Below are 57,671 nucleotides of genomic sequence, written 5' to 3' on the forward strand. Positions count from 1 at the left end.
TGATGCTCACGGTGCGCGGTGAGGGCGGCGCGATGGTCACCGTGGCCCAGTGCCGCCCCAACACGGCCTCCACGGTCTTCCCCGGCGACGAGGTGGGCCGGGTCATCGGCCGTGGCGCCGACAATCGGGTGGCCCGGGCGTTCACCGACGGGCAGATCCACCGCGACGAGGATCCGACCTGGCACGGTGCGGTCGCCATCCGTCGCGAGGTGATCCCGGTGGCCCACCCGGCATCGCCGGCTGCAGGCCCGCGCGGGGACGCCGCGATCATCGGAGTGCTGATCAGGGCCACCGATCTGACCCATCCGCGGCTACCGTCGCCGCTGGAGATGGCGTATCAGGAGTCGGCGAACGACCTGTGCCAGATGGTCGCCGACGGCACCTTCCCCGAGAAAGAGGGGAACTCGCAGGGTCTGTCGACGCCACGCGCGGGTGACGGGTTCATCCGTCTCGACCTGTCGGGGGTGGTGTCGTACGCCAGCCCCAACGCGCTGTCGGCGTTCCACCGGATGGGCTGGACCTCCGAACTCGCCGGCCGCAGGCTCACCGAGGTGACCGCCGAACTGCTGACCGACCGGTTCGAATCCGAGGACGTGGCGGCGATGGTGGAGGCCGCCATCGGGCCCGTCGGCTCCGCGCGGGTGCCCTACCGCGACGACGTGGGTATGCGGATGGAGGTGGACGCCCGGCGGGCGACGGTGCTGCTGCGGGCGGTGGCCCTGCGTCCCCGTGGGGCGGCGAACGGTGCCGTCATCCTGATCCGCGATGTGACCGAGGTCAAACGCCGCGACCTCGCGCTCATCAGCAAGGACGCCACGATCCGCGAGATCCACCACCGCGTCAAGAACAACCTGCAGTCGGTGTCGGCGTTGCTGCGCCTGCAGTCCCGGCGCACCACCAACCCCGAGGCCAAGGGCGCCCTCAACGAGGCGGTGCGGCGGGTCGCGTCTATCGCACTGGTTCACGAACTGCTGTCCGGGAGCGTCGACGAGGAGGTGGACCTCGATGAGGTCACCGACCGTCTCGTGCCCATCCTCGTCGATGTCGCCGGCGAGTCACGGGTCCTCGTTCGCCGGGTCGACCGGCTCGGGGTGCTGCCCGCCGACCAGGCGATGCCGCTGGTGATGGTGCTCACCGAGCTCATCCAGAACGCCATCGAGCACGGCGTCGGGACCGGCGGGGGAGAAGCCGGGACCGCTGAAGCGCGGGCCACGCGGATCGAGATCCACGCCCGCCGCGACGTCCGCGAACTGGCGATCGAGGTGGTCGACAACGGCACCGGGCTTCCCGAGGGGTTCGATCTGAGCACCTCCGACAGACTGGGCCTGCAGATCGTGAAGACCATGGTGTCCATCGACCTCGGCGGCACGCTCGACATGCGGCGCGGCGACGCCGGCGGTACCCAGGCACGGGTGGTGGTCCCGCTGCGCTGAGGCGTGGCGTGCGGGCCGATCCCGGCGGTCACGGATCGGGGGAGCCGAACCATTGTGTGCCGGAACATATCTCGCCCATTCTGGGGTCGGTGTCAAGGCACGACGAAGGGCCCGGCCGTGAGGCCGGGCCCTTCGTTCGGTGGCTCTCCGGCAGACGACGTCCGGAGTGAGCCGATGTCGCTATACGGAGCTGCGGGTGCGGGTACGCGCGTTGCGGCGCTTGAGGGCGCGACGCTCGTCCTCGCTCATGCCGCCCCAGACGCCTGCGTCCTGGCCGGACTCCAGTGCCCACGACAGGCACTCGGCAGTGACCGGGCACCGGCCGCAGACAAGCTTCGCGTCAGCGATCTGCGCGATGGCCGGGCCGCTCGTTCCCACCGGGAAGAACAGTTCCGGATCCTCGTCACGACAGATCGCCTTGTGCCGCCAGTCCATTCCAACTACTCCTTCTGCGTGCTGCGCGCACGGTTCGATGATGCTCATAAAACTGTGGGTGGCTGTAACCGATTGTTCACGCGGAGGCACCGAATGTTTCCGCGCTGTTGCTTGTGAATACTTTCACGAATTCAGCCGAAGTCAATGGTGTTCCGTTAACACGTGTGCAATATCACCCTTTCGGCCTATAGCACTCGGGCTATGGAGCCGTGTCAGGGGGTGCATGCACCGGTTGAGTACCGATGCTCTATGCTACGCCGGGTTGGTTGCGATGTCATCGGAAATTTTGCGACTATGTGTCCGTTTGTGAGATTTTGCACTAGCCCTTGAAATCGTCCTGACCATGCGTTACCCGGCAGTAACTTTGTGGTCGGATCAGGCTCCGCTCACCCCCGGTCTTCGCTCCGACCACGCGGGGCTCGTCCCTCGCTCGCGTGTCGTCACTCCAGACCGGGGACGCTCCGCCCGATCCGACCACGCGGCCAAACATGTGGTCGTCCTGACATCGGCCTGTCGCCAAGTGGTGCTTGCATCCCAGAGTTCGGCGCTAGGGAACGTCCTAAGCCCGAGCGGGTGGTCCGCAAGAGGCCGATGTGTCGCAACGCAAAATCTTGGCCGCGTGATCAGATCGGGTGGAGCGTCCCGTGTCTGGACTGACGACGCGCGAGCGAGGAACGAGCCCCGCGTGGCGGAGGGAAGACGCGGGGTGAGCGGAGCCCGATCTGATCACAGGTGTTGAGGCGCGACCACGTTGATGGCGTCGGCGCGCTGCCCGAAGCTCAGTTCGGTGTGGGTGCCGATGTAGTCGCCGTCCATCTGCACGTCGAGGGGGGTTTCGGCTTCGAAGCGGATCCAGTCGAGGTCGTCGTTGCGGTAGAGGTGGCGGGCTTTGGGCGGGCGCTGGGCGAGGAGCCGGGTGGCGAGGGGGATGTTGCGCACCACGGAGGTGGAGGTGGCGGCGAACAGTCCGAGGCCGGTGTTGAAGCCGGTGTCGGGGTTGGTGCGGATTTCGCGGGTGCCCAGGTAGGTCCAGGGGCTGGTGTTGCTGACGAAGCCGAATTTGACGCCGGTGATGGGGTCGTGGCCGGGGACGTGCGCGGTGAAGCTCGCGGGGTTGGTGGCGTTGGCGAAGAACGAGGAGACGGTGGTCCACAGGTAGCGGCTGGGGGTGGCGGCTTTGCCGGCGTGCCGTTTGCGTTCCATTTCGCGGACGACGATGGCGTCCATACCCATTCCGGTGTTGAACAGGAACCACCGGTCGGCGGTGTGGGCGAGGCCGATGGAGCGGTGCTGTCCGCTTTCGAGGAGCCCGATGTGCTGGCGGGTGGCGACGAGGGGGTCGGCGTTGACGCCGAAGGTACGGGCGAAGACGTTGGCGCTGCCGCCGGGGATGACGCCGAGTTGGGGTCGTTCCTGGGCGGTGAAGGCGGCGGGGGCGCCGAGCATGCCGTTGACGGCTTCATTGACGGTGCCGTCGCCGCCGTGGACGAGGACGGCGTCGTGGCCTTCTTTGACGGCGCGGGCGCCGAGTTCGCTGGCGTGTCCGCGGTGTGTGGTGTGTTCCACATCGACGGTGAACCGCGATTCGAGGGTGTGGACGAGCGCATCGCGCCCTGCCGCTGTGGTGGCGGTGGCGAAGGGGTTGACGATCAGCATGACGCGCACGAGAACACAGGATATGGGGTCGCGGGCGTGGAGCCGAATTCACGGTGGCCGGGCGTGGGGGTTTCAGTGTTTCACGCGGTGGGGGAAGGTGTGGCAGGGGTGCGGGGCGCATAGGGTGGTTGCGTGAGTGAGAGTCGTCCCGGCAGTTACGGTGGTGCGGACGTGCCGTCCGCGGATGTCCCGGCGGCCGGTGGGGTGCCGCGGTATGTGCGGATCGCGGGTGCGATCACGATGGCTCAGGGTGCGGTGGCGATCATCGTGGCGGTGGTGCTGGTGATCCGTGAGGCGGCGGGCCATGAAGAGGCCGCTATCAGCGGGTATGGCACGGCGGCGTGGTTCGGGATCATTTTCGGTGGCGTGCTGGCCGGCGGGGCGGCGTTGTGGTTCGGCCGCCGGTGGGGCCGGGCGATATCGGTGGTGGCGCAGATCCTGTTGTTACCGGTGTCGTATTACCTGGTGACCAGTGGTCAGGCGGTGTTCGGGGTTCCGCTCGCGCTGATCGCGATCGCTGTGCTGGTGATGTTGTTCATGCCGTCGTCGGTGCAGTGGCTGGCGAGCGACTACGCGCCGGATGCGCACCTGGAGGCTCCGCGCGCGGCAGGTGGTGGCACGTCGCCGAAGGCCGGGAAGCCGTCCGCTTCGGGGAAGCCGGCCGGCGGCGGGACGTCGGGGAAGGGCGCGCAGCGGCGCAAGCGTCGCTAGGGCCTGGGCCGGTCCCGGAAAGCGTGCGAACCCTGCCTTGTGCTCCGTTCGGTGTAGCCGGGTTGGATGCGGGACGTCATTGTGATGCACGTCGGTGAATCGGACCTCGTATGGTTAGGGGCATGACACGGATTCTTGCCGTCGCGAATCAGAAGGGCGGCGTCGCCAAGACGACGACTGTCGCCTCGCTCGGGGCCGCTCTGGCCGATCTGGACGCGTCGGTACTGGTCGTCGATCTGGACCCGCAGGGTTGTCTGACGTTCTCGCTGGGCCATAACCCGGACGAGCTGGAAGCGTCGGTGCACGATGTGCTGCTGGGCGACGAGGAGATCGCGGACGTCCTGCTCGACACCGACGACAATGTCACGCTGTTGCCGGCGACGATCGATCTGGCGGGTGCGGAGGCGTTGCTGCTGATGCGGCCGGGTCGCGAGTACGCGCTGAAGCGGGCACTGGCCGAGGTCGCCGAGGATTTCGATGTCATCCTGATCGACTGTCCGCCGTCGCTGGGTGTGCTCACGCTGAACGGGTTGACGGCCGCCGAGCAGGTGATCGTGCCGTTGCAGTGCGAGACGCTGGCGCATCGGGGTGTCGGGCAGTTGATGCGCACGGTGACCGAGGTTCAGCAGATCACCAATCCGCAGCTGCAGTTGCTCGGCGCGGTGGCCACACTGTTCGACGCGCGGACCACGCACAGCCGGGACGTGCTCTCGGATGTGGCGGACCGGTACGGGTTGCCGGTGCTCGAACCGCCGATCCCGCGGACCGTCCGGTTCGCGGAGGCGTCGGCGTCGGGCACGTCGGTGATGCGGGGCCGAAAGAACAAGGGCGCCACCGCATATCGTGGTCTCGCCGAGAACCTGTGGAAGCACTGGGATGCGGGCGAGCCGGTACGCACGTCCGACCTTTCCTGACGGTCTTCTTCGCTGACGGCCGGGTCAGGTGGGCGGGCCGTACACGGCCACGGTCGAACCCCATTGCTCGACGACCCGGTTACCGAGCACCCGCAGCGCGATCATCCCGTCGCGCTCGGCGTTGTAGCCGTCGCGGGCGTAGCGGATGGTGCGGATCTCTTTCATCGTCGCCGGGTCGCGCACGCTGATCCCCGAGGCTATCGGAAGCAGCAGTTGTCCGGCCATCGTCTGTCCCGGCCCGAGCGTGCCCGGCACCTGGAACGCGGGCCGCATGCTGCTCGCGTCGAGCACGACCGTCGCGCGGCCGGTCCAGAACGTGGTCAGGCCGTCGCCGCTGATCGACGCGTTCGCCTCGGGCAGGGCGCGGGGGCCGTTGACGGTGTTGGTGCGTTGTTGCACACCGTCGGAGTTGAACTGCCGCACCGACGCCCGGCGCGGCGCGGCCGCATCCGACACCCCGGCGGCATCGGGTTCGGGCGGGTTGGCACCGCCGTCGTAGACGGCGATGGCGCTGCTGCTCATCGCCACCACCGCGGGCGGCGGTCCGTCGGCGGTGCCGCGGGTGATGACGGTCGAGCCGAACTGGCGGACCTTCTCGTCGTCGTCCTGGTTGACGCCGAGGACGGTGAGCCGGTATCCGTGGTCGTCGTCGCAGTGCTCGATGAGGGCGAGCCGGTCGCCTCCCAGTACCGCCGACGAGATGTCGCAGCCGGTGCGTTGCGGTTGTGCGTCGGGTTTGACCGGTGCCTCGATCCGGCCGTATTCGATGCCGCGCACGAGGTTGCTGCCCCAGGTCTCCAGCCGGGTGCGGCCCTGGGCCAGCACGTAGTTCGAACCGCCGGCGAGTTCGACGGACTTGTCGGCGTCGCTGGTGCGCGCCCCCGTCCGGGCTCCGGTCTCGCCCTGTAGGGCGGTCACCTCACTGCAGCCGCGTGAGTTGCCGTACACCGCCAGGACGGTGTCGTGGGAGTCGCGCCAGGCTGCCAGCACAGAACACACGCGCCGGTTGCGGTAGTACCGCCACACCTGCTTGCCGGTGGCGGGGTCACGGGCGACTACCGCACCGTCGTCGCCCGTGATCACCAGCGCACGGGAGAGCGCCGGTACGCGGGTGGCCGACGACGGCGCCTGCCACAGTGGCACCAGCGCCGCCGGCACCGTGCGTGCCGTTCCGGCCGCCGGGACGAGGCGGCCCGACTGGTCGAGAGTGGTGTGCCGCACGGGGCTGAACCACCAGATCACCACACCCGCCACCAGCACCACCACGACGATCAGTGCGCTGATCAGCAGATCGGTCCGGGTGCGCCGTTCGGGCACGGTTCGGGGCCGGCTAGGCGGCATGGCGCCCCAGGGCCGCCCGGATGGTCATTCGGCCGCCGGAACGGCGACGGGCTCACCCGCCGCGGCCGAACCGTCGGCACCCTCGCGGGAGGAGTTGCGGCCCGAACCGCCACGGCGGCGACGACGCTTGCGCGGCGCCTTCGGGGCCTCGTCGGTGCCGTCCGCCGCGGCCTTGTCGCCGTCCTGGGCGGCAGCCGCCTCGGTGGTGTCACCGTCTTGGGTGGCCGGGGCTTCCGCCCCGCCCTCCACGGGCTGTCCGCTACGGGTCCGGCGGCGGGTACGGGTGCGCGTGGACACCGGACGTTCCCGGCGCTGCCGCGGCTCGGCGGATTCGGTGCGCGGCGGCGGCGCGATACGGCCCGTCGCCGATTCCGGCACGTTCAGGTCGGTGCGCAGATGCTCCGACGTCGAGTACGTTTCCACCGGTTCGGGCACGCCGATGCCGAGCGCCGAGTTGATCAGCTCCCAGCGGTGCAGCTCGTCCCAGTCGACGAGGGTGATGGCGATGCCGGTGCGGCCCGCGCGGCCGGTGCGGCCGATGCGGTGCACGTAGGTCTTGTCGTCCTCCGGGCACTGGTAGTTGATGACGTGCGTCACGTCATCGATGTCGATGCCGCGGGCGGCGACGTCGGTGGCGACGAGCACGTCGATCTTGCCCTCGCGGAACTTCTTGAGCGCCTTCTCGCGGGCCACCTGACCCAGGTCGCCGTGCACGGCGCCCACTTTGAAGCCGCGTTCGGCCAGGTCGTCGGCCACCTTCTGCGCGGTCCGCTTGGTGCGGGTGAAGACCATCGTGGCGCCCCGGCCCTCGGCCTGCAGGATGCGGGCCACCAGCTCGGCCTTGTCGAGCGCGTGGGCGCGGTAGATGAACTGCGCGGTGCGGTCGTGCACCGCCGAGTCGTTGGCCTGCTCGGCGCGGATGTGCGTGGGCCGGTTCAGGAAGGTGCGGGCCAGGGTGACGATCGGGCCGGGCATCGTCGCTGAGAACAGCATCGTCTGCCGGTCGGCGGGCAGGCTCGCCATGATGCGCTCGATGTCCGGGAGGAAGCCCAGGTCGAGCATCTCGTCGGCCTCGTCGAGCACCAGGACCTGCACCTTGCCGAGGATCAGGTGGCCCTGCTGGGCGAGGTCGAGCAGGCGGCCCGGGGTGCCGATCACCACGTCGACACCGGACTGCAGTTCGGCTATCTGCGACTCGTACGGGCGTCCGCCGTAAATCGAGGTGACCTTGAGCGGCCGGATACCGTCGCCGGCGGGCACGGTGACCTTCTTCGCGGCCAGCTCGATGTCGCCGGTGACCTGGATACAGAGCTCGCGGGTCGGGACGATGATCAGGGCCCGGGGGGTGGTGTCGAGCGAGCGGATGCCCGCGGCGTCGGCGTTGGCGAGGCGGTGAAGCAGCGGGACACCGAAGCCGAAGGTCTTGCCCATGCCGGTGCGGGCCTGACCGATGAGGTCGTCGCCGGCCATCGCCAGCGGCAGGGTCAGTTCCTGGATGGCGAAGGTGTGGGCCTTGCCATCCTCGATGAGGGCCTCGACGATCTGCGGGTCGACGCCCAGTTCGGCGAACGTCGGCGGCACGTGGGAGTCGTCGACGATGGTCGTCCGGACCTCGTCGGTCGCCGGGGCGGCGCTGGTCGTCGGGGCACTGCCGGTTCCCGGTGCCGCGGCACCGGTGTTGTCAGGGTTGGACATATTCGATTGGAGCCTTTCGGTATTGCGTCAGCACGCACGCACCTACTCAGCTGCGGACGAATCGCCCCCGGCAGCCACACCGCGGTGGCGGAACGGCGTGCCGGGCGATCGCAGACCGGCTTCCCGGCGCCGGACGCAATGGGCGCGTCCGCGCGCGGGGCGACCTGGTGATCGCGATTGTGCTCAGGTTGTGCGCGCACAAGTCAGGTGCCGCGACCGTCTCGGGAAATCTGCGACAGACGAGAATCTGCGACAGACCCACCCGGCCATGCCCGCCGGGACGTCCGTGAATGCGGATCCACGGACCGGCGGACATCACGATCGCCATGACACCACCGGACAGTGTACTTGCAGTTGGTGCCCTCCGGCCGCAGTGCCTACGATCGGCCCATGACCTCAACAGCCGCGCCCTCGGGTGGCGCCACCGGTCGGCCTGCCCCCGACGCGGGTCAGGTGGCGATCACGGAAGCGTCCGCAACCACCAAATTGTTCGCGATTCTCCTGGCCGGGGAACACGCGGCGTTCACCCGGCTGATGATCGAATCGCAGCTCGCACCGGGTGTGGGCGGCCAGATCGCGCTCGGCAAGATGATCGCCGCCGAGGTGGATCACTACGCGACCCTGGAGAATCACCTGCGGGCCGACGGCATCGACCCGGTCGCCGCGATCGCCCGCTACCGCAGTGTGTTCGACCAGTATCACGGGGCCACCACCCCGTCGAACTGGAACGAGGTGCTGGTCAAGGCCTACATCGGCGACAACCTGGCGGCCGACTTCTACTCCGAGTTCATCGACGTGGTGCCCGCCGTCCCGATCGGCGACACGATCCGCGAGGTCATGTCGCAGACCGACAACTCGCAGTTCGCGTGCGCCGAGGTGCGTGCTGCCATCGCCCGCGACCCCGACATCGCCGCGCCCCTCAAGCTGTGGGCCCGCAGGCTTCTCGGGGAGGCCGTCACCCACGCCCAGTGGGTTCTGGCCGCCGAGGAGGACGTCACCGACCTGTTGTTCTCCGGTGGCACGTCGCTGCAGGGCGTCGCCAACTTCTTCGACACCGTCGAACAGCGCCACGCCCAGCGCATGGCGGATCTGGGTTTGGTGTGAACGTTCGCTGGTAGCGGAGCGGTGAGTGGGGCGGGTGGTTCCTGCACTAACGTGGGGGCGAAGCTCCAAGCTGATGTGAGGCCGGGGACACCGGCTGTGGATGGAAAAGGGTGGTCATGGCCGTAGAAGTGAAGATCGGGATCGTCGACAGCCCGCGTGAGCTGGCCGTGCAGTCCGCGCTGTCGAGCGACGAGGCGTACGCCGCCGTGCAGGCCGCGCTGGCCGGCGACGCGGCGCTGCTGGAACTGACCGACGACAAGGGCTCGCGGGTCCTGGTCCCGGCCGGGAAGATCGCCTACGTCGAGGTCGGTGCCGCCGAGGTCCGCAAGGTCGGCTTCGGTTCCTGACAGGACACAAAGCAAGAGGGCTCCGGTAGCACCGGGGCCCTCTTTCGTTGCCCACAGCCTGTTGGTGACGGGCCGATGTCAAGGTGACGACATGTTTGGCCGCGCGGTTGAATCGGGCGGAGCGACCCGTTCTGGAGCGACGACACGCGAGCGAGGAACGAGCCCCGCGTGGTCGGAGTGAAGAACGGGGCTAAGCGGAGTCCGATTCCACCGCAGAACCCTGAGAACCCTGCAGCGGCACGTGGGACAGGCCACCCCAGAGCAAGGCGACGGTGGTGTCGATGGCGGTCTGCTTGTCGACGGGCCGTTTTGCCTCGAGCCAGTAGCGGGCGTTGACCTGGCTGGCGCCGACGAGGCCGGCGGCGAGCATCCGCGATCGGTGCGGGTCGAATCCCGAATCGTGCATGACCAGGCCGTAGACGGCGTCGACGCAGCCCTCGGTGGCGTTCTCGATGCGCCGGATGACGGCGGGGTCCATGGCGTCGGAGGAGAAGATCAGCCGGTAGCCGGAGTTGTCCTCGTCGATGAAGTCGAAGAATGCCTTGACCGCCGCCCTGACACGCTGTTTGTTGTCGGTGGTGGTGAGCAGGGCGGCGTTGACGTCGCTGACCAGCTTCTCGGCGTGGGAGTCGACGACCGCGAGGTACAGATCGAGCTTGGAGGGGAAATGCTGGTACAGGACAGGTTTGCTGACTCCGGCATGGATCGCGATCTCGTCCATCCCCGCGGAGTGGTACCCGCGTTCGACGAAGATCTCGCTGGCCGCTTCCAGCAACTGCAACCTGCGCGCACTGCGCGGCAAGCGCGTGCTGCGTCCCGCACCGGCGGGCGAATTCGTGGCAGTCGACATGATCTGAGAGTACTCGTGCAGGACCGGCGTGTCGGTCGGGGCGGGACCGGATGGTCGGTGTGGCGGAAGGGACGCACGTGTTCACCTGCCCGGTAATCGGCGTGACCTGTGAGAAAGTTGACTCGTGAGTGGCCCAGAGGAAGGTGAACGCGCTTCGTGGCCGGATCCGGCGCAGAGGGATCCGGCGCAGAGGGATCCGGCGCAGGGGGGAACGGCGCAGGGTGATCCGGAGCGGGGGGATCCGGCGCACACGGGTCCCGGTGTTCCCGGACCGTCATCTGGACGGTGGAATCGCCCCAATCCGGACGAGCCGTTGCGGGCGCGGTGGGATCCCACCGACGGCGGCGGACGTCAGCGGGTGGATCGGGGGGCGCAGCCCGGGCGCAAGAAGCAGAGCGCGCTCGGCCGTTTCATGTCCGCGTACGGCTGGCGTGCCTACGCGATTCCGGTGCTGACGGTCCTGACGGTGCTGTTGCTGGTGCTGACCATCAAGGACGGCGGCGGCTCGAACGGCGGCTCGGGCCCGACCGATCTGGCCGCCCGGAATACGAACATCAACAAGACCACCACCGCGATCGGTGCGCCCAGTGAACAGGTCAACCCCGATGCGATGCCCGCGGGTGTGCTGCCGGCGGGCCCGCCGTTCACCGCGCAGGGCGAGAAGGTGTATCACCAGGTGCGGGGGCGCACCCCGCAGGTGGGTACCGGGCAGGTGTACACCTACACAGTCGAGGTGGAGGACGGCATCAACGCCCAGGACTTCGGCGGCGAGCAGGCATTCGCGAAGATGGTCGATTCGACGCTGGCCAACCAGCGAAGCTGGATCGGTGACGGCAAGGTCGCGTTCCGGCGCGTCACCTCCGACAACCCCGACCTGCGGGTGTCGTTGTCGTCGTCGGGTACTGCGCGGGAGCTGTGCGGCTACCAGATCAAGCTGGAGACCTCCTGCTATTACCCGCCGGACAAGCGGGTGGTGCTCAACGAGGCCCGCTGGGTGCGCGGCGCCCACTCCTATCAGGGCGACGACCTGTTGTACCGGCAGTATCTGATCAACCACGAGGTCGGTCACGGCATCGGCTACGAACACCATCTGCCGTGTCCGCGCAACGGTGCGCTGGCGCCGGTGATGATGCAGCAGTCGTTCGGTGTGTCCAACAAGGACATCCTGACGTTCGACCCGGACATCGACGCCAACCCGTCGTTCGTCTGTAAGCCCAACCCGTGGCCGTTCCCAGATAAGGGTTGACACAGATAAGGGTTGATCGGGATTACCCGGGCCGCCGGTGCGGTTGAGGACTGACAAGACCAGTCCAACACAGGAGTTTGCCGTGTCTTCTCTTCCTCCGCTGGTGCAGCCGGCGGCCGAGCTCAGCAACGACGAGGTCGCCCGGTACAGCCGGCACCTGATCATCCCCGACGTGGGCATGGACGGGCAGAAACGGCTGAAGAACGCGAAGGTGCTGGTGATCGGCGCCGGTGGGCTGGGCTCGCCGACGCTGCTATACCTGGCCGCGGCCGGTGTCGGCACCATCGGGATCGTCGAGTTCGACGTGGTCGACGAGTCGAATCTGCAGCGGCAGGTGATCCACGGACAGTCCGATGTGGGCCGGCCGAAGGGGGAGAGTGCCCGCGATTCGATCCGGGAGATCAATCCGTATGTGACGGTGAACCTGCATTCCCAGCGCCTGGAGGCCGAGGGGGCGGTGGAACTGTTCGGGCAGTACGACCTGATCCTGGACGGCACCGACAACTTCGCCACCCGCTACCTGGTGAACGATGCCGCCGTGCTGGCGCACAAGCCGTATGTGTGGGGTTCGATCTACCGCTTCGAGGGTCAGGCGTCGGTGTTCTGGGAGGATGCCCCCGACGGCCGGGGCATCAACTATCGAGACCTTTATCCGCAGGCTCCGCCGCCGGGGATGGTGCCCTCATGCGCCGAGGGTGGTGTGCTGGGCATCTTGTGCGCGTCGATCGGGTCGATCATGGGTACCGAGGCGATCAAGCTGATCTGCGGTATCGGTGAGCCGCTGCTGGGCAGGCTGATGGTGTACGACGCCCTCGACATGACCTACCGCACCATCAGGATCCGCAAGGATCCCGACGGTGCGAAGATCACCGAACTCATCGACTACGACGAGTTCTGCGGTGTGGTGTCGGCAGAGGCCGCCGATGCCGCGGCCGGTTCGACGCTGACCGCCACCGAGCTGAAGGCCAGGTTCGACGCCGGTGAGCGGTTCGCGCTGATCGACGTGCGGGAGCCGGTGGAGTGGGACATCGTGCACATCGAGGGTGCCGAACTGGTGCCCAAGGGCGACATCCTCTCGGGTGCGGGTCTGGCGAAGATCCCGCAGGACCGGCCGACGGTGCTGTACTGCAAGACCGGTATCCGGTCGGCGGAGGCGCTCGCCGCGCTGAAACGGGCCGGGTTTGCCGATGCCACCCATTTGCAGGGCGGCGTGACCGCGTGGGCTCATCAGGTGGAGCCGTCGCTCCCGGTCTATTGAGACCGCTGAAATCAGCCCGGACATGGCCCGATCAACGCGATCTTTGACGCCCGAACGGTCTACTACCAGCAGGTAGTAGACCGTTCGGTGGTGCCGCTCCGCCGGAAAAGCAGCTAATCTCGTTGTGGGAAATCGCGTCGTTAACTGGAATTGTAAGTTCGCGTCGGTAATCTTTAAGGCGTGACTCCGCTCGCCCCGCCCGACCATGTACTCAATACATTCGGTCTCACAGCGCACCCGCCGATAGAGATCGGCGACTCCTGGCACGGTGGCTGGCGCGTGGGCGAGGTGGTGCTGTCCCTCGTTCCCGATCACGCGAGGGCCGCCTGGTCGGCCAAGGTTCGCGAACATCTGTACGTCGACGGCCTGCGCATCGCACGGCCGTTCCGCGCCACCGACGGCCGCTACGTGGTGTCGGGGTGGCGGGCGGACACCTATATCGCCGGCAGCCCCGAACCGCGCCACGACGAGGTGCTGTCGGTGGCCGACCGTCTGCACGCCGCCCTGTCCGATGTCGAGCGGCCCCGTTTCCTGGTGCAGCCGCCCGCGCCGCCGCACACCGACGTCGACGTGTTCACCGCCGCCGACCGCGCGGCCTGGGAGGACACACCGCTGCGTTCGGCCCGGGCCGCGGGGATGGCCGAACCCACCTCCGTGGACGGGCAGGCCAGCCTCGAGGCGCTCAGAATGCTCGCCAAGTTGCGTAAGCCGGTGGAGATGCAGTCGCAGGTGGTGCACGGCGACCTGTTCGGCACGGTGCTGTTCGCCGGTTCCGCGGCCCCCGGAATCACCGATATCGTGCCGTACTGGCGGCCCGCGGTGTGGGCGTCGGCCGTGGCGGTAGTGGATTCGCTGGCCTGGGGCGGTGCCGACGAAGACCTGGTCAACCGCTGGGCGGACCAGGACGAGTGGCCGCAGATGTTGTTGCGCGCCACCATGTTCCGACTCGCGGTGCATGCCCTGCATCCGCGGTCGACGGGCGGTGCGCTGCCCGGCCTGCTGCGTGTCGTCGAACTGGTCAGACTGCTCGTCTAGCCCTGGGGCGTATCTCTCACCGGGTCCGGCGTGATGTGAGAACAACGTGATTGTTCGGACACCGACGGGCAAAACCGTGAAACACGCGGTTCCTACCTTGGATCACAACCGACATCGGGGTCGGTGACAAGCCGGCATGACTGCTGGTGCCACCCGATAGACGATCCGAGGGGAAACACATGTCGTCTCTGCTGACGAATCTGCGGCGCGACCGCACTATCACCGATTGGGATCCCGAAGACCGGGAGGCCTGGGACAACGGCAACGCCGACATCGCCAAGCGCAACCTGGTGTGGAGCGTGATCTGCGAGCACGTCGGATTCTCCATCTGGTCGCTGTTCTCGGTGATGGCCCTGTTCATGGGCCCCGAATACGGGATCAGCCTCGACCAGAAGTTCGTGATCGCCGCCACCGCGACGTTCGTCGGGTCCTGTCTGCGCATTCCTTATACCCAGGCGACAGCCCGCTTCGGCGGCCGCAACTGGGCCATCTTCAGTGCGATCGTGCTGGTGATCCCCACCGGCCTCACCCTGATGCTGATGATGAACCCGGGTGACTTCGGTTACGGCTGGTTCCTGGCCGTGGCGGCGATCACCGGTTTCGGCGGCGGCAACTTCGCCTCGTCGATGACCAACATCAACGCCTTCTACCCGCAGCGGCTCAAGGGCTGGGCGCTCGGCCTCAACGCCGGCGGCGGCAACATCGGAGTGCCGGCCGTGCAGCTGATCGGTCTGCTGGTGATCTGGCTCGCCTCCGACAACCCGGAGATCGTGTGCGCCTTCTATCTGGTGCTGCTGGCGATCGCCGGTGTGGGTGCGGCCATGTACATGGACAACCTCGACCACCAGACCTCCAGCGCCAAGGCGATGATCGACTGCCTGCGCTACCGCGACACCTGGATCATCGGCATCCTGTACGTCGGTACGTTCGGCTCGTTCATCGGTTTCGGTTTCGCGTTCAGCCAGGTCCTCAACATCAGCTTCACCTCCTCGGGTGCGGCCAAGCCCGCGCTGGCCGCGGCGCAGATCGCCTGGATCGGCCCGCTGCTCGGTTCGCTCGCCCGTCCCTACGGCGGCAAGCTCGCCGACAAGATCGGTGGCGGCAAGGTCACCATGTACACGTTCGTCGGGATGACCGCGGCCGCGGCGATCCTGGTGGCGGCCGGCACCATGTCCGACAACAACGGCAAGGTCATCGAGACCGGACACCTGGTGGGCCTGATCGTCGGCTTCATCCTGCTGTTCCTGCTCTCGGGAATCGCCAACGGTTCGGTGTACAAGATCATCCCGACCATCTGGGAGGAGAAGGCGCAGGCCCGTACCGACCTGAGCGCGATGGCGAAGGTCACTTGGTCGCGGTCGATGTCGGGTGCGCTGATCGGTCTGGCCGGTGCGCTGGGCGGTCTCGGCGGTGTCGGTATCAACCTGGTGCTGCGGGCCAGCTACAAGTCCAATCAGTCGGCGACGGTGGCGTTCTGGATCTTCATGGCCTTCTATGTGGTCGCCGCGGTGATCACCTGGGTCTTCTACGTCCGCCGCCAGACCGTGCTCAGCACCGAGACCACCGACATCGTGGTCGAGCCCACGGGGACCGAACCTGCGGTGGCCGAGAAGTCCTCCGCCACAACGATCGACGACGCAGCAGCAACGAATGACGCGGAGCCGCATACAGTTCCGACCACCGCCGGAAACGGGACGCTCGCCTGACGGCGCACGCCCGCACGCAGACAACGTTTCACGTTTCGAGGAGTACTTTCAGATGAGCAGGCAGACAGTGGTGGTCGCGGGCCACGGCATGGTCGGACACCGGTTCGTACAGTCACTACGCAACCATGATTCCGGCGGCGACTGGGATGTGGTGGTGATCGGCGAAGAAGCAGATCCCGCCTACGACCGGGTGGCCCTGTCCTCCTATGTCGGTTCCTGGCAACGTGATTCGCTGGCCCTGGACGGCAACACCTACGCCGGTGACGAGGCGGTGACCAGCCACCTCGGTGAGCTGGTCACCGCGATCGACCGGTCCGGCAAGCGGGTCACCACCGACTCCGGCCGGGTCGTCGACTACGACGCGCTGGTGCTGGCCACCGGGTCGTACGCGTTCGTCCCGCCGGTCGACGGGCACGATCACGAGCGGTGCTTCGTCTACCGCACCCTCGACGACCTCGACGGCATCCGCGCCACCGCGGAGGCCGCCGGGCCGGGAGCGGTGGGTGTGGTCGTCGGCGGCGGCCTGCTGGGGTTGGAGGCCGCCAACGCGCTCAAGCTGCTCGGGATGACCCCGCATGTGGTCGAGTTCGCTCCGCGGCTGATGCCGATGCAGGTCGACGAGGGCGGCGGCGCCGTACTCAAGGGCCTCATCACCGATCTCGGCCTGCACGTCCACACCGGTGTGGGCACCTCGAGCATCGCCGACCACCCGGAGCTGCCCGGAGCACTGCGGGTCACCCTCAGCGACGACTCCACCATCGATGCCGCCCTCGTGGTGTTCTCGGCCGGTGTGCGCCCGCGCGATCAGCTGGCCCGCGAGGCCGGTATCGAGGTCGCCGAGCGCGGTGGTGTGCTCACCGACACCTCGTGCCGCACATCGGATCCCGACGTGTACGCGATCGGTGAGGTGGCCGCGGTCGACGGCCGCTGCTACGGCCTGGTGGCCCCCGGCTACACCACCGCGGAGGTGGTCGCCGACCACCTGCTCGGCGGCGACAGCCGATTCCCGGGAGCGGACCTGTCCACCAAGCTCAAGCTGCTCGGCGTGGACGTCGCCAGCTTCGGCGACGCGATGGGCACCACCGAGAACGCACTCGAGATCGTCTACCACGACCCGGTGGCCGGCAGATACGCCAAGCTCGTGCTCTCCGACGACGCCAAGACCCTGCTCGGCGGCATCCTCGTCGGTGACGCGTCGGCGTACGCGATGCTCAAGCCGATGGTCGGCCGGGAGATCCCCGGCGACCCGTCGGCACTGATCGTGCCGAGCTCGTCGGGGCCGGCCCTCGGTGTGGACGCGCTGCCCGACGACGCCGAGATCTGCTCGTGCAACGGCGTGTCCAAGGGCACCATCTGCTCGGCGATCGCCGACGGCGCCTGCGACCTGGCGGCCATCAAGGGCTGCACCTCGGCCGGCACCACCTGCGGCGGCTGCCTGCCGTCGGTGAAGTCGCTGCTGGCGGCCTCCGGCGTCGAACTGAGCAAGGCGCTGTGCGAGCACTTCTCGCAGTCCCGTGCCGAACTGTTCGAGATCGTGTCGGTCACCGGTATCCGCACCTTCTCCGCGCTGATCACCCGTTTCGGCACCGGCCTGGGCTGCGACATCTGCAAGCCGACCGTCGCGTCCATCCTGGCGTCCACCTCGAGCGACCACATCCTCGACGGTGAGCAGGCTGCGCTGCAGGACACCAACGATCACTTCCTGGCCAACATGCAGAAGAACGGCTCGTACTCGGTCGTTCCGCGGATGCCCGGCGGCGAGGTGACCCCGGAGCAGCTCATCGTCATCGGCGAGATCGCCCGCGACTACGGTCTGTACACCAAGATCACCGGCGGTCAGCGCATCGACCTGTTCGGTGCCCGCGTCGACCAGCTCCCCGAGATCTGGCGGCGCCTCGTCGACGCCGGTATGGAGTCGGGCCAGGCGTACGGCAAGAGCCTGCGCACGGTGAAGAGCTGTGTCGGATCCACCTGGTGCCGCTACGGCGTGCAGGATTCGGTGGGAATGGCGGTGTTCCTGGAGAAGCGGTACCGCGGCCTGCGGTCCCCGCACAAGATCAAGTTCGGTGTCTCCGGATGTGCCCGCGAGTGCGCCGAGGCCCGCGGCAAGGACGTCGGCGTCATCGCCACCGAACACGGCTGGAACCTGTACGTGGCCGGCAACGGCGGGCAGAGTCCCAAGCACGCGGTGCTGCTGGCCGGCGGGGTGGATGACCAGACCCTGGTCGCCTACATTGATCGGTACCTGATGTTCTATATCCGCACCGCGGACAGGCTGCAGCGCACCGCGCCGTGGCTGGAGTCCCTGGAAGGCGGGCTGGAGCATCTCAAAGCGGTCGTCTGCGATGACAGTCTCGGACTGGCCGCCGAATTGGAGGAAGCGATGGAACGCCATGTCGCGGGGTACCGCGACGAATGGGCCGCGGTGCTCGACGACGAGGAAAAGCTGAGCCGCTTCGTCTCGTTCGTCAACGCCCCGGAGGTCGCCGACCCGACGATCCGTTTCGCGGACTACGAACGCCGCGTGCCGGTGCTGCTCGACATGCCCCCGATGCCGCCGGCGCCTGCCGAACAGGATTCACCGGCATCGGTGTAGCCCGGCCCCATCCGACCTGACCCGATCGGCTCTTCCCAGCCCGAAGGAGCACCGCAATGACAACACAACAGACCACAGCACAGACCGCCGGCGACGACGTGATCGTGCCCGCCGGCACCGCCCTCCGTGAGGTGACGGCACAGCATCCCGACGCCGTGGACGGCACCTGGGTCCGCGCCTGCCGGCTGTCCGACCTGTCGATCGGCCGGGGCGTGGGCGTGCTCGGCCCCGGCTTCGAGCAGGTCGCGCTGTTCCGCGTGCCCGCCGCCGAATCCGACCGTGAGGCCGCGGCCGGACGCAGCAAGCTGTACGCCGTCGGCAACATCGACCCGTTCGCGCGGGCCGCGGTGATGTCGCGCGGACTCACCGGCGACCGCGACGGCGAGCCGATGGTGACCAGCCCGCTCGGCAAGCAGGCGTTCTCGCTGCGCACCGGCGTGTGCCTCGACGACGACTCGCGGTCGTTGACGAGCTACGCGGTGATCGTGCGTGACGGCGCCGTCGAGGTGTTCTTCCCGAAACGATGAGTACCGATTTCCCAGAGTCCGCACCGGCCACCGCCCGTGCCCGCACCACCCCGGCCACCCGCCCGGCGCCCGACTGCGCCGACGACGGCCCCGAGGACGGCGCGGCGCTGCCCCTGACCGGTTTCACGATCGGGATCACCGCGGCACGCCGGTCCGAGGAGTTCGGCGCGCTGCTCACCCGGCGCGGCGCCGAGGTGATGTCGGCGCCGACGATCATGATCGTGCCGCTCGCCGACGACTCGGCGCTGGCCGAGGTCACCGAGGAGATCATCGCCGACCCGCCCGAGTTGATGGTGGCCACCACCGGCATCGGCTTCCGCGGCTGGGTCGAGGCCGCCGAGGGCTGGGGCAACGCCGAGGGCCTGTTGGCGGCGCTCGGGCGCAGCCGGCTGATTGCCCGTGGTCCCAAGGCCAAAGGCGCCATCCGGGCGGCCGGCCTGACCGAGGAGTGGTCGCCGGACAGCGAATCGTCGTCGGAGGTGCTCGACAAGCTGCTCGACGAGGGCGTCGACGGCAGGCGGGTGGCGGTGCAGTTGCACGGGGCGACCACCGAATGGGAGCCGCTGCCGGACTTCTGCGACGTGCTGCGCGCGGCCGGAGCCGAGGTGCTGCCGGTGCCGGTGTACCGCTGGCAGGTACATCCGGACGTGGCCCGCATCGACAAGCTGATCGCGGCGGTGATCCGGTCCGACCTGGATGCGATCACCTTCACCAGCGCGCCCGCCGTGGCGGCGCTGTTCACCCGCGCCAAGGAACTGGGCAAGATGGCCGCGCTCACGCACGCCATGCGCACCTCCGTGCCTGCCTTCTGTGTAGGCTCGGTGACGGCGGGTCCGCTTGAAGCGCAGCAGGTTCCGACGATCTATCCGCACCGCTACCGATTGGGTGCGCTGGCCCGGCTGATCACCGAGGAACTGCCGCGGCGCAGTCACCGGCTCCGGGTGCACGGCCACGACACCGCCATCCGCGGCCAGTCGGTGATGGTCGACGGCAACCTGCTCGAACTGTCCGCCACCAGCATGACCCTGCTCAAAACCCTCGCGGTCACCCCGGGGCGGGTGGTCTCGCGCACCGATCTGCTCGCCGGTCTGCCCGGCGACAGCAGCGACACCCATGCCGTCGAGGTGGCAGTGGCGAGACTGCGTGCCGCACTGGGGGATCCGAAGATGATCCAGACGGTGGTCAAACGAGGCTACCGGCTGGCCGTCGATCTCGAATACGACGGGGAGGACGAATGAACACACCTTTGCCACTCGGCGACCGGATGCGGGACGTCAGTCCCGTCATCGTCGCCCACGGAACACGAAACCCGCACGGCGTCACCATGATCGCCGAGATCGCCGCCGCCGTGAGTGAGCGGATCGGGACCACCCGCACGGCGTTCGTCGACGTCCTCGGCCCGACACCCGCCGAGGTGCTCTCCGATCTCGCCGACGATCGTCCGGCCGTCGTCGTACCCGCCTTTCTGGCCTCGGGATACCATGTGCGCCAGGATCTTCCGGGGCACATCGAGGAGTCGGGCCGGCCCGGGACGATCGTCACCCGGGCACTGGGCCCGGATCCGGTGATCGCCGCCGTGCTGCGGCTTCGGCTGATCGAGGCCGGCTGGGAGCCGGGCGACGTGGTGGTGCTGGCCGCGGCCGGCTCCTCTGATGCCTCCGCGCGCGGCCAGGTGCATCTGGCCGCCCGCCAGCTCGAATCGCTGATCGGTGGGCGGGTGGAGGTCGGTTTCATTGCCACCGCTGAACCCACTGTGCCGCAGGCGATCACCCGGGCACGACGGCGTCTGCGCCGCGGCGGCAAGCTGGTGGTGGCCAGCTACCTGCTGGCGCCCGGCCTCTTTCACTCCCGGCTTTTCGGGATGGACGTCGACGCCGTCGCCGAACCCCTCGGTGCCGACCCCCGCATCTGCGACCTCATCGTCACCCGCATGCGCGCCGCCGTCAGTCCTTACCGCCGCCCCGCCGCCGTCACCTGGCGCTAGGTCATGCTTGCTGGTCCGGGGGGAGTTCCGGGTGCCAACGGCACTCGCGCAGGTGGATGCGGCCGTCGGTGATGGGGACGCCCTCCTGCCGGAGGCGTTCGAGCTGACGGCTCTCCAGGTGTGGTGCGGGGCGGCCGCTTGCGGGTACCACCCGGTGCCAGGGGAGGTCGGCCGAATCGGTGCGCATGATCGCGCCGACGATCCGCGGCGACGACAGGCCGACGGCCGCGGCCAGGTCGCCGTACGTGGTGACCTGGCCCTCGGGGATGGCGGCGACCAGGGCCCGGACCGCCTCGATATCGTCGTCGGAAATTGTGGCCATCGGATTACCAGATCGCCTCGCGGATCAGCCGGGCCACCAGCACCGGTTCCAGGAACGGCACCATGTGCTCACAATCGGCATGCAGCACAGTCACATCCGGTCCGCAGTCGGCGATGAACCGCTCGCTGATGAACGGCGGATCGACACGGTCGGCGACCACGATCGTCGTCGGGATCCCGGCGGGTGGCTGCACCGCGGGACGGGACATCTCGCTCCACGCCGTCGCGGCGGCGGGGGCGCCGACCCGCCACTGCACCCGGCCCGCCGCATTCGGCACCAGGTGTGTCTCGATCTCGTGGTCGAGGATGTGGCCGGGAACCAGCGCCCAGCCCTCGGCGCATTTGGCCGACCGGGCGGCCTCGGCGTCGGCGTAATCCCAGTTCTCCAGGCTCGCGGTGGACACCTCGAGCGCCCGCTGCGGGTCGAGACCCTGTGCCGGGTCGAGTGCGATGATCGCACGCACCCGGACCGGGGAGGTGGCCAGCCGGTGCGCCAGACGCATCGCCAGCGCGCCGCCGAATGAATGCCCCACGATGACCAGGTCGGACGGGTCCTCTTTCACCACAACCTCTTCGAGGCCGTCGAGGTTGGCCTCGAACGACCACGGCGGCGTGAACGGCGACTGCCCGTGCCCGCGCAGATCCGGGGCGACGATGCGGACCTCCGGCAGATCGGCGGCCAGGAACCGCCAGCGATCGCCGTGCCCGGTGAGGCCGTGGATCGCCAGAACCGTGGGTGTACCGGCCAACAGGTCGTCGCGGGCCGGGCCGAAGGTGTGGGTGAACAGGGTCATACCGGCCATTATCCCGGACCGGGCGGCGGGTGAGCTGGGCGGTGCCGGGCGTGTGGGGACCGTGTCGGTGGCCCGTGATTGCATAGGGATCATGTCCCGCAGACCCGAGCCCCGCAATCAGCCCGTGCGGGGTACCGCCCTGCGCGCGCGGCTGGTCGCCGCGCACGGGTCGGCGGGTACCGAGCGTGAGTGGCCGTCGCAGGTGCGCACGGTCATCGGCGATGTGCAGCGGCCACCGGACGCGCGCGCCTGGCGTCCGTACCGGGTGCACGGGGGACCGGGTACGGGGAAGACGGCGCTGGTCGTCGACGCCGCCGTAGCCCGGCTGTCCACGCCCGGTGTGGACCCGGAGTCTGTGCTGGTGGTCGCGCCCAGCCGCCGGGCGTCGATCGCGTTGCGCGAGGAGATCACCCGTCGGGTGCTCGCAAGAACCGACGGTTTCGGGGGCGCGCTGCGCGAGCCGTTGGTGCGGACAGTGCACTCGTATGCCTTCGCGATCCTGCGCCTTCAGGCAGCCGCGCACGGCAATCCGCCGCCCCGGCTCATCACCGGTTCCGAACAAGACGTGGTGCTACGCGAACTGCTCGCCGGTGACATCGAGGACGGCGCGGAGTACTGGCCCGCCCACCTGCGGCCGGCGCTGGGCACCGACGGCTTCGCCCAGGCGTTGCGTGATCTGCTGATGCGTGCGGCCGAACGCGGCGCCGGTCCCGAGGAACTCATCGCGCTCGGCCGTGAACACACACGCCCCGAATGGGTTGCGGCCGGACACGCCTACGCCCAGTACGAGCAGACGATGCTGTTGCGCGGCAGCGTCGGCCTGTCCACACCTGGTGCCTCCGCGCCGGCCGTCGACGCCGCCGAACTCGTCGGCTCGGCGCTGTCGGCGTTCGCCACCGACCCGGACCTGCTGACCGCGCAGCGCCGCCGTATCCGGCATCTGATCGTCGACGACGCCCAGCACCTCGACCCGCAGGCCGCCTATCTGCTCAGACTGGTCGGCACCGGTACCGCGTCGACGATCATCACCGCCGACACCGATCAGTCGGTGTTCGGATTCCGGGGCGCCAGCCCGGTGTTCGCCGACGGCCTCGCCGAATCGGGCAGCGACCACGACATCGTCCTCACCGAGAACCTGCGCTCGGCACCCGAGGTCAACCGGGTCGGCGCGCTCCTGGCCCGCCGCCTCCCCGGCGCCCGCCCCCACCCGTACCCGGAACCGTCGGGAGCCGGGGCTCCCCGGCGAGATGAGACACCTGACGACACCACCTCCCTACCAGGCTCCGCAACCGTCCGCGTATTCAGTTCCACCGCAAAGGAAGCCACCGCGGTGGCCGACCTTCTCCGTCGGGCGCACCTGTTCGAAGGGGTGCCGTGGTCGCGGATGGCGGTGATCGTGCGGTCGGTGTCGCTGTCGCTGCCGGCGCTGCGCCGGGCCTTCCGGTCGGCGGGGGTGCCGATGGTCACGCAGACCTCCGATCTGCCGCTGCACCGGCAGCGCGCGGTGCTCGGACTGATGCTGGCGCTACGGGCGATCGCCGCACGTGAGGACCATCAGGCGCAGACCCGACCATCGAATCCAGAGATTTTCGGGATCGACCACACCGTCGACCTGGTGACCGGGGTGATCGGCGGCGCCGATCCGGGGGCGATGCGCAGGCTGCGCCGTGGTATCCGCCGCTACGACGAGGCGCATCTGGCGGAGGTGGCGCCAGAGGGCGACGTGCCCGATTCCCTGGTGTCGCTGCGGGCGGCGATCCTCGACGACGAGGTCGCCGAACGCTACGCCAAAGTACTGTCCGACACCGAACTCGCACCCTTGAACCGCGTCCGCAAGGCGATCGGAGCGGGTTATAAGGCGCATACCGCGGGACTCGGCCTCGAACACAGCCTGTGGGCGGCGTGGCAGGCAACCGGACACGACAGGCGCTGGGCGGCAACGGCATTGCGCGGCGGGCCGATCGGGGAGCAGGCCGACCGGGATCTGGACGCGGTGATCGCCATGTTCGAGGCGGCCGGCACCTTCACCGACAACCTGCCGGCCGCCGGACCGGCCGCCTTCGTGCACTACCTGACGCAGTTGCAGATTCCCCGCGACAGCCGCACCCCGCATGTCGCCGCGGAGTCGGTGGCGGTGATCTCGGCGCACGCGGCGGTGGGTCGCGAATGGGACGTGGTGGCCGTGGCCGGGGTGGCGGACGGGCTGTGGCCGTCGCTGCGCAGCCGGGGCAGTGTGCTGGCCACCGGCCCGCTCATCGACCTGCTCGACGGTGTGCACCCCGACGCCGTCGACACCGTCGCCCGTGGCTCGGTGGCGCTGGCCGACGAGCGCAGGCTGCTGCTGGTGGCGTGTACCAGGGCGCGGCGCACCCTGATGCTCTCGGCCGTCGACGACGGCGACACCTCGTCGCCGTCGCGGTTCCTGCTGGAGATCGCCGACGCCCTCGGGGCGAGCACGGTGGCGGGGGAAGTCCCGGTCCCGACGGATGGTGACCTCGCGGAGGACCACGTGCCGTCGGCGGACCTGCCCCTCGACCCGGGCGTCGATCGGGTCCTGTCGCTGCCGTCGCTGGTGGCCGCGTTGCGCAGCGCGCTCGTCGCGGGAACAGCAGGCGGGGGACCAGAAGGCGGGGGACCAGAAGGCAGGAGAACCGAAGGCGCGGAACCGGATGCGGTGCGCCGGGCCGATGCCGCTGCCACGCTGCTGGCCGAACTCGCGGACGCCGACGTGCCGGGTGCGCATCCGCGGGATTGGTATGGGCTGGCCGGCCCGAGCACCGACGTCGCGCTGTGGTCTCCCGACGGCGGTCCGGTGGTGCTGTCGCCGTCCACCACCGAAACCTTGTCGCTGTGTTCGCTGCGCTGGCTGCTCGAACGGCACGGCGGGCGCGACGGCGATCAGGCGCCCGCGGTCACCGGCACCCTGGTGCACACGCTGGTGCAGGCGACGGCGGGCAAGATCGACCCGGCCGAGGTGACCGCCGCGCTGCGCGAGGTGTGGGACCGTGTCGACACCGGTGCGGCATGGTTCTCGCGCCGCGAACTCGAACGCGCCGAGGCGATGCTCGTCAATTTCCGTGAATGGCTGCGGGTGTCGAGGTCCGACCTCACCGAGTTCGGGGTGGAGGCCGATATCAACGCGGTCCTTCCTCCGGAGCGGAGCGCGGAGGAAGCGGGTGACCGGGACGATCCGGCGGTGCGCCTACGCGGCCGGATCGACAGGCTCGAACTCGACCATCAGGGCCGTCCGGTGGTGATCGATGTGAAGACCGGCAAGACCCCGATCTCCAAGGCCGACGCCCAGGACCACGCCCAGCTCGCCACCTACCAGGTGGCGCTGAGACTCGGCGGCATACCGGGTGCCGCCGGCACTGTCGGCGGTGACAAGAGCGCCGGGAGTGAGACCGGCGGTGGCCGGCTCGTGTACGTGTCCAAGGACAATCGCACCACCGGAGCGGCGGAGAGGGTGCAGGACGCCCCCGATGCCGAGGTGATGGACGAGTGGATCACATTGATACGCAAGGCCGCCCGTGCGTCGGTGGGGCCGAGGTACGCCGCCACCCCGAACCCGGGCTGCCCGCACTGCCCGGTCGCCACCAGTTGTCCGGCACATCTCGAAGGCAGGACGGTGCTCGATGATTAGTGCTAAGTCCTTGGCTGCAGCTCTCGAGGACGGGACGGCCCCACATGATCAGTGCTAAGTCCTTGGCTGCGGCTCTGGGTTTGCCGTCGCCGACGGAGGAGCAGGTCGCCGTCATCGAGGCGCCGATGGAACCGGTGCTGGTGGTGGCCGGTGCCGGTGCGGGCAAGACCGAGACGATGGCCTCGCGGGTGGTGTGGCTGGTGGCCAACCAGCTCGCCGGGCCGGAGGAGGTCCTCGGCCTGACGTTCACCCGCAAGGCGGCCAGCGAACTGGGCGCCCGGATCCGGCGCAGGCTGTCGATGCTGGCCGGGTCGCCGGCACTGCGCACCTGGGATCCGGCCGGCACGCTCGCGGCCCGGCTGCGGAGTACCGATCCCGAAGTCAGCACCTATCACGCCTACGCCGGCCGGCTCATCGCCGACTACGGGCTGCTGCTGCCGGTGGAACCCTCATCGACGCTGCTGTCGGAGACCGAGCTGTGGCAGTTGGCGTTTTCGGTGGTGTCGAACTGGACGGGTGAGCTCGACACCGACAAGACCCCGGCATCGGTCACTGAGGCGGTGCTGTCGCTGTATTCGGAACTGGCCGAACATCTCGTGGACGTGTCGGCCCTGGAGACCGCGGGCGACACCCTGTACGGGCTGATCGACACGTTGCCGAAGGGGCCGCGACAGCGCGCCGAACCGAGCCAGGCGCTGCGCAAGATCCAGACGGTGATCGACGAACGCAGGCAGATGGTGCCGCTGGTGGTGGCGCTCGGCGACGAGATGCGCAGGCAGTCCGCGCTGGACTTCGGATCGCAGATGTCGATGGCGGCGCGGCTGGTCCGCGACAACCCGGAGGTCGCCGCATCCGAGCGGGCGGCGGTGCGGGCGGTGCTGCTCGACGAATACCAGGACACCGGCCATTCGCAGCGAATCCTGTTGTCCTCCTTGTTCGGTCGCCGTACGGAGGGCGTGCCGTCGGTGGCGGTGACCGCGGTGGGTGATCCGATCCAGTCGATCTACGGCTGGCGCGGTGCGTCGGCGGCCAACCTGCCCCGGTTCACCAGGGATTTCCGGTGGTCCGACGGCTCGGAGGCCCGGCGGCTGGAGTTGCTGACGAGCTGGCGCAACAGCCGGACCGCGCTCAAGCTGGCCAACGAGACATCGGAGGAGTTGCGCCGCAAGGGTATTCCGGTGAGTGTGCTGCGTCCCCGGGAGGGGGCGCCGCCGGGCGTGGCGCGAGTGACTTTGTGCGACACCGTCGTCGACGAGCGGGAGTGGGTCGCCGACCGCATCGAGGACCGGTACCGGGCGGCCGAGGAGGCCGGTCAGGCGCCGCCCACCGCGGCGATCCTGGTGCGCCGCAACGAGGATTCGGCGCCGCTCGCCGCGGCCCTGGCTGCCCGCGGTATCCCGGCCGAGGTGGTGGGTATCGGTGGGCTGCTGCATGTTCCGGAGGTCGCCGACATCGTCGCCATGCTCAGACTGGTGGCCGACCCGCTGGCCGGGTCGGCGGCGATGCGCCTGCTCACCGGTCCGCGCTGGCAGCTGGGCGCCAAGGACATCGACGCGTTGTGGCGGCGGGCCCGGGAGCTCGCGGTGGCCACCAATTACGGGGCGTCGGGGGTGGTGGACAACCGGGAGGAACTCGACAAGGCCCTCGACGCCGTGCTGCCCACCGACCTGATCGATCAGGCCGGTCTCGGTGACGCGCTGGTGGATCCGGGCGACCCGGACCGCTACAGTCCCGACGGGTTCGCCCGCATCCGGGTGTTCGGCGGGCAGCTGGAATCGTTGCGCCGCAGGATCGGTCAGCCGCTGCCGGAACTGGTCGCCGACGTCGAACACACCATGGGGGTGTCGGTGGAGGCGCAGATCCAGGCGCGGCGGATGCGCGGAACCGTCACCGGCCGTGAACAGCTCGACGCCTTCGCCGAGTACGTGTCGCGGTTCGCCGACCGGCCGGGCGCCAACCTGCCGGGCCTGCTGTCGTTCCTGGACGCGGCACAGTCCATCGAAAAGGGCTTGGAGCCCGGGCATGTGGAGGTGTCCGAACATCGGGTGCAGATCCTGACGGTGCACGCCGCCAAGGGCCTCGAATGGGACGTGGTGGCCGTGGTACATCTGTGCGACCGGATCTTCCCGGGCGGCAAGGCCGATTCGACGTGGCTGGGCAGCGCCCGGGAACTGCCCGCCGAGCTGCGTGGCGATCTCGCCGATACCGCCGCGAAAGGTGGTGAAACCGGCACCCGACCATCAGAATCGGAGGGGTTTCCGCGGTGTGATGTGTCGGGTGCTTCCGACCGCAAAGAGCTGGAGACGATCCTCGATGAGCACAAGGAGGCGATCAAGGAACGCCGGCTGGAGGAGGACCGCAGGCTGCTGTACGTGGCGCTCACCCGCGCCAAGGAGGAACTGCTGGTGTCGGCGCACCACTGGTCCGAGGGTGACGAGAAGCCGCGCGGGCCGTCGCTGTTCTTTGCCGAACTGCTGGAGATCACCCAGACCGCACTGACCGACCCGGCCGCCGATTCCGAAGGGCTACAGGTAGATTGGATCGTCGACCCGCCCGCCGACGGCGAGACCAACCCGCTCGCCGAACGCGATACCTCGCGACCGTGGCCGCACGACCCGCTCGCCGGCCGCCGTGACGTGATGCGAGCCGCCGCAGACCGGGTGCTCGATGCGTTGGCGCACCGGGAGGTGTCCGGGCTGTTTGAGGTGCCGGCCGCTGCGCCGCCGCGAACCACCAAGCGCGGCAGCAGAAAACGCAAACCCGCAGAACCCGCGCCGGTGATACCCGTGGCGCAGGATCCGGTGATCACGGCGTGGCGTGCCGAGGCCGACGCGCTGCTCGCCGAACTGCGCGGCGTCAACCAGGCGCTCATCGAGGTCGAACTGCCCGCCCACCTGTCGGTGAGTCAGCTCGTCGAACTCGACACCGACGAACAGACCTTCGCCCAGCGACTGCGCCGGCCCACCCCGTTCCCGCCCAATCCGACGGCCCGGCGCGGCACCGCCTTTCACGCCTGGGTGGAACGCTGGTTCGGCGCTACCCGGCTCCTCGACATCGACGAGCTGCCCGGCGCCGCCGACGCCACCGCCAGTCCTGACTCCGACCTCGATGCGCTGCGCGAGCGGTTCCTCGCCTCGCGGTGGGCCCAGCGCACCCCGAGCGAGGTGGAGGTGCCGTTCGAGACGGCGATCGGGTCGACGGTGATCCGTGGCCGCATCGACGCCGTGTTCGCCGAGGGGGAGGGGCGCTGGCTGGTCGTCGACTGGAAAACCGGTGCGGTGCCCGAACCCGCGAAACGCACATCGCTGATCGTGCAGCTCGCCGCCTACCGGATCGCGTGGGCGCAACTGCAGGACGTGCCGGTGGAGAAGGTGCGGGCGGCGTTCCACTACGTGCGATCCGGGGAAACGCTCGAACCGGACGATCTGCCGGACCGGGAGGCACTGGCGGCGCTGCTGGCCAAATAGGCTGCTCGCCAAACAGGCCCGGACGATCGCCGTCGGCCTGTCGTGTCGGCCCTGCTTGCGAAACCGCCGGAGGGTACTAGATTCAAGGTCTTGTGAGGCATAGACCGCGGGCGACGCACCATCGGGGGGCGGACACCGCGCCCGGCGAGCAGTCGTTCATGACCGTCAGGCGCCGGTGTGGCCGTTCGTAACCGAATCCGCAACCGGCTGCGGTCGGACCAGCTGTCGGAGGGTCCCGACTACGCGCTCGTCGGCGTCATCAGCATCCCCGAGCTGCAGGCCAGCCCGTGGCGGGCCATCGGCAAGCGTGTCGTATTCGCGGTCGTCGCGCTGTTCTTCACAGCGGTCATCGTCTACATCGACCGGGCCGGCTACCGCGACGCGCAGAACAACCCGCTGTCGTTCCTCGACTCGCTCTACTATTCGGCGGTCACCCTCTCGACCACGGGGTACGGCGACATCACACCGCTGTCGCCGTCGGCGCGGCTGGTGAACATCCTGATCATCACGCCGATGCGCGTGCTGTTCCTGATCGTGCTGATCGGTACGACCCTCGAGGTGCTCACCGAACGGTCCCGGCAGGCCCTGAAGATTCAGCGTTGGAGGAACTCTGTGCGTAATCACACGGTGGTGATCGGTTACGGCACCAAGGGCCGTACCGCCGTCGAGGCGATGATCGGCGACGGTATCAAGCCGGCGGAGATCGTGGTTGTCGACGGCGACGCCGCGGCGCTGGAGGCGGCCGCGCAGGACGGCCTGGTGACGGTGCGCGGCGACGCCACCAAATCGGACGTGCTGCGGCTGGCGGGGGTGGCGCACGCCGCGGCGATCGTCGTGGCCACCAACCGCGACGACACCGCCGTGCTGGCGACGCTGACCGCGCGCGAGATCAACCCGCGCGCCAAGATCGTCGCCTCCATCCGCGAGGCGGAGAATCAGCACCTGATGCGGCAGTCGGGCGCCAACTCGGTGGTCGTGTCGTCGGAGACCGCCGGCCGGCTGCTGGGCATCGCCACCAAGACACCGACGGTGGTGGAGGTGATCGAGGACCTGCTCACCCCGGACGAGGGGTATTCGATCGCCGAACGCGAGGTGGACCCGACCGAGACAGGGGGCTCGCCCAAACACACCAAGGACATCGTGCTGGGCGTCGTCCGCGAGGGTGTGCTGTACCGGGTCGACAACAGCAAGGTGGAACAGATCGAGGCGGGCGACCGCCTGCTGTACGTGAGACAGGGTGGTCCCTCCGATGACTGAGAATCTCTCGCCCGGGCCGGGCGGGCCGCGGTTCACGCTGCCGCAGCCGCCACTGCTGTCGCGGGCCACGTACCACCGGGCCGACGAACTCCGCGACGACCCCGACGCCCTGCGGGCGGGCTGGCCGGCCGCGCAGGTGCTGCTGGTCGATTCCACCGGCCGCTATCCGGTGGCGGACGACGGCTCGCTGCACTGGGTCGACGCCCAGGCCCTCGGCGCGCAGCCGGGCCCGGATGCCGTGTTCCTCGGTGTGCTGGGCGAGGGCGAGGGCGCACACGGAGGGCACAGGTGGGCGCGGCGCGTCGACCACATCGACGGCCCGACCGCCGACCCGCGACGCGGTGCCGAACTGCTCGGCGCCGACGAGGCCGGTTTGCTGGCCACCGCACTCGGCATCCTCAATTGGCATGCCACCGCCCGGTTCTCCCCTTCCGACGGGGTCCCGATCGTCGCCGCGCGGGGCGGCTGGGTACGCCGGCCCGCCGCCGGTCCCGACGAGGTGGGACAGCCCAAGGCGACAGCCGGCGACGAGTTCCCGCGCACCGACCCGGCGATCATCACGGTCGTGCACGACGGTGCCGACAGGGTGCTGCTCGGCAGGCAGGCGGTGTGGCCCGACGGCTGGTACTCGACGCTCGCCGGCTTCGTCGAACCGGGCGAATCACTCGAGCAGTGTGTGATCCGGGAGGTCCACGAGGAGGTCGGCATCACCGTGCACGACCCGCGCTACCTGGGCAGCCAGCCGTGGCCGTTCCCGCGGTCGCTGATGCTCGGCTTCGAGGCGATCGGAAACCCAGACGAACCGCTGAACTTCCTCGACGGTGAGATCGGCGACGCCATCTGGTTCCACCGTGACGAGGTCCGGGAGGCGCTCGCCGCGGGTGGCAGCTGGTCCGGTTCGGACGCCGGCGCCGCGGCCGGCGCGGACGCTCCGAGGCTACGTCTGCCCGGCTCGATCTCGATCGCTCGGGCCATGATCGAGGCCTGGGCCGCGCAGTAGGCGAGCCGTCCGGAACACCACGCCGACCTGTGGTGTTATGGGTTTCATGAGCAATGTGATCGACGACGACACACGTACCTCCGACGACGGCGAACTGACGATGTACACCACCTCCTGGTGTGGCTACTGCCGTCGCCTCAAAACCGCGCTCAAGGCCAGCGGCATCAGCTGGCAGGAGATCGACATCGAGGTCAACCCCGATGCGGCCGAGTTCGTCGGCAGCGTCAACGGCGGCAACCACGTGGTGCCCACCGTCCGGTACGCCGACGGCACCACCGCCACCAACCCGTCGATCGCCGACGTCAAGGCCAAGCTCGGGGTATGACCGGCGCGGCCGTCGGACGGGTGTGCGAAGCGCCTGTCCTGTGTCCCTGAGCCGCTGTCGTACCCGGCTGCGATAGTGGGGGACGTGTCCGACATCCTCGATGGTCTCGATCCCGAGCAGCGTGCCGCCGTCCTCGCCCCCCGCGGACCGGTGTGCGTGCTGGCCGGCGCGGGCACCGGCAAGACCCGGACCATCACCCGGCGCATCGCGCACCTCACCTCGTCCGGTCAGGTCAACCCGGGACAGGTTCTCGCGGTCACGTTCACCGCGCGGGCGGCGGGTGAGATGCGTGGGCGGCTGCGGTCGCTCGGCGTCGGCGGGGCGGGTTCGGTGCAGGCACAGACCTTCCATGCCGCCGCGCTGCGGCAACTGCGCTACTTCTGGCCGCAGGTGTTCGGTGAGCTGCGCTGGGAACTGCTCGACAACAAGTTCCAGGTGGTCTCGCGCGCGGCCAACCGGGTGGGCCTGTCCACGTCCAAGGAGTCGGTGCGCGACCTCGCCGGTGAGATCGAATGGGCCAAGGCGTCGCTGATCGGTCCGTCCGGTTACGCCGAGCACGTTGCCGAGATCGGCCGTGAGACACCGCAACCCGCCGACAACGTGGCCCAGGTCTTTGCCCTGTACGAACGTCTGAAGGTCGGCGAGAACGGCGACCGGCTGTTCGATTTCGACGATCTGCTGATCTACACCACCGAGATCCTGCGCACTGAACGCGCGGTGGCCGAGGAGTTCCGCGAACGCTACCGCTGTTTCGTCGTTGACGAGTATCAGGACGTCACCCCGGTGCAGCAGGGGCTGCTCGACGAATGGCTCGGCGCCCGCGACGACCTGACGGTGGTGGGCGACGCCAACCAGACCATCTACTCGTTCACCGGCGCCACCCCGTCATATCTGCTCGACTTCACCCGCCGGTTCCCCGACGCCACGCTGGTGCGCCTCGAACGTGACTACCGCTCGACGCCGCAGGTTGTCGGCCTCGCCAACCGGGTGATCGGGCAGGCCCGCGGCCGCATCGCCGGAACCCGGCTGCGGCTGCTCGGTCAGCGGCCCGCCGGACCGGAACCGGTGTTCGCCGAATATCCCGACGGTCCGGCGGAGGCGGCTGCCGTGGCCACCCGGGTCGCCGCGCTGATCGAGCAGGGCGTGGCGGCGTCGGAGATCGCGATCCTGTACCGGATCAACGCGCAGTCGGAGAACCACGAGCAGGCCCTCACCGAGGCCGGTATCCCGTACCAGGTGCGCGGGGGCGAATCGTTCTACACCCGCACCGAGGTGCGGCAGGCGATGCGCGGACTCACCGAGGCGGCCCGCCGCGACGATCTGCCCGCCGACGCCGACGTCGTGACCCTCACCCGGGCCGTGCTGGTGCCGCTCGGGCTGTCGGACGAGGAGCCCGCGGGTGCGCAGGCGCGGGCACGCTGGGAGTCGCTGCGGGCGCTCGCCGCACTCGTTGACGACATGGCCTCGGCCAACCCGGAGCTGACCCTGCGCAATGTGGTGGCCGAACTGAACTCACGCGCCGAGTCCCGGCACCCGCCGACGGTGCAGGGCGTCACCCTGTCGTCGCTGCACGCCGCGAAGGGCCTGGAATGGGATGCGGTGTTCCTCGTCGGGCTCACCGACGGGTCCCTGCCGATCTCGCAGGCCATTGACGCCGGCTTCGACGCCATCGAGGAGGAACGGCGCCTGTTCTACGTCGGCGTGACCCGGGCCCGGGAACATCTGCAGGTGTCATGGGGTCTGGCCCGCAACGAGGGCGGCCGCCCCCGGCGCCGCTCGCGCTTCCTCACCGACGACGTGGTGCCTGACGGTTCGCCCGCCTCCCGGATCGCCGAACCCGGTCCGGTGCGCCGCGGCCCGTCGTGCCGGATCTGCGGCACCCGCCTGGTCGGATCGGCGGCGGCGCTGCTCGGCCGGTGCGAACGCTGCCCGGCCGACCTCGACGAGGACCTGCTCGCCGAACTCAAACAGTGGCGCGCCGAGGTGGCCGACGCCAAGAAGGTGCCGGGCTTCACCGTCCTCAGCGACAAGACGCTGACCGCGATCGCCGAGCAACTCCCGGTCACCGACCGTGACCTGCTCCGTATCCGCGGCATCGGCCAGAAGAAGCTCACCGACTACGGCGAGGACATCGTCGCGATGGTCACGAGTGCGGGCCTCAGCAAAACCGCAGGTCAAAAATAGGTTGTGCGGTTTCTGATCGCCCTCTACTCTGGTCAGCACGACACGGGGAGAGTGTCTTGCGTTCCACACCGGGTGGCTCGCCGATAACCTCAGCAGTCTCCCGATCTAGCACGGAAAGGAGTGTCGGAGCGATGAATGGCTACACGATCGACGATGAGTTCGTGACCGGCGCTGCACCGTGCGCGGCCGATACCCATATGGCGGTCTCATCGCTGTGTGCGTATCAGATCGCTGATCGGGTTTCGAGCACCGATCATGCGGCTCCGGTGGCCGACGCCCATCTGGCGTTGTTCACCGGTGACGATGCGACCCCAGTGCAGGCACGACTCGTCGACGGACCCCATCGTCCGTGGCGTAGCTGTGAACCCGTCGGCAAGGAGAAGCCCGCCCCCGAGGCGATCGCTCCCGTCGGTGCACTGCGCATCGCGAAAGCCGGTATCGCAGCGATGGTGCGAGCCAAGCAACGATTCCCCGTGTTCTCACCGGAATCCCCGAGGTAGGGGACACCGGACAGCACAGGCCACGGGCGGATCGCGACGACGAACCCCGTGGCCTTTTTGATTGTGAATCCCCGAAACCGTTTCTCTCCCACGAGGACCGGACACCCGGAGACCACATCGCAGGCAGCGGGTCAGTCACCACAAGACCGACAGCAAACCTAGATGTGGAGAAATTATGACCGTCGAGTACGTACTCGAGTCCTGTATGGAGGCGGACCGCCGGCCCGTCCTCGACCTGCCCTGCCAGGTGACCGACGCCGACCTGTGGTTCGCCGAGGATCCCCGTGATCTCGAGCAGGCCAAGGCGCTGTGCGCGCAGTGCCCGCTCCAGGCCGAGTGCCTGCGGGCGGCGCTCGATCGGGCCGAGCCCTGGGGCGTGTGGGGCGGCGAGATCTTCGAGCGCGGCACCGTCGTGGCGCGCAAGCGGCCGCGTGGCCGGCCGCGGAAGAACGCCGTCGCCTGATGTCCGGCCCGAACCCGGGGACACCGGAAGCGCAGGTCGAAATAAGGTAGGCCGCCCTCATCGCGAGGGCGGCCTACCGGTCGTCGCGAGACCGATCCGATATGTGCGTTCTGAGGTATCTGGGCAGGTCAGCACTCATCGTGGAGGGCGACATCTGCCGGAAGGGAGCTTAGGGTAACCTAAACGGCCGACGGTGTAAGTGCCCTGACGCCGGTTCGGGGCCGTCAGGGGATAGCGATGACCATTCTGGAAGTGAATCGGACGGCTCTGGCCAAGCGTGTCCTCGGTGAGGACGGCTACCAGCGGGCGATCCGCAAGTGGGGGATCTGGAAGCAGCGCCCCCGCGTGGGCCATGTGCGGTTCGGGCAGCTGCGGCGCACCGAACCCATCTGCCGCGAATACGGCTTCGCGCGTGGCCTCCCCATCGACCGGTATTACATCGAGAAGTTCCTCGACACCGAACGCGCCCTGGTCACAGGCCGGGTACTGGAGATCGGGGAACGCACCTACACCGAACGCTTCGGCCACGACGTCGCGCGGTCGGACATGTCCCACTTCAACGAGGTGCCCGGCGCCACCTACGCCGCCGACCTCACCGACGCCCCGCACATCCCGAGCCACACCTACGACTGCATCATCATCACGCAGACCCTGCAGTTCATCTTCGACATGAAGGCCGCGGTCGCCACCCTGCACCGCATCCTCGCGCCCGGCGGGGTGGTGCTCTGCACCGTGCCGGGGATCAGCCAGATCGCCGACCCCGAATGGCAGGCGAGCTGGTCGCTGAACGAGGCCACCGCACAGTGGCTGTTCGCCACCGCCTTCGACGCCGACGAACTACGGATCACCACCAATGGCAACGTGCTGTCGGCGACGTCGTTCCTGCACGGGCTGGCCACCAGCGAACTCACCACCGACGAACTCGACGTCGTCGACTCCGAGTACCCGGTGACCGTGACCATCGTCGCCCGCAAGAAGCCCCCGGGCGAAGCCCGCAAGAAAGCCGCCGGCGAACCGGATACCGATGCGAGTTCCTGACGCCGGACTGGTCCGGTCGGTGATCCGCGGCGGGGTCCGCAGACGGATCCGCGGGTATCGCCGCCGCGGCGGAATCCTCATGTACCACCGCGTGATCGACGCCGCGTTCGACCCGTGGGGCATCTGCGTGTCGCCGCGGATGTTCGACGAGCAGATGCAGGTCCTCGCCGAACACCGCAGCACCGTCGACGCCGTGAGCTTCTCCGCCGACGGCGACGCCTACAGCCGGTCCGGCGAACGGCTCGCGGTCACCTTCGACGACGGCTACCTCGACAATGTGGTCGCCGCGCTCCCGATCCTCGAACGCCACGAGATCCCGGCGACGATCTTCGTGATCGGCAACGCCGTCGGCCGCACCCGCGAATTCTGGTGGGACGCACTCGAACGCGCGGTCCTCGCACCCACTGTCCTGCCCGTGGAACTGGAGATCACCCTCGGGGACGAGCGTCACCGGTACACCCTTGCCGACGGCTCCGCCGAGCAGGCCACCGATGGCTCCGCCGAGCAGGTCACCGACGGCCGCTGGCGCGCCGATGTCGATGCGGCCGTCACCGACCGGCAGCGGCTGTTCGCCACCCTGTGGGCCGCGATCGTCGTGCTCGACCCCGACGAGCAGGACCGGGCCGCCGACGACCTGCTCACCTGGTCCGGTCAGCGGGTGTCGGTGCCCCGGATCATGGTGGACGACAACGAGTTCGCCGAGCTCGCCGCGCATCCGCTGATCACCGTCGGCAGTCACACCCTCGACCATCTGTCGCTGACCGACCTGTCGCCGCGGCGCCAGCGCGACCAGATCCACGGCGGGCACCGGCGGATCGAGGAACTCGCCGGCCGCCGCATCACCTGCTTCTCGTTCCCGTTCGGCCGCTACGACGACTCGGCCGTGGCCGCCGCACGCGAACTCGGCGTCGACATCGCCTGTACCAGCGTGCCCGAGCCGGCGACCGTCACCGACGACCGGCACACGTTGCCCCGGTTGCAGGCACTCGACCTCGACGGCGATGCCTTCGCCCGCTGGCTCCGGGACGATCACCGGCTCCTGCGGGCCTGACCCGGCTCAGTCGAGAGAGTTCAGTCCGCGACGCCGGGAACCCACTTCTCCAAGATCGACCGGTACGGGGCCTCGGCGTCCATCTGCGCGGCGATGCCCACGCAGCCGGCGAGCACCCGGAACACCATCACGTACTGCTTGGGCACATTCAGGTGCCGCGATGTCTTGTACACGTCGCCGCGGATGTCGGTGGCCTTGCCCGCGGCCCGCTGCAACCATTTGCGGGTGAAATGGAACGACTCCGAATACAGCGGATCGACGTACGGCATCAGGTAGGTCTCGATGTCGGCGGCGCTCACCTTGTTGACGTGGTTGGGCAGGATGAAGTCGGCCTTCACCATCAGTGCCTTGAGCTCGTCGTACTGCTTGTCGCGGGCCAGCCGCAGGATGGGGCCGACGTCGGGCGGCAGGCCGTCGGGGAAGTGCCCGACCGCGCCGAAATCGAGGACGCCGAACCGGCCGTCATCGGTGAGGAAGAAGTTGCCGGGGTGCGGATCGCCGTGCAGCAACCCCACCCGCACCGGTGACGAGAACTCGAAGGTGGCGAGTTTGGCGGCGGCATCGTTGCGGGTGGCCTGGTCGCCGGTGCTGATGATGCGCGAGAGCGGGGTGCCGTCGAGCCATTCGGACACGATCACCTTGGGTGCGCTGGCGATCACCTTGGGAATCACGAAGTCGGGGTCGCCGGCGAAGGCCTTGGCGAAGGCGCGCTGATTGTCGGCCTCGCCGAGATAGTCGAGTTCGGCCTCGGTGCGGTCGATGAGCTCGTCCATCATCGACTTGACGTCGGTGCCCGGCGACATGCGCTGCATCAGGCCCGACATCCGCGACAGGGTTTTCAGGTCGGCCTTCAGCGCGTGGTCGGCGCCCGGGTACTGGATTTTGACGGCCACCTCGCGGCCGTCGGACCAGATGGCCTTGTGGACCTGGCCGATGCTGGCCGCGGCGGCGGGCGTGTCGGAGAATTCCCTGAACCGGCCACGCCACTTGGTGCCGAGCTGACGGTCGAGCACCTGGTGGACCTTGGCCGCGGGCAGCGGCGGCGCCTCGGCCTGCAGCTTGGTGAGCGCCTCACGGAACGGTTCACCGAACTCCTCGGGGATCGCGGCCTCCATGATGGACAGCGCCTGCCCTACCTTCATGGCTCCGCCCTTGAGCTCACCGAGAACGGCGAAGAGCTGCTCGGCGGCCTTCTCCATCAGTTCCTGGTTGACGGTGTCCTTGTCCTTGCCCGCGATGCGCTTGCCCAGACCCGCTGCCGCCCGCCCCGCCATACCGATGGGCAGGGCCGCCAGCTTGGCGTTCCGGCGCCCGGACCCTCGGGTGATCTCACTCATGCGCTTCCTTTCCCCACAGCGAGAGTAGCCGACCCCGAACGCCGGTGATCTCAGGAATCGCGCGTTGCCGTGCGGCACCCGCACAGCGGATGTGGTGTCCACTGGCGCAGTTCGATTCGGGTCGGCCGCGGGTGCAGTTCGAGGACGTGGTCGATCAGTTGCGGGTGGGCGTGGGCCGCCCCGTGGGCGGCCGCCGTCAGCGCGGCCGCCAGCTCCTCGATCTGCCACTGGGCGAGGGCGGCGGTGGCCCGGATCTGGGCGGGTGCCGCATCCGAGGTCCGGCCGACGAGCGCGGTCGAGATCTGCGGCCAGTGCGGCTCCAGGGTGGTGCGGTGATGGTCGGCGCAGCGCAGGCAACTGGTGTGTCCGGGCAGCACGAGTGGACCGATCAGGCCGACGCCGTCACGCATCCGCACCTGCAGGTGCGCCCGGCCCCGGCGCATCAGGGTGTCGACGACGTACGGGTCGGGGACGAGGTGGTCGGCGAGGATCGTCAGGTTCGCGTCCTCGAACGCCGTCACCGCGACACCGACGTGCGGTAGGTGGGTGCGCAACCGCGTCGTCAACGGGCCGCGGCCCTCGATGCTGACCCGCACCGTCCGGGGCGCGGGGCGGGCGTCACCGACGGTCCCGGTGGACACCCGTGGCACCGCGTCCTCGGTGGGCACGGCAAGCCCGGCCGTGACGAGCGAGCGCACGATGAGGGTGACATCGCGCCGCGTCAGACCCGCTCGCCGCGCTCGTCGGACGAGGTCGTCGCGGCGGCGCGGCACCCGCATCCAGGCCAGGAGCGCGCCCACCTTCTCCACGTCGATGCCGTCGCGCACGATCAGATCCAGACTGCCCGCCGGGCCGGAGCCGATACGGATCTTGTTGTGCGTCAACGTGATGACGTGGACGTGCGGACCCAGCGCCGGATAGGGCGCGGGTGGTGACTGTTCGGCGTCGGCGATGATCCCCCTGCTCACATGGCAAGTGTGCCAGCAGAATCAGCCGTCGACGGGGGTGAATGTGTGGGCTGTGGATAACCCGGACGAACTCCTCAGGCGTCGCCGTCGGTGTCTGAGCTGCCGCCCTTCTCGCGTTGCTCCTTGCCGCCCTTCTCGCGTTGCTCATTGGCACGCTCCTCCGCGAGGGTGCGCTCGAGTTCGGCGATGGGATCGTCGAAAGCGCTTGTGCCACCGCCGATCACCCGGTCGACGAAAGCGGCGGGATGGTCCAGATCGGTGGCGTCGGGGATCAGATCGGGATGCGCCCACACCCCGTCGCGGACCGTGATGTCGGAGGCGTCGAGCAGTTGCCGCCACAGCGCCGACGCCTCCCGCACCTTGCGGGGCCGCAATTCCAGCCCGATCAGCGTCGCGAAGGTCTGCTCGGCCGGGCCACCGGAGGCGCGTCGCCTGCGCATGGTCTCGGTGAGCGCACCGGTGCCGGGGATCCGGTCGCCGAGCGCCTTGGCCACCACCTGCTCCACCCAGCCCTCGATCAGCGCGAGCAGTGTCTCCATCCGGTTGAGCGCGGCCTGCTGCTCGGGAGTGGTCTTCGGCTCGAACGACGCCGACGAACTGATCAGCTCCTCCAGCTTGGACGGATCGGAGAGCAACTGGGTGGGATCGAGATCGGTGGTGAGCTGCTCGATGCCGCTGAAGTCGATACTGATGCCGCGGGCGTACTCCTCGACCGTCGACAGCAGCCGCTGCCGCAGCCACGGTACGTGTGCGAACAGCCGCACCGCCGCCGCCTCGCGGGCGGCGAGGAACACCATCACCTCCTGCGCGGGCTGTTCGAGGCCCTCGGTGAAGGTGCCGACGGCCTCGGGCAGCAGCACGGCGACACCGTCGGAGGCCAGCGGCAGCCCGATGTCGGTGCCGGTCAGTACCTCCTTGGCGAGCTGCCCGAGGCCCTGCCCGAGCTGCGTGCCGAACGCCATCCCGCTCATCTGCGTGAGCATGCCCATCATCGGGCCGGCGAACTGGGCGGCCTCGGCAGGCAGGTTGCCCTCCCAGGTCTTGGACAGTTGCACGGCGACCGGATCACAGAGGCGCTGCCACGTGGGCATCGTCTCCTCAAGCCATTGCACCGGAGTCCACGCCACCGACTTGGCGATGCCGCTGGGGAAGACGGTCGCGTCATCGAGCCACACCTCGGCGAGCCGGACCGCGTCCTCGACGGCCTTGTTCTCCCCGCCGCTGACGGGGGTGAAGTCACCGATCTGCTGCCGGGCCAGATTGGCGGCGAGCTGATAGTTCACCGGTCCCGACGATCCGCTGCCCGACAGTCCCGAACCCATACCGCTGAACAGGCTCCCGAGCTGCGAGAACATCTGTCCCAGCATCGCCGGGTTGAATGCCGACGGGTCGAAGTTCGAGGGATCGAAACCCTGTGCGCCGCCGAAGCCGAAACCGAACGGATCCTGGCCGCCGGAACCCTTCCCGGTGTTGCCGCCGTCCTTGTCGCCGCTCTTGTCGCCGGAATCGCGGCGATCGTCGTCGTCGCCGGAGGAGGAGAAACCGAAGGGCAGGTCAGTCATACCTTCAACGGTACAGTTCGGGCACCGGCGCTACCGGCCGGAGGCACCGCATACACTCGATGAAATGAGTTTGCCGCCCGGTATTCGGCGTCTGGTCACTGTCGCGGTCACCGTGCTGACCTTCGTGGTCCTGCTGGTGGTCGGTACGTCCGTCAAGGTTCCCTATGTGGCGCTGGGGCCGGGGCCGACGGTCAACACCCTGGGCATGAACGGGGACAAGCCGGTCGTGCAGATCGAGGGCGCCCAGCTCGACAAGACGTCGGGGAACCTGAACCTCACCACGGTGTCGGTGGTCGACGGGATGAGCCTGTTCGATTCGATCGGCAAGTGGATCTCCGGTGACTACACGTTGTCGCCGCGGGACCGGGTGTTTCCGCCCGACCAGTCCCCGGAGCAGGTCCGCGAGGGCAATCTGCGCGATATGACCGACTCCGAGGACAACGCGACCCTGGCGGCGCTGGTTCATCTGAACCGGCCCACGGAACTGATCGTCGAGGAGGTCGCGCACGACGGGCCGGCCGCCGGGGTCCTGCGCAAGGACGACGTGCTGCTGAGCGTCGCCGGAACCCCGGTGAAGACGACCTCGCAGGTGCAGCAGGTGATCCGCGGATCGGCACCCGGCACCGCGGTGGCGATGGACGTGCGCCGGGGAACCGCGACCGAACACGTCAAGGTCACCCTCGGTAAGCGCCCCGACGACCCGAAACTCGGCTACCTCGGGGTCACCCCGGAGCTGCGCAACGGCGACCCGAACCTGAAGATCACCTTCAACGTCGGCGACATCGGCGGCCCGTCCGCCGGCCTGATGATGACCCTGGCCGTCATCGACAAGCTGACCCCCGGCCCGCTCAACAGCGGTAAGTTCATCGCCGGCACCGGCACCATCGATCCGGAGGGCAAGGTCGGCGAGATCGGCGGCATCACCCACAAGACGCGCGCCGCCCGCGACAAGGGCGCCACGGTGTTCCTGGTTCCCGCGGGCAACTGCGCCGAGGCCAAGGGTGACAAACCCGACGGCCTCGAACTGGTCAAGGTGAGTACCCTCGACAATGCCCTGGACTCCCTGAAGAAGCTGGGCGAAGGACAACCCCTCCCGCAGTGCTGATGCCAGGTGAGAGGCCCATGCCAGGTGGGCACGAATCGTGGTCGCGCGGTTGAATCAGGCGTAGCGCCCCCGTTCTGGAGCGACGACACGCGAGCGAGGAACGAGCCCCGCGTGTCGGAGTGAAGAACGGGGTCAAGCGGAGCCTGATTCAACCGCAAATGTTGCCGCGAGGGCGGCCACCAGATTAGGGGCCAGGTCCGGGTGCGTGAGGAGCTCGTCCTGGGTTTCGGGGTCGTCGTCCTCGGTTTCGGGTTTGAGCTGCATGAGGGCGAGGTGCTGCCCGCCGCGCAGGGCGCCGATGATGAGCCGGGCGACGCGGCTGCCGGGGTGGGCTCTGGCGGCCTCGCGGGCGGCGGCCTCGGCGGCCTCGGGGTCACCGAGGAGCGGTTCGAAGGCGGAGTCGAGGTCGGCCTCGGCCTCGGGAGGGATGACCACCACCTCGAGTGCGAGGGCGCAGCCGGCGACGGCGTCCGGCCAGGATGTGGTGCCCAGGACCTGCTCGAGCTCGGCGTAGTGGTCGTCGGAGCCGAGGGGGAGCCGATCCTGGGCGACGGGGCTGAGTTCGGAGTCATCGTCGGCGTCGATGAGGCCGGGGTTGGCCGCGGCGAGCACATGGGTGGGCACGAGCGCGAAGAGGGCGGGCGGCCGGCTCCAGCCGTCGGCGCCGACATAGGTCGCAACGTCGCGCAGTGCGCTGCCCAGGGCGTCGGGTGTCAATGCGGTACTCACCGTTACATCTTGCCCGTCCGGACCGAGTGTTGGGGGGAACGGACCAGGTCGGCTGTTGTGGGGCGTCTCACCAGTAGAGTTGGGGGCACCATGTCCAGCCCTGGGGGAGGTCGGGACGGGTGGTGGCACGCTGGTGGTCGCCGCCTGTGACTACAGTCGTGGTGAATGTCCGGATTGGGAACTTTGGAGAGTAGGTCAGGTGAGCGTTCGCGGGCCGGCGGGATTGCCGACACTGTCACGCAGGAGCAAGGTGGTGATCTGGATCGGCGTAGCCGTCCTGATTCTGCTGCTGGTGGGTCCACGCGCCGTCAGTCTGACCACTGATTGGCTCTGGTTCTCCGATATCGGGTACACGGAGGTGTTCTCGACGATCATCTGGACTCGGATCATCGTGTTCCTGGTGGCCGCGGTGCTCACGGCCGCGATCGTCTTCGCGGCGGTGGCCGTCGCCTACCGGTCGCGTTCGGTGTTCGTGCCCTCGGGGATCGGCCCGGATCCGCTGGCGCGGTACCGCACGACGGTGATGGCCCGGATCCGCTGGTTCGCGGTGCTGCCGCCGCTGTTGATCGGTGTGCTCGCCGGTCTGGTGGCGCAGGGCTCGTGGTCGACGGTCCAGGTGTTTCTCAAGGGCACCTCGTTCGGCGTGAAGGATCCCCAGTTCGGTTTGGACGTGGGCTTTTACGCGTTCGATCTGCCGTTCTGGCGGTTCCTGCTCAACCTGCTGTTCGTCATCGTGGTGGTGGCGTTCGTGGTGAACCTGGTGACGCACTATGTGTTCGGGTCGATCCGGCTCGGCGGTGGTGGTGTGGCCCCGTCGATCTCGATGGCGGCGCGGGTGCAGTTGTCGGTGCTGGCGGGGACTTTCTTGTTGCTCAAGGCCGTCGCGTATTGGCTCGACCGCTATTCGCTGCTGTCGAGTGAGCGCAAGCAGGAGACGTTCACCGGCATGAGCTACACCGACGCGAACGCGGTGCTCTCGTCCAAGCTGATCCTGATGGCGATCGCGATCATCTGTGCCGTCGCGTTTTTCGCGGGCATCGTGCTGCGTGATCTGCGGGTGCCGGCGCTGGCCACCGTGTTGATGCTGGTGTCGGCGTTGCTGATCGGGGTGGGCTGGCCGCTGGCCGTCGAGCAGTTCTCGGTGAAGCCGAACGCGGCGCAGAAGGAAGCCAAATACATCGGGCGCAATATCGCCGCCACCGAACAGGCCTATGGCATAGGCAAGGACAAGGTGACGACCAAGGACAATTGGGCGGCGAAGGATCCCGATCCCGCGGCCGTCAACAGCGACAAGGCGACGCTGTCCAATATCCGCATTCTCGACCCGAATATCGTCTCGGGCACCTACACCCAGTTGCAGCAGCGGCAGAACTTCTACGGATTCCCCTCGCAGCTGGCGATCGACCGCTACAAGGTCGACGGTGAGATGCGCGATTACGTGGTGGCGGTCCGCGAGATCGACCCGGCGCGACTGGCCGGCGATCAGGGGAACTGGCTCAACAAACACCTGACCTACACGCACGGAAACGGTTTCGTCGCGGCTCCGGCCAATACGGTCCGCAAGGCCGCGTCCGCCGACAACGCCGCGGAAGGGTCGGGTGAACCGGACTTCGTGGTCGGCGACCTGAGCAATTTCAAGACCGACGACTACAAAAAGAACTCGCCGATCAAGGTGACCGAACCGCGGATCTATTTCGGTGAGCTGATCTCGAAGGGCACGCCCGACTACGCGATCGTCGGTTCCGACGGGGCTCCCGCGCGTGAATACGACACCGACAACCTCAAGTACACCTACCAGGGTGATTCGGGTGTGTCCCTGGGCAACTGGTTCAACCGGTTCATGTATTCGGTGAAGTTCGGTGAGCGCAACTTCCTGCTGTCGAGCGAGATCAACAAGAACTCGAAGATCCTGTACAACCGCGATCCGCGGGACCGGGTCAAGAAGGCCGCGCCCTGGCTGACCGTCGACTCCAAGACCTATCCGGCGGTGATGGCGGACGGTTCGATCAAGTGGATCGTCGACGGCTACACCACGCTGGAGAACTATCCGTACGCGCAGAAAACCTCGCTGCAGGCGCTTACGACGGACGCGCAGGAACTCAACCGTGGCCAGACCGGACGCACCCAGGTCAACCGCCAGGTGTCGTATGTGCGCAACTCGGTGAAGGCCACCGTCGACGCGTACACCGGCGAGGTGAAGCTGTACCAGTTCGACGACAAGGACCCGGTGCTCAAGACCTGGATGAAGGTCTTCCCGGGCACGGTCGAGCCGCGTTCGCAGTTCGACAAGGAGGGCGATCTGCGTGATCATGTGCGGTATCCGGAGGATCTGTTCAAGATCCAGCGGACGCTGCTGGCGAAGTATCACGTGAAGGATCCGCAGGCGTTCTTCCAGGGCAGCCAGTTCTGGTCGGTGCCGGCGGACCCCACCAACGATCAGGCCGACAGGCAGGGGCTTGACCAGCCGCCGTACTACTTCGTCGCCGCAGACCCCGATGACAAGCGGGCCTCGTTCCAGCTGACGTCGGTGATGACGCGGCTGAACCGGCCGATCCTCGGTGCGTACATGACCGCATCGTCGGACCCCGACGACTACGGCAGGATCACGTTGCGCACGCTGCCGCTCAGTTCGCAGCGCGTCGGCCCGAAGCAGGCGTTCAACCCGATGAAGGCCGACGACCGGGTCAGCGAGAACCTGAAGAACCTGGAGAACACAGCGACCACCCAGTTCGGCAATCTGCTGACACTGCCGGTGGGCGACAACGGCATCCTCTACGTGATGCCGCTGTACGTGCAGGCCAAGGGCGAGGGATCGTATCCGCGGTTGTTCCGCATCGTGACGCAGTATCAGGACAAGCTCGGCAACACGGCCAGGATCGGGTACGCGGCCACCACGGCAGGTGCGCTGGCACAGGTGGGTATCGACCCGGAGAACGCGGTCAGCGTGCCGGGGGAGACCACCACGCCGACGCAGCCGACGCAACCGACGCAGGGCGGCACCACGCCGCCGGCGACGTCCGGCGGTCAGTCGGGAAGCCAGCGCGACAACGCGGTCAAGGCGATGGGCGCCGCGCTCGACGACCTGAAGTCCGCACAGCAGAACGGTGACTTCAAGGCCTACGGTGAGGCCCTGGAGAAGCTGAAGAAGGCTGTCGATCAGTACGAGAACTCGGGCGGCTGATCGTCGGGGTCACCGACACGCCGGAGTCCCCTGGTCCTTGTGGCCGGGGGACTCCGTCTTTTCCGGACCTATCTGTCCGGACCGATCTTTTCTGGCCGGGGTGCGGGTCTGATCGTGCGGTCAGTCCCGGTACTCGTGCAGGTAACGGTCCGTCTCGGTGTCGGTGTTGTCGGGAAGAAGTGGACTGTGGTGGGTCCGTCGGGTCAGCCTGACGAAGATCGTCACCGCGCTGCCGAAGGCGACCGCCGCCGCGATGCCGTACGCGGCTGCCTGGCCGCCGCTGCCGCCGGCCATGTGGACCAGCCAGAGGGCCGCGGTCACGAATCCGGCGAGGACGAGGACGAATCCGACGAAGCTCATCGGGTGGTTGCCGTGGCTTTCATGCCGGTGCGGGTAGTGCGTGGATGAAAAATGGGTGGTCGGGAAATTTGTGGTCATTGTGGCCTCCTGTCTGGGTTTCCTCCTGCTGGCCGGTCCGGTGGTGCGCATTCCAGTCTACCCCGGTGTGTCGCAGGTCACATATGCCCTAGGTCCTGGGGTCGAGGCCGGTCTCCGCCCTGGCGTGCGCGGGTATCGGGCCTGAAAAGCTCAGAAAGCGCAGGTCGTCGGTGTTGCGGAGATCACAGGATCAGCGATTTGCGCATGCGCGCGGCGTGCCTGTAACGTGGTGTTCACCAACGCGGGGTGGAGCAGCTCGGTAGCTCGCTGGGCTCATAACCCAGAGGTCGCAGGTTCAAATCCTGTCCCCGCTACCAATGAAGACCCCCACCAGGAATCACGCCGGGTGGGGGTCTTCAACTTTTCTCGGTCCCTGTTCGGGTGTGTTCTGAATGGTCAGGGTTTGCGCTGTGCGCGCAGAATCACGTCGAGCATGTGCCGCTGTCCGGAGGCCGGGGAACCGGCGGGCCGCGCTCGCGGCCGGGTCTCGTGGGTGACGATCGACCACGAATCATCGAGCAGCGCCGCGTAGTCGGCGGGCTGGACGTAGTCGCCGGGATCGATACCGTGTGCGCGGATGCCGCTCTCGTCGTGGGCCACCACCAGCAGCGTCCCGCCGGGAGTGACAGCCGCCACCAGCTTCTCGGCGACCGCGCGATGGGCCTGCGGGATGGGAAAGTAGTGGGCGCTGATGAGTGCGAAGCTCCCGGGAACCTCGTCGACGGTGAGATCGGTGTGCAGCCACCGGATTTCGTGGCGCTCATCGGGATCTGACGGCGAATCGAGCTGTGCGGCACGGTCGATGGCGACACGGGAAATGTCCACCGCCGTCACCTGCCAACCCTGGTCGGCGAGCCAGCGGGCATCGGCGCCCTCGCCGGAGCCGACATCGAGCGCAGTGCCCGGCCGCAGCGTGCCCGCCTCGTCGACGAGGGACGGATTGACCAGCGCGGTCCACAATCGGTCGGCGCTGCCGTATCGCTCGTCCCATTCCCGCGCGCTGTGCGGCGCGGCCCCGTGTTCGTGTGCCCCGTGTTCGTCTGCGCCGTGGTCATGAGCGCCGTGGTCATGAGCGCCGGGTGAATGCGGGTGGGATTGATCGTGTGACATATATCGACCTTCCCACGAGTGTGCGCCGGTGACAAAGATGCGCCGGCGACAGACCGGCGGTCGGGGACCGGAAACGACGACGGCTGCGGTCGATACCAGGAATTCCGGTACGGACCGCAGCCGTGCATGACAGGGGGCTGAAAAGGAAAGGTCAGTGAGCTGCTTCGTAGGCCTCGATCACCTCACGGGCGATCCGGCCACGCGGGGAGACACTGAAACCGTTCTCGGTGGCCCACTCGCGGATATCTGAGGTGTTGGAGCTTCCGCCGCGTGCCGGGGCGCTCGGCGCGGCCACCGCGCCGCGACCGACGGTCGAACGCTTACGGCCACCGACACGGGTGGACGAGTCCAGAAGCTTTGCCACCGTAACCTTGCCATTCTCGATTTTGTCGAGGTTGGCACCGGAAACGTCCAGCTGGTATTCGACACCCAGCCACGTCCACGAAATGGTGTGCTGATCGTCGGGATCGAGTTCCTTGCCGTCGAGGTCGTCAACAAAGGTGACGGTCTGAATCTTTGCCATGCCCTACACGGTAACCGAACAACCACAGATTATGCGAGAACCGTCTCCAAATGTTAATGAAATAGCCCCGGCGCACCGATAGTGGCGGCCGGGGCCATCGGGGTCATCCGGGATGACTCAGTGGAACTTGCGTCCCGTCACCTTCTCCGAAATCCCTTCTCGGTCAAGCAGTTGCGTGATTCCACCATTCCAGAACTGGAAACCCGCACCGGTGATCATCGCCAGGTCGATATCCTCCGGTGCCGACGCGACACCCTCGTCGAGCATGCGCCGGATTTCGTCGGCGAGGCCGTCGAGGGTGATGTTGCGCACCTCTTGTGGTGTCAACTGCTTGTCGCCGACGGTGAGGAGAGCCTCCACCTCGGGGTCGAGCTTTCCGTCCGGGCCGTAGAAAGAACGTTTGCCCGCTTCGACCACCTTGTGCAGATTCTCCGACAGGTAGAACCGCTCGGGGAACGCCTTGGTCAGCGTTTCGTTGTTGTGGTAGGCGATCGCCGGACCCACGAGGGCGATCAGAACGTACGGCGGCATCGGCGCAACACCGGCAAATGCCGAATCCACGACAGAAACAGGTGTTCCCTCGTCAGCGATACGTCCGACCTCGCCCATGAACCGGCCGAGCAGCCTGTTGACGATGAAGGACGGTGAATCCTTGACCAGGATGGTGGTTTTACCCAGCTTCTTTCCGGTCGCGAAAGCCGTCGCCAGCGCCGCGTCGGAGGTGTGCTCGCCCTTGATGACCTCCAGCAGTGGCATCACCGCCACCGGATTGAAGAAGTGGAATCCCACCACCCGGTCGGGGTTCTTCAGCTTGGAGGCCATTTCAGTGATCGACAACGACGAGGTGTTGGTTGCGAAGATCGCGGTCTCCGGCGCCACCAGTTCGGCATTGTGGAAAACGGTCTGCTTGACGCCCATTTCCTCGAAGACCGCTTCGATGATGAAGTCGGCGTCGCCGAATGCCTTCTGGTAGTCGACCTCGCCGCTCACCAGCGCCTTGAGCCGGTTCGTGGCGTCCTGGCCGGCCCGGCCGGCGGCCAGTTTCTTGTCGAGTTCGGCGTGCACATAGGCCACACCCTTGTCGGCGCGTTCCTGGTCGAGATCCACCAGCACCACAGGAACTTTGAGCTTCTGCACGAACAGCAGGGCGAACTGCGAGGCCATCAGGCCGGCGCCGATGATGCCGACCTTGGTGACCTTCTGCGCCAGATTCTTGTCGGGTGCCCCGGCGGGACGCTTGGCGCGCTTTTGCACCAGGTCGAACGAATACAGTGACGCGACCAGCTCCGGCGTCTGAGACAGCGCGACCAGCGCGTCGTCCTCGGCGGCGAAAGCCTCGTCCGGAGTGGCGGTTTTGGCCAGCGTCAGCAGTTCGATCGCCTTGGCCGCGGAGGGGGAGGCGCCGCTGGTCTTGCCGGCGACAAAGGCCGCGGACTTGGCGACGGCATCGTCCCAGGCCTGGCCGCGGTCGATCTCGGGGCGGGCCACGGTGATCTCACCGGTGAGCACCTTGTCGGCCCACACCAGCGACTGCTCCAGGTAGTCGGCGCCGTTGAACGCGACGTCGGCGATACCCAGATCCCGCACCTGCAGGCCCTTGATGACCTTGCCGTTGTTGAGCGGATTCTCGATGAACGCCTTGGCGGCGTTCGCAGGCCCGATCAGGTTGGGCAGCAGGTAACTTCCGCCCCAGCCGGGGATCAGGCCCAGCATCACCTCGGGCAGACCGACCGCCGGCACCGAGTCGATGACCGTGCGGTAGTCGGCGTGCAGCGCCACCTCCAGGCCACCGCCGAGCGCCAGGCCGTTGATGAAGCCGAAAGAAGGCTTGGCTCCACGGATCTTGCGGAACACCGCATGACCGAGTTCGGCGATCGTGCGGATGCCTTCCGCACCGCCCGAACGCAGCGAGGTCAGGTCGGCGCCCGCGGCCAGGATGAACTGCTTACCGGTGACCGCGATCGCCTCGATCTCGTCGTCGGCGAGGGCGGCGTCGTAGGCGGTGTTCAGCGCCACCAGCGACTTGGGCCCGAACGTGTTGGGGCGGGTGTGGTCCAGGCCGTTGTCGAGGGTGACCAGGCCCAGCACCTTGCCCGAGGCCAGGGTGACCTTGCGCAGGTAGGCGGCGGTGACCACCTCGTCGTCGCTGAAGTACTGCTCGACATCGGCGAGCAGGGTTTCGATGGGGGTGCTCATGATCAGGCCGCGCCCTTCTTCTCGCCGTTCCAGTTGGGGTTCTCCCAGATGACAGTGCCGCCCATGCCCAGACCCACGCACATCGTGGTGATGCCGTAGCGGATCGACGGATCCTCCTCGAACTGCCGGGCCAGCTGAATCATCAGCCGCACACCCGACGACGCGAGCGGATGACCGAACGCGATGGCGCCGCCGTACGGGTTTACGCGGTCGTCGTTCTGGTCGATGCCGTAGTGATCGAGGAAGGCGAGCACCTGCACGGCGAACGCCTCGTTGATCTCGAAGGCGTCGATGTCGTCGATGGTCAGCCCGGCCTTGGCCAGGGCCTTCTCCGTCGACGGGATCGGGCCGACGGCCATCACCTCGGGTGCCACACCCGCGAACGCGTAGGTGACCAGCTTCATCTTGATGGGCAGGCCCAGTTCGTTGGCGGCGTCCTCGGAGGCCAGCAGGGCGGCGGTGGCGCCGTCGTTGATGCCCGCGGCGTTGCCCGCGGTGACCCGGCCGTGCGGACGGAACGGGGTTTTGAGCCCCGCCAGATCATCGACGGTGGTGCCCGGGCGCATCGGCTCGTCGGTGGTGGCCAGACCGAAGCCCAGTTCGGCCGAACGGGTGGCGACGGGCACCAGGGCGGGCTGGATCTTGCCGTCGGCGTAGGCCTTGGCGGCCAGATCCTGCGAGCGCACCGCGTAGGCGTCGGTCCGTTCCTTGGTGATGGCCGGGTAGCGGTCGTGCACATTCTCGGCGGTGTTGCCCATGACCAGCGCCGACGGATCGACGAGGCGCTCGGACACGATCCGCGGGTTGGGGTCGACGCCCTCGCCCATCGGGTGCCGGCCCATGTGCTCGACGCCGCCTGCGATGGCGACGTCGTAGGCGCCGAAGGCGATGGAGCCGGCGGTGGTGGTGACGGCGGTCATCGCGCCCGCGCACATGCGGTCGATGGCGTAGCCGGGGACGGACTCGGGCAGCCCGGCCAGGATGGCGGCGGTGCGGCCGATGGTCAGGCCCTGGTCGCCGGTCTGGGTGGTGGCGGCGATGGCCACCTCGTCGATCCGCTCCGGCGGGAGTTCGGGGTGGCGGCGGACGAGTTCACGGATCAGTTTGACGACCAGGTCGTCGGCGCGGGTTTCGGCGTACTGGCCCTTGGCCTTACCGAATGGTGTGCGAACGCCGTCGACAAAGACGACCTCGCGCAATGGGCGTGTCAACAGACTCTCCTCTGCGTCGAGTGAAGGTGGAGATATGGGTTGCGCGGCGGGATTTCCCGCTCGGCGCAGGCAATGTTACTCGCTGGTAGCTTGTTGGGTTGTCCGGATCGGTTTATCCGATGGGACCGTTTGTCGCCCCATAGACTTCGCTGTGTGGAAACAACCGGCGAGACGGCCGATGCCCACGTACGGGCACGGCAAGCGACACCCGCCTATCAGCTCGATATCGACGCCGTCCTCTCGGCGTGTGACACATCTGCCGGTGGGCTGACTTCCGCGGAGGCCGACCGCAGGCTGGCCGAATGTGGTCCCAACGGCATTGTCGCCCAACATAAACGCTCACCGGTGCGGGAGTACCTGGGGCAGTTCGCCGACCCGATGATCATCCTGCTGCTGGTCAGTGGGGCCGTGTCGGCCTATCTCGGTGAGCCGGGAACGGCGATCGTCCTGGTGCTGCTGGTCCTGTTCAATACCGCGATCGGATTCGCCCAGGAGTTCCGTGCCGAGAAATCACTGGAGGCGCTGGAGAACCTTCTCGAACCGACCTGTGAGGTGATCCGGGATGGGAGTCAATTGTCGGTTGATTCATCCCGGGTGGTGCCCGGTGATGTGGTCGTTCTCGACGAGGGTGGAGCGGTTCCGGCCGATGTGCGGCTGATCTGGGCGGAGGCGTTCAGCACCAACGACTTCGCGCTGACCGGCGAGAGCGTTCCGGCGACGAAGTTCCTGCATCCGATCTCCGGGACGGTGCCCGTCGCGAAACGGCACAACCTAGCCTACGCGGGTACCACGGTGGCCACCGGGCAGGCCCGCGGCGTGGTGATCGCGACCGCCGGCGACACCGAAATCGGCCGGATCGCCGCGCTGAGCCAGTCCGTGCCGGATACCCGCAGCCCGCTGCAACGCGAGATCGGTCATCTGGCCCGCACCCTGACCTCGGCGATTCTCGTGATCGCCGTCATCCTGCTGATCGTCGCGATGGCCGCCGACATGGCGTTCAAGGAGGCGATGCTGTTCGCGGTCGGGGTGGCCGGGGCGCTGATCCCGCAGGGGCTTCCCGCCGAGGTCAACACCGCGCTCGCGCAGGCGGCGTCGACGCTGGCGAAGGCGAAGGCACTGGTCAAGCGGTTGTCGGCGGTGGAGACGCTCGGTGCCACCGCGGTGATCTGCACCGACAAGACGGGCACGCTGACCAAGAACGAGATGACCGTCATCGAGTACCGGGCGCTGGGGGAGCCGGGAACCGTGTCGGGCACGGGATATGCCCCCGAAGGCGAGTTGCTCATCGACGGCAGCGCCGTGACCGCGGACCGGTCGCGGGCGTGGCGGGACTGGTTTCTGGCGATGGCGCTGCCCAATTCGGCAGGGCTGCACCGCCCCGATTCCCAGCACCCCGACTGGTATGTGACCGGCGATCCCACCGAGGGCGCCCTGCTCACGCTCGTGGCCAAGGCCGGACTCGACCGCGACCGGATGCTGTCGGAGTACCGGTACATCCGGGAACTGCCGTTTGATTCGGCACGCAAGCTGATGACCGCGATCCGGGAGCACGACGGGCGCACCGTCGCCTACACCAAAGGGGCACCCGAGAGCGTGCTGGCCGCCTGCACCCACATCCGGGACGCCGACGGGGTGCGCCCGCTCACCGACGACGACCGGGCCGAATTCTCCTCGCACATCGCCGGACTCGCCGGCCGGGCGCTGCGCAACCTGGCGCTGGCGGTCCGCGAACTCGACGACGACACGCGCGTGCGTGTGCATTCGGACGGTCCGGCGGCCGATCACGCGGTGATGGCCGCGGTCGAACGGCACATGACACTGCTGGGCACGGTGTCGATGATCGACCCCGTCCGCGACCAGGTTCCGGACGCGATGGCCGCCGCGCGCGGCGCCCACATCAACGTCAACATCCTCACCGGCGACGCAGCCACCACCGCCTCGGCCATCGCCACCCGCGCCGGCCTGGGCGAACCCGCTGAACTGACCACGATCTCGGCCGACGATTTCGACGCCATGAGCGACGACGAGATCGTGCGGCACGCGCTGTCGGGGAGCACCGTGTTCGCCCGGGTCGCTCCCGAGGACAAGATGCGGATCGTCGACCTGGTCAAGAAGTCGGGCAACGTGGTGGCTGTCACCGGCGACGGCGTCAATGACGCACCCGCCCTCAAACACGCCGACATCGGTGTGGCGATGGGTCGTTCGGGCACCGATGTGGCCAAACAGTCGGCGGAGATGATCCTGCTCGACGACAGTTTCGCCACACTGGTGCGGGCGGTCAGCCTGGGCCGCACCGTGTACGCGAACATCACCAAGGGCGTGCTGTCGTGCCTGACCTCGAACGCCGCCGAACTCGTCGTCAACCTCGTGTCGCTGGTGCTCTCGATCGTGGCCGGGGTTCCGTTGGCGATCAACGTGTTACAGATCCTCGCCATAGACATCCTCGGTGAGCTGTTCCCGATCGCGGCGATCGGCACCGACCGGCAGGAGGGTGAGCTGATGCGCCGCGCGCCGCGCGATCCGCGCAGCCACATACTCAATGCGCGGGCGGTCGCTGACCTCGCCTGGTGCGGGCTGGTCGTCGGTGCCATCACCATGGGCAACTATCTGCTGTTCTACGGCCGGCACGGCGTCAACCCCTTCGCCGGCGACGTGCCCGACGATGTGGTGTGGCAGGCCACCACGGTGACCTATGTGTCGATCCTGTTGTGCCAGTTGGTCAATATCATTCAGCGCCGCAGCATTCACGGATTCTTCACCCGCTACCAATTCCACAACGCGCAATTCTGGTGGGCGATGGGCGCCGGCATCGCGATCATGCTCGTCATCGTCTACGTGCCCGTGGTGGCCGACTTCTTCCAGTGCGGCCCGCTCGACGCCGTCGACTGGTTGTTCGTCCTCGGCGGTGCGGTGATCTTCCTGGCCGTGCGTGAAGCCCAGCGGATCGTCTTCCCCGCCGTCCGGTCACAGCCTGTGGACAGGTCACCCATCCGGAGATCCCGCCACGAATCCGCGAATTGGGGGAGTTACGAACGATTCTCGGTGGGCTTGACGTATTCGCCGCAGGCCCCGGATTTGTGTTGGCCGAGAGAAGGCACCTGACGGCGTCCGACGGAATCACACTCGCGGAGCGTTGGCGGTTCGAGCCGCCGGACGACGAATGGTTCAGGTTCTACTTCCGGCCCAGACTTGTGGTGGCGAAAAAGTCGGGCGTTCTCGGCTCGTTCGTGTGGGCGGCATGGGGTGATCGTCAGGTGTGGCTCGACGTGTGGACCGGAAAGGTTGTCGAGTCCGGTCGCTTCGAGAGCGATTTCTCGCTCGACTGCAGCTCGGATTGGGACGTTATCACGGTCGAATCGGTGGAAGTAGCTGCGGGATCTTGATTCCGGTCGCGACGACCGTAGGACCGTGCGCATCCGTGACGTTCGTACCGGGGAGGTCACCGACCATGTTTCGGCGTGGAGTGCGGCGAGTCAGCCGGTACCCGTCGGTAAAGGCCGGTTCGCATTTTCCGGTATCAACGGTGATCGTCACGCCATTGTGGTCATGCGGACTGATGGCACCGAGGAAGCCATCCGGCCGATCTCGACCGAAGGCCGTACGTGGTACCGGTGGCAACCGGCAACTCTTACCGAGTTCGGAAACGGGATTGTCTCGGTGCTCTCGATCGGTGACAGCTTTCGTCAATTGCGTATCGAATACCACAACCTGGCCGATGGATCCGCTGTTCGTACCCAGCTCGATACCGGGGGCTTTATCAGGCCGACATACGCGATCCAGGTTGGGGACAAGGTCGCGGTGGGTGGGCTCGACACGTTGCTCGTCATTGATCCCGTTGCCGGACGCGTGGTGCGCGCCACACCTGACATCTGTTTGCATGTGGACAGATTCGTCTCAGTTCCGGGTGCGCTGCTGATGAAGTGCCAAGGGGCATGGCTGGTCTACGGCGCCAAGGAGCGGTGACCGGAAAACATCGCGCGAGCCCGGTCCTTTGGTCGGTGTCGCATCTGTCCACCGCGCTGCTCCTCGTGAGTCGTGTTGATCGTTTCACAACGGTTGCTCGTCAGACGAAGCAAATGTCAACTGCTCGATTGACGACCGCCCTGGCCGTGGTGTGGCCGCCGAGATTCCCTGACCGATCCACGCCGGCAACTCACGGCGCACCACCGGATCGGCGCGGATCGTCAATCGATCGGTGTGAAGTGCTGTGGCCCAGTCGATGTCGCCGCGCCACACCTCGATGAGGGTGCGCAGGTCGGTGTCGACACGGGCGGTCAGGTCGTAGCCCGGGTCGAAATCGCACACCTCGACGGTGCCCGAGTTGACCACCAGCCACCAGCGGGCGGCCTTGCCCGTGATGTCGCCGAAACCGAACTCCACCATGGTGCGTGTGCGGGGCCAGCTCTCGACGCTGATGGTGCGGCGCATATCCCACATGAGCAGGTGGGGGTCGAGATCGACGTCGCCGAGTTCACCGACCCAGCGCGTGCCCCACCGGCTCAGCGCCTCCACCACCTCGAACAGTTCCAGCCCCATCTCGGTGAGGATGTAGCGGGAGCGGCCGTCGACCTCGTCGCGGGTGAGCACCCCCGCCCGTTCGAGGCCACGCAACCGTTTGGTGAGCAGCGCGGGCGACATGCGCGGCACGCCGCGGCGGATCTCGTTGAAATGGCGGCTGCCGAGCAGGAGTTCGCGGACAATGAGGATCGTCCAGCGCTCGTCGAGTACCTCCATCGCCTTGGCGACGGGGCAGAATTGGCCGTATCCAGCCATCGTGTGAAGCACCCTTCGTTCTTCTTGTTCGCCGCTGAGATCAAGTAGACGCTGCCCGGTCGGCAAGCGCCAGTACATTTTGTGAACCGCGGCCGCTACAGATCGTGGTCTGGCCCGGCCGGCGGCCGCCGGGCGACCCTGGGATGTGTGGAAATCCGTTCCACCCCTAGGAAAGTGACGTACCCATGACTGTCTCCACCGACACCGCCGACCGCGAGATCAAGGCCCGCCACCGGGCACTGTGGGCATCGGGCGACTACCCGTCCGTCGCCGACGTCATCGCGCCCCTCGGCAGCAGGCTCGTCGACGCCGCCGGTATCCGTGCGGGCGAAGCCGTCCTCGACGTGGCCGCCGGCGCGGGCAATGTCGCGATCCCGGCCGCACGCACCGGCGCGAACGTCATCGCGACCGACCTGACGCCCGAACTGCTCGACGTGGGCCGCCATCTCGCCGCTCCCGAACACCTCGACATCACCTGGCAGACCGCCGACGTCGAGGCACTCCCGATGCCCAACGCGGCTTTCGACGTGGTGACCTCGTGCGTCGGGGTGATGTTCGCGCCATTCCACCAGCGTGGTGCCGACGAGATCGCGCGGGTCTGCCGATCCGGCGGCCGCATCGGGCTGATCAACTGGACACCAACAGGTTTCATCGGCGAACTGTTCACCGTGATGAAGCCGTACGCGCCCGCCCCGCCGCCCGGGGCGTCGGCACCCGTCCTCTGGGGCGATCCCGATCATGTGCGCACGCTGTTCGGCACCACGATCACCGATGCCGAGTTCGCCACCGAGAAGCTCGTCGTCGACAGGTTCGAGACCGGCGCCGAGTTCCGGGACTTCTTCAAGGACACCTACGGCCCGACCATCGCCGCCTTCCGCAACATCGCCGCAAACCGCGGCCGCGTCGCCGAACTCGACGCCGCGATGGCCGGTCTCGCCGACCGCTACCTGGCCGGCGGCGTCATGGAATGGGAGTACTCGCTGATGACCGCGCACGTCCGGTAGCGCTGGTGAGGCCCGCCGCTCGTCGCTCCCAGGCGACCGATCGGCGCATCGTCACCGATGCAGCCCTACCGCAATGTGGCTGGCTATAGAGTTTGGGAGAAAGTGTGACGTAGGTCGCGACACGGTGGTCGCGGGTGAGAAGGAGGCCCCCCAATGGGTAAGTACGCCGACGCATTCGATCGCAGTATCTCGGACCGGGAGGCCTTCTGGCTCGAAGCCGCACAGGGCGTCGACTGGGTCACGCCGCCGACCAGGGCACTCGATGACTCGAACGCGCCGCTGTACCGCTGGTTCCCCGGCGGCGAGCTCAACACCTCGGTAAACGCCCTCGACCGGCACGTCGCTGCGGGGCGTGGCGACCAGGCCGCGCTCATCTGGGATTCGGCGATGGTCGGCACGGTGCGCACCTACACCTACTCGCAGTTGCTCGATGAGGTGTCGCGGTTCGCCGGGGTGCTGTCCGCGCAGGGCGTCACCAAGGGCGACCGGGTCATCGTCTACATGCCGATGATCCCGGAGGCCGCGATCGCGATGCTGGCGTGCGCGCGCATCGGTGCCGTCCACTCCGTCGTGTTCGGTGGATTCGCCGCTCCCGAACTCGCCACCCGCATTGACGACGCGCAGCCCGTCGCCCTCGTCACCGCGTCGGGCGG

46 protein-coding genes and 1 tRNA gene (1 of these 47 running past the window's edge) are annotated in these 57,671 nt (G+C 68.0%); 30 read left to right on the forward strand and 17 right to left on the reverse strand.

What is annotated here, in order from left to right:
• The coding region (locus GOAMR_RS16240) for a sensor histidine kinase (RefSeq protein ID WP_005190250.1) at positions 1-1,433 on the forward strand (1,433 nt) is incomplete at its 5' end.
• 180 nt (positions 1,434-1,613) lie between these two features.
• Here the strand turns inward: GOAMR_RS16240 and GOAMR_RS16245 are convergent.
• Together GOAMR_RS16245 and GOAMR_RS16250 are read right to left on the reverse strand one after the other, a co-directional pair.
• Positions 1,614-1,868: a WhiB family transcriptional regulator gene (locus tag GOAMR_RS16245; protein WP_005190251.1), complete on the reverse strand. Its 255-nt coding sequence runs from the start codon at positions 1,866-1,868 to the stop codon at positions 1,614-1,616.
• 726 nt (positions 1,869-2,594) lie between these two features.
• A complete protein-coding gene (locus GOAMR_RS16250) occupies positions 2,595-3,533 on the reverse strand; it encodes a diacylglycerol/lipid kinase family protein (RefSeq protein ID WP_005190252.1) in 939 nt (312 codons plus the stop codon).
• 123 nt (positions 3,534-3,656) lie between these two features.
• On the opposite strand from GOAMR_RS16250, the gene GOAMR_RS25920 reads away from it, so the two are divergent.
• Both GOAMR_RS25920 and GOAMR_RS16260 read left to right on the forward strand, forming a co-directional pair.
• On the forward strand, positions 3,657-4,235 hold the full coding sequence (locus tag GOAMR_RS25920) for a hypothetical protein (RefSeq protein WP_005190254.1): 579 nt from the start codon (positions 3,657-3,659) through the stop codon (positions 4,233-4,235).
• A gap of 122 nt (positions 4,236-4,357) precedes the next feature.
• Complete coding sequence (locus tag GOAMR_RS16260) at positions 4,358-5,149, forward strand: ParA family protein (protein WP_040515583.1); 792 nt, start codon at positions 4,358-4,360, stop codon at positions 5,147-5,149.
• Positions 5,150-5,173: 24 nt separating this feature from the next.
• On the opposite strand, the gene GOAMR_RS16265 is transcribed toward GOAMR_RS16260, so the two are convergent.
• On the reverse strand, positions 5,174-6,490 hold the full coding sequence (locus GOAMR_RS16265; protein WP_040515585.1) for an Rv3212 family protein: 1,317 nt from the start codon (positions 6,488-6,490) through the stop codon (positions 5,174-5,176).
• A gap of 24 nt (positions 6,491-6,514) precedes the next feature.
• Complete coding sequence (locus GOAMR_RS16270; RefSeq protein WP_005190265.1) at positions 6,515-8,185, reverse strand: DEAD/DEAH box helicase; 1,671 nt, start codon at positions 8,183-8,185, stop codon at positions 6,515-6,517.
• A gap of 390 nt (positions 8,186-8,575) precedes the next feature.
• Here GOAMR_RS16270 and GOAMR_RS16275 point away from each other — a divergent pair, with 390 nt between their 5' ends.
• Together GOAMR_RS16275 and GOAMR_RS16280 are read left to right on the forward strand one after the other, a co-directional pair.
• A complete protein-coding gene (locus GOAMR_RS16275) occupies positions 8,576-9,289 on the forward strand; it encodes a ferritin-like fold-containing protein (protein WP_083836997.1) in 714 nt (237 codons plus the stop codon).
• Between the two features lie 116 nt (positions 9,290-9,405).
• A complete protein-coding gene (locus GOAMR_RS16280) occupies positions 9,406-9,636 on the forward strand; it encodes a DUF3107 domain-containing protein (RefSeq protein WP_005190270.1) in 231 nt (76 codons plus the stop codon).
• A 190-nt stretch (positions 9,637-9,826) separates the two neighbouring features.
• Here GOAMR_RS16280 and fasR read toward each other — a convergent pair whose 3' ends face one another.
• The gene (fasR, locus tag GOAMR_RS16285) at positions 9,827-10,486 is read right to left on the reverse strand and encodes an HTH-type transcriptional activator FasR (RefSeq protein WP_005190273.1); all 660 of its coding nucleotides are present in this window, start codon (positions 10,484-10,486) and stop codon (positions 9,827-9,829) included.
• A 124-nt stretch (positions 10,487-10,610) separates the two neighbouring features.
• Between fasR and GOAMR_RS16290 the strand changes: the two genes are divergently transcribed.
• The 8 genes from GOAMR_RS16290 (at position 10,611) to GOAMR_RS16325 (ending at position 20,838) form a co-directional block, all read left to right on the forward strand.
• Positions 10,611-11,732, forward strand: a complete 1,122-nt coding sequence (locus GOAMR_RS16290; RefSeq protein WP_138943779.1) for a DUF3152 domain-containing protein — start codon at positions 10,611-10,613, stop codon at positions 11,730-11,732.
• Positions 11,733-11,814: 82 nt separating this feature from the next.
• Positions 11,815-12,990 (forward strand): adenylyltransferase/sulfurtransferase MoeZ, encoded by a 1,176-nt coding sequence (gene moeZ / locus GOAMR_RS16295; protein WP_005190278.1) that lies wholly within the window; start codon positions 11,815-11,817, stop codon positions 12,988-12,990.
• 180 nt (positions 12,991-13,170) lie between these two features.
• Entirely contained in the window at positions 13,171-14,025 is an 855-nt protein-coding gene (locus GOAMR_RS16300) for a TIGR02569 family protein (protein ID WP_005190281.1), read from the forward strand.
• A gap of 179 nt (positions 14,026-14,204) precedes the next feature.
• The gene (locus tag GOAMR_RS16305) at positions 14,205-15,731 is read left to right on the forward strand and encodes a nitrate/nitrite transporter (RefSeq protein ID WP_005190283.1); all 1,527 of its coding nucleotides are present in this window, start codon (positions 14,205-14,207) and stop codon (positions 15,729-15,731) included.
• A 52-nt stretch (positions 15,732-15,783) separates the two neighbouring features.
• A complete protein-coding gene (gene nirB, locus GOAMR_RS16310; RefSeq protein WP_005190285.1) occupies positions 15,784-18,327 on the forward strand; it encodes a nitrite reductase large subunit NirB in 2,544 nt (847 codons plus the stop codon).
• Positions 18,328-18,383: 56 nt separating this feature from the next.
• Positions 18,384-18,854, forward strand: a complete 471-nt coding sequence (nirD, locus tag GOAMR_RS16315; protein WP_005190288.1) for a nitrite reductase small subunit NirD — start codon at positions 18,384-18,386, stop codon at positions 18,852-18,854.
• A complete protein-coding gene (locus tag GOAMR_RS16320) occupies positions 18,851-20,092 on the forward strand; it encodes a uroporphyrinogen-III synthase (RefSeq protein WP_005190291.1) in 1,242 nt (413 codons plus the stop codon). The genes nirD and GOAMR_RS16320 overlap by 4 nt, the downstream gene beginning before the upstream one ends.
• The gene (locus GOAMR_RS16325) at positions 20,089-20,838 is read left to right on the forward strand and encodes a sirohydrochlorin chelatase (protein WP_005190293.1); all 750 of its coding nucleotides are present in this window, start codon (positions 20,089-20,091) and stop codon (positions 20,836-20,838) included. The genes GOAMR_RS16320 and GOAMR_RS16325 overlap by 4 nt, the downstream gene beginning before the upstream one ends.
• A gap of 1 nt (position 20,839) precedes the next feature.
• Here GOAMR_RS16325 and GOAMR_RS16330 read toward each other — a convergent pair whose 3' ends face one another.
• Both GOAMR_RS16330 and GOAMR_RS16335 read right to left on the reverse strand, forming a co-directional pair.
• On the reverse strand, positions 20,840-21,160 hold the full coding sequence (locus GOAMR_RS16330; RefSeq protein ID WP_005190296.1) for an MGMT family protein: 321 nt from the start codon (positions 21,158-21,160) through the stop codon (positions 20,840-20,842).
• A gap of 4 nt (positions 21,161-21,164) precedes the next feature.
• A complete protein-coding gene (locus GOAMR_RS16335; protein ID WP_005190299.1) occupies positions 21,165-21,953 on the reverse strand; it encodes an alpha/beta fold hydrolase in 789 nt (262 codons plus the stop codon).
• 91 nt (positions 21,954-22,044) lie between these two features.
• Between GOAMR_RS16335 and GOAMR_RS16340 the strand changes: the two genes are divergently transcribed.
• From GOAMR_RS16340 to GOAMR_RS16385, 10 genes are all read left to right on the forward strand, one after another.
• Entirely contained in the window at positions 22,045-25,596 is a 3,552-nt protein-coding gene (locus GOAMR_RS16340; RefSeq protein ID WP_005190301.1) for an ATP-dependent helicase, read from the forward strand.
• A gap of 44 nt (positions 25,597-25,640) precedes the next feature.
• Positions 25,641-29,063, forward strand: a complete 3,423-nt coding sequence (locus GOAMR_RS16345; protein ID WP_005190303.1) for an ATP-dependent helicase — start codon at positions 25,641-25,643, stop codon at positions 29,061-29,063.
• 177 nt (positions 29,064-29,240) lie between these two features.
• The gene (locus tag GOAMR_RS16350; protein ID WP_005190305.1) at positions 29,241-30,320 is read left to right on the forward strand and encodes a potassium channel family protein; all 1,080 of its coding nucleotides are present in this window, start codon (positions 29,241-29,243) and stop codon (positions 30,318-30,320) included.
• Positions 30,313-31,320 (forward strand): NAD(+) diphosphatase, encoded by a 1,008-nt coding sequence (gene nudC / locus GOAMR_RS16355; protein WP_005190308.1) that lies wholly within the window; start codon positions 30,313-30,315, stop codon positions 31,318-31,320. Before GOAMR_RS16350 ends, nudC begins: the two co-directional genes overlap by 8 nt.
• Before the next feature lie 46 nt (positions 31,321-31,366).
• Positions 31,367-31,645 carry a mycoredoxin gene (locus GOAMR_RS16360; RefSeq protein ID WP_040515634.1) on the forward strand — a complete coding sequence of 93 codons (279 nt, stop codon included), beginning with the start codon at positions 31,367-31,369 and terminating at the stop codon, positions 31,643-31,645.
• An 84-nt stretch (positions 31,646-31,729) separates the two neighbouring features.
• Entirely contained in the window at positions 31,730-33,829 is a 2,100-nt protein-coding gene (locus tag GOAMR_RS16365; protein ID WP_005190316.1) for an ATP-dependent DNA helicase UvrD2, read from the forward strand.
• 131 nt (positions 33,830-33,960) lie between these two features.
• Complete coding sequence (locus GOAMR_RS16370) at positions 33,961-34,329, forward strand: hypothetical protein (protein ID WP_005190318.1); 369 nt, start codon at positions 33,961-33,963, stop codon at positions 34,327-34,329.
• 175 nt (positions 34,330-34,504) lie between these two features.
• A complete protein-coding gene (locus tag GOAMR_RS16375) occupies positions 34,505-34,792 on the forward strand; it encodes a WhiB family transcriptional regulator (protein WP_005190321.1) in 288 nt (95 codons plus the stop codon).
• Between the two features lie 237 nt (positions 34,793-35,029).
• Entirely contained in the window at positions 35,030-35,830 is an 801-nt protein-coding gene (locus GOAMR_RS16380) for a class I SAM-dependent methyltransferase (protein WP_005190323.1), read from the forward strand.
• On the forward strand, positions 35,817-36,881 hold the full coding sequence (locus GOAMR_RS16385) for a polysaccharide deacetylase family protein (protein ID WP_005190328.1): 1,065 nt from the start codon (positions 35,817-35,819) through the stop codon (positions 36,879-36,881). Before GOAMR_RS16380 ends, GOAMR_RS16385 begins: the two co-directional genes overlap by 14 nt.
• Positions 36,882-36,901: 20 nt before the next feature.
• Here GOAMR_RS16385 and GOAMR_RS16390 read toward each other — a convergent pair whose 3' ends face one another.
• The 3 genes from GOAMR_RS16390 to GOAMR_RS16400 all read right to left on the reverse strand — a co-directional run bounded on the left by GOAMR_RS16390 (position 36,902) and on the right by GOAMR_RS16400 (position 40,748).
• The gene (locus GOAMR_RS16390) at positions 36,902-38,218 is read right to left on the reverse strand and encodes an ABC1 kinase family protein (RefSeq protein WP_040515593.1); all 1,317 of its coding nucleotides are present in this window, start codon (positions 38,216-38,218) and stop codon (positions 36,902-36,904) included.
• A 50-nt stretch (positions 38,219-38,268) separates the two neighbouring features.
• The gene (locus GOAMR_RS16395) at positions 38,269-39,186 is read right to left on the reverse strand and encodes a hypothetical protein (RefSeq protein WP_005190333.1); all 918 of its coding nucleotides are present in this window, start codon (positions 39,184-39,186) and stop codon (positions 38,269-38,271) included.
• A 74-nt stretch (positions 39,187-39,260) separates the two neighbouring features.
• Positions 39,261-40,748, reverse strand: a complete 1,488-nt coding sequence (locus GOAMR_RS16400; protein ID WP_005190336.1) for a zinc-dependent metalloprotease — start codon at positions 40,746-40,748, stop codon at positions 39,261-39,263.
• Positions 40,749-40,812: 64 nt separating this feature from the next.
• Here GOAMR_RS16400 and GOAMR_RS16405 point away from each other — a divergent pair, with 64 nt between their 5' ends.
• Positions 40,813-41,853: a YlbL family protein gene (locus GOAMR_RS16405; RefSeq protein WP_040515595.1), complete on the forward strand. Its 1,041-nt coding sequence runs from the start codon at positions 40,813-40,815 to the stop codon at positions 41,851-41,853.
• A gap of 132 nt (positions 41,854-41,985) precedes the next feature.
• On the opposite strand, the gene GOAMR_RS16410 is transcribed toward GOAMR_RS16405, so the two are convergent.
• Entirely contained in the window at positions 41,986-42,582 is a 597-nt protein-coding gene (locus GOAMR_RS16410; RefSeq protein ID WP_040515597.1) for a PPA1309 family protein, read from the reverse strand.
• Positions 42,583-42,781: 199 nt separating this feature from the next.
• Here GOAMR_RS16410 and GOAMR_RS16415 point away from each other — a divergent pair, with 199 nt between their 5' ends.
• Positions 42,782-45,763: a UPF0182 family protein gene (locus GOAMR_RS16415; RefSeq protein WP_083836991.1), complete on the forward strand. Its 2,982-nt coding sequence runs from the start codon at positions 42,782-42,784 to the stop codon at positions 45,761-45,763.
• Positions 45,764-45,883: 120 nt separating this feature from the next.
• Here the strand turns inward: GOAMR_RS16415 and GOAMR_RS16420 are convergent, their stop codons facing one another.
• Complete coding sequence (locus tag GOAMR_RS16420; protein WP_005190345.1) at positions 45,884-46,201, reverse strand: hypothetical protein; 318 nt, start codon at positions 46,199-46,201, stop codon at positions 45,884-45,886.
• A gap of 240 nt (positions 46,202-46,441) precedes the next feature.
• On the opposite strand from GOAMR_RS16420, the gene GOAMR_RS16425 reads away from it, so the two are divergent.
• Positions 46,442-46,518: transfer RNA gene (locus tag GOAMR_RS16425), tRNA-Met, on the forward strand.
• Positions 46,519-46,597: 79 nt separating this feature from the next.
• On the opposite strand, the gene GOAMR_RS16430 is transcribed toward GOAMR_RS16425, so the two are convergent.
• The 4 genes from GOAMR_RS16430 to GOAMR_RS16445 form a co-directional block, all read right to left on the reverse strand.
• Complete coding sequence (locus GOAMR_RS16430) at positions 46,598-47,311, reverse strand: class I SAM-dependent methyltransferase (RefSeq protein WP_083836992.1); 714 nt, start codon at positions 47,309-47,311, stop codon at positions 46,598-46,600.
• A 151-nt stretch (positions 47,312-47,462) separates the two neighbouring features.
• Positions 47,463-47,834 carry a histone-like nucleoid-structuring protein Lsr2 gene (locus tag GOAMR_RS16435; protein ID WP_005190350.1) on the reverse strand — a complete coding sequence of 124 codons (372 nt, stop codon included), beginning with the start codon at positions 47,832-47,834 and terminating at the stop codon, positions 47,463-47,465.
• A gap of 117 nt (positions 47,835-47,951) precedes the next feature.
• Positions 47,952-50,030, reverse strand: a complete 2,079-nt coding sequence (locus tag GOAMR_RS16440; protein WP_005190352.1) for a 3-hydroxyacyl-CoA dehydrogenase NAD-binding domain-containing protein — start codon at positions 50,028-50,030, stop codon at positions 47,952-47,954.
• Between the two features lie 2 nt (positions 50,031-50,032).
• Positions 50,033-51,241, reverse strand: a complete 1,209-nt coding sequence (locus GOAMR_RS16445; protein WP_005190354.1) for a thiolase family protein — start codon at positions 51,239-51,241, stop codon at positions 50,033-50,035.
• A gap of 153 nt (positions 51,242-51,394) precedes the next feature.
• On the opposite strand from GOAMR_RS16445, the gene GOAMR_RS16450 reads away from it, so the two are divergent.
• Positions 51,395-54,343 (forward strand): cation-translocating P-type ATPase, encoded by a 2,949-nt coding sequence (locus tag GOAMR_RS16450; protein WP_005190356.1) that lies wholly within the window; start codon positions 51,395-51,397, stop codon positions 54,341-54,343.
• 306 nt (positions 54,344-54,649) lie between these two features.
• A complete protein-coding gene (locus GOAMR_RS16460) occupies positions 54,650-55,204 on the forward strand; it encodes a hypothetical protein (protein ID WP_005190359.1) in 555 nt (184 codons plus the stop codon).
• Positions 55,205-55,288: 84 nt separating this feature from the next.
• On the opposite strand, the gene GOAMR_RS16465 is transcribed toward GOAMR_RS16460, so the two are convergent.
• Entirely contained in the window at positions 55,289-56,014 is a 726-nt protein-coding gene (locus GOAMR_RS16465) for a winged helix-turn-helix transcriptional regulator (protein WP_040515608.1), read from the reverse strand.
• Positions 56,015-56,199: 185 nt separating this feature from the next.
• Between GOAMR_RS16465 and GOAMR_RS16470 the strand changes: the two genes are divergently transcribed.
• Entirely contained in the window at positions 56,200-57,018 is an 819-nt protein-coding gene (locus GOAMR_RS16470; protein WP_005190364.1) for a class I SAM-dependent methyltransferase, read from the forward strand.
• A 153-nt stretch (positions 57,019-57,171) separates the two neighbouring features.
• On the forward strand, positions 57,172-57,671 hold the beginning of the coding sequence (locus GOAMR_RS16475) for a propionyl-CoA synthetase (protein ID WP_005190367.1). 1,384 nt of this gene lie beyond the right edge of the window; 500 of the gene's 1,884 nt are visible here — the first part of the coding sequence; the start codon lies at positions 57,172-57,174; its stop codon lies off the right edge, out of view.

This window comes from Gordonia amarae NBRC 15530 (assembly GCF_000241345.1).
In the GTDB taxonomy this organism is placed as follows: domain Bacteria; phylum Actinomycetota; class Actinomycetes; order Mycobacteriales; family Mycobacteriaceae; genus Gordonia; species Gordonia amarae.

Bases quoted from the DNA above. Each gene is read 5' to 3' on its own strand.
- GOAMR_RS16470 (WP_005190364.1), top strand. From the start codon at position 56,200: ATGACTGTCTCCACCGACACCGCCGACCGCGAGATCAAGGCCCGCCAC.
- GOAMR_RS16320 (WP_005190291.1), top strand. From the start codon at position 18,851: ATGAGTACCGATTTCCCAGAGTCCGCACCGGCCACCGCCCGTGCCCGC.
- GOAMR_RS16270 (WP_005190265.1), bottom strand. From the start codon at position 8,185: ATGTCCAACCCTGACAACACCGGTGCCGCGGCACCGGGAACCGGCAGT.
- GOAMR_RS16245 (WP_005190251.1), bottom strand. From the start codon at position 1,868: ATGGACTGGCGGCACAAGGCGATCTGTCGTGACGAGGATCCGGAACTG.
- GOAMR_RS16280 (WP_005190270.1), top strand. From the start codon at position 9,406: ATGGCCGTAGAAGTGAAGATCGGGATCGTCGACAGCCCGCGTGAGCTG.
- GOAMR_RS16305 (WP_005190283.1), top strand. From the start codon at position 14,205: ATGTCGTCTCTGCTGACGAATCTGCGGCGCGACCGCACTATCACCGAT.
- fasR (WP_005190273.1), bottom strand. From the start codon at position 10,486: ATGTCGACTGCCACGAATTCGCCCGCCGGTGCGGGACGCAGCACGCGC.
- nirB (WP_005190285.1), top strand. From the start codon at position 15,784: ATGAGCAGGCAGACAGTGGTGGTCGCGGGCCACGGCATGGTCGGACAC.
- GOAMR_RS16465 (WP_040515608.1), bottom strand. From the start codon at position 56,014: ATGGCTGGATACGGCCAATTCTGCCCCGTCGCCAAGGCGATGGAGGTA.
- GOAMR_RS16430 (WP_083836992.1), bottom strand. From the start codon at position 47,311: ATGTCACACGATCAATCCCACCCGCATTCACCCGGCGCTCATGACCAC.
- GOAMR_RS16400 (WP_005190336.1), bottom strand. From the start codon at position 40,748: ATGACTGACCTGCCCTTCGGTTTCTCCTCCTCCGGCGACGACGACGAT.
- GOAMR_RS16325 (WP_005190293.1), top strand. From the start codon at position 20,089: ATGAACACACCTTTGCCACTCGGCGACCGGATGCGGGACGTCAGTCCC.
- GOAMR_RS16440 (WP_005190352.1), bottom strand. From the start codon at position 50,030: ATGAGCACCCCCATCGAAACCCTGCTCGCCGATGTCGAGCAGTACTTC.
- GOAMR_RS16370 (WP_005190318.1), top strand. From the start codon at position 33,961: ATGAATGGCTACACGATCGACGATGAGTTCGTGACCGGCGCTGCACCG.
- GOAMR_RS16335 (WP_005190299.1), bottom strand. From the start codon at position 21,953: ATGACCCTGTTCACCCACACCTTCGGCCCGGCCCGCGACGACCTGTTG.
- GOAMR_RS16360 (WP_040515634.1), top strand. From the start codon at position 31,367: ATGAGCAATGTGATCGACGACGACACACGTACCTCCGACGACGGCGAA.
- GOAMR_RS16340 (WP_005190301.1), top strand. From the start codon at position 22,045: ATGTCCCGCAGACCCGAGCCCCGCAATCAGCCCGTGCGGGGTACCGCC.
- GOAMR_RS16375 (WP_005190321.1), top strand. From the start codon at position 34,505: ATGACCGTCGAGTACGTACTCGAGTCCTGTATGGAGGCGGACCGCCGG.
- GOAMR_RS16405 (WP_040515595.1), top strand. From the start codon at position 40,813: ATGAGTTTGCCGCCCGGTATTCGGCGTCTGGTCACTGTCGCGGTCACC.
- nirD (WP_005190288.1), top strand. From the start codon at position 18,384: ATGACAACACAACAGACCACAGCACAGACCGCCGGCGACGACGTGATC.
- nudC (WP_005190308.1), top strand. From the start codon at position 30,313: ATGACTGAGAATCTCTCGCCCGGGCCGGGCGGGCCGCGGTTCACGCTG.
- GOAMR_RS16420 (WP_005190345.1), bottom strand. From the start codon at position 46,201: ATGACCACAAATTTCCCGACCACCCATTTTTCATCCACGCACTACCCG.
- GOAMR_RS16275 (WP_083836997.1), top strand. From the start codon at position 8,576: ATGACCTCAACAGCCGCGCCCTCGGGTGGCGCCACCGGTCGGCCTGCC.
- GOAMR_RS16345 (WP_005190303.1), top strand. From the start codon at position 25,641: ATGATCAGTGCTAAGTCCTTGGCTGCGGCTCTGGGTTTGCCGTCGCCG.
- GOAMR_RS16390 (WP_040515593.1), bottom strand. From the start codon at position 38,218: ATGAGTGAGATCACCCGAGGGTCCGGGCGCCGGAACGCCAAGCTGGCG.
- GOAMR_RS16380 (WP_005190323.1), top strand. From the start codon at position 35,030: ATGACCATTCTGGAAGTGAATCGGACGGCTCTGGCCAAGCGTGTCCTC.
- GOAMR_RS16260 (WP_040515583.1), top strand. From the start codon at position 4,358: ATGACACGGATTCTTGCCGTCGCGAATCAGAAGGGCGGCGTCGCCAAG.
- GOAMR_RS16330 (WP_005190296.1), bottom strand. From the start codon at position 21,160: ATGGCCACAATTTCCGACGACGATATCGAGGCGGTCCGGGCCCTGGTC.
- GOAMR_RS16265 (WP_040515585.1), bottom strand. From the start codon at position 6,490: ATGCCGCCTAGCCGGCCCCGAACCGTGCCCGAACGGCGCACCCGGACC.
- GOAMR_RS16385 (WP_005190328.1), top strand. From the start codon at position 35,817: ATGCGAGTTCCTGACGCCGGACTGGTCCGGTCGGTGATCCGCGGCGGG.
- GOAMR_RS16435 (WP_005190350.1), bottom strand. From the start codon at position 47,834: ATGGCAAAGATTCAGACCGTCACCTTTGTTGACGACCTCGACGGCAAG.